This is a genomic window from Paraburkholderia terricola (genome assembly GCF_900142195.1).
GTDB lineage: Bacteria > Pseudomonadota > Gammaproteobacteria > Burkholderiales > Burkholderiaceae > Paraburkholderia > Paraburkholderia terricola.
The window spans coordinates 230,243-286,578 of record NZ_FRAB01000001.1; the positions used below are offsets into that span (position 1 = coordinate 230,243).

Consider the following 56,336-nt stretch of genomic DNA (forward strand, 5'->3'; position numbering starts at 1 on the left):
CGAGCGGCCGAGCTTTTCGGCGCCCTCGCGGTCGTGCTGCATCAGGTGGTACGCCATGCGTTGCGCGGACTTCGGCCCGACACCGGGCAGCGCGCGCAGCGCTTCGACGAGCGCCGACAAGGCGGAAGGTTGTTTCATGCGGAATCGGCGTCGAAGTGGGTGTTACGCGGTATGCGGTTGACTCGGTGAGGGTCTGGTTTGCTTGCGTTGCCTAAGCTGCCTGGGTTGCTTCTACTGCTTTCGTTTCTGCGTCCGCTGCGTCGAGATTCCTGACTGCGTGCCGGACAGGCGCGCGGGATCGCCCCGAGCGCGCCGGCGCGCATGGCAAGCGCGCGCGGCTCGCGTTCAGCTTACGCAGCGGCGCGGCATGACCGCAGCCACGCGCGCCGCGTCGAGCGCCGCGGGTTCAGAACGGCAGCTTGAAGCCCGGCGGCAGCGGCAGGCCCGAGGTCATGCCGCCCATTTTTTCCTGAGCAGTGGCTTCGGCCTTGCGCACGGCGTCGTTGAATGCAGCGGCGACGAGGTCTTCCAGCATGTCCTTGTCGTCGGCGAGCAGGCTCGGGTCGATCGACACGCGGCGCACGTCGTTCTTGCAGGTCATCGTCACCTTCACGAGACCGGCGCCCGACTGCCCCTCGACTTCGATCTGCGCGAGTTGCTCCTGCATCTTCTTCATGTTTTCCTGCATCTGCTGGGCTTGTTTCATCAGCCCGGCGAGTTGGCCTTTCATCATGGACGTGCTCCTTCGTGATAGCGTGAAATTCGGTGAATCGGGCGCGCTCGGGCGCTTCAGTGTTATTGGGCGAGGCGAATCAGTGGGCCGGCGGCGCGCCGTTCTGACCCGCGTCCGGCGTGATCGGACGGATCGAGCCGGGCACGATGCTCGCGCCGAACTCGCGGATCAGCGACTGCACGAACGGATCGGCGCCGATCTCGCGCTCCGCTTCCCGCTGACGCTGCGCGCGCATGGCGGCGTCGTGCGCGGCCGCTGTGCGGCGCGCCGCGCCGACCTCGACCAGCACGTCGACATTGTGGCCGAGCTTTTCGGCGAGCGCCGCTTTCAGTTTAGCGACCTGCGAGGCTTCCGCGTACTGCGGCACCGGCACGTTGAGTTTGAGCGTGTTGCCTTCGAGCGCCATCAGTTCGCTATTGAACGCGAGCTGATACGAAATGCCCTTGAGCGGCAGGTCGACGGCGAGCGCCGGCCAGTCGCCCTTGAAGCCCAGCGGATCGAGCGGCACGGCGGGCGGCAGCGGACGTTCATCGACCTCCGGCGCCGGTGCGGGTGCGGCGTTCACGCGGACGTCGTCGGGGCCGCTGTCGAATACCGGCATGTAATCGTCGTCAGGCAATCCGTAATAGCCTTCGTCCGCTGCCGTGAGCGGCAGGTAATCGTCGGGAGGCATGTCGTCCCACGGCGGCATCGGCGAGCCGTTCCGCTCGACGCCGTTCTGTCCGGTGCCGTTGCGCTGGGCCGGCACCGCTGACGACGGCGCGCGTGCAGCCGGCGCGGCATCTTGCGGCGCGCGACGCGCGGCGCCGGGCGTCGGCACGGGAACGACCACGCGCGGCGCGGCGGGTTTGGGCGCGGCTGAAGCGGTGGGCTTCGCGGACGCTGCGGGGGTGGCGCGGCCACGGTCCGACGATACTTTCAGACCCGCGCTGCGCAAGACATCGAGTGCGGCGCTCGCACCGCCCGCGCGGCGCGGTGGCGCATCGGCTGCGGTTTGTGGTTCCCGTTCTCGCGACGCCGCTACCGCCGCGACTTGCTCCGTGCCTCCGGCGGCGGCTGCGGCCGGTGCGGTGAGCGCGGACGCAGGCGTCGGGTCATCGGGGCCGGCTGCTCGAGGCGGTTGGTTGACTGCCGGCTCGGCAGGCGCGTCTTCCCACGGAGCCAACGCTCGCGCTGCGGTGGGCTGAGTGGGCGTGGATGCCTGGGCCGCGGGTGTCGCGTCAGCCGCTGGCGCCGCTCTGGCGCCGGTTGCCATGGGTGCGGGCGCAGCAGGCGCGATTTCGGACACCGGCGCATCGGTTGGCATGGGGGTCGATGCCGTTGGCGTCACCTCGGGCACCGGCACAACGTTTGCCACCGAACTGGCGTCATTTGCCGTCGGTGTCGATGCGGTGGGTATCCCCTCGGGCAACGGCGCAACTGCCGCCGAACTGGCGCCGGTTGCCATCGGTGCCGACGCCGCGGGTGTTACGTCGGCCGCCGCTGCCGCTGACTCGGCATTCGCGCCGTCCGCTATAGGCGCTGGCGCTGAGTTCACTGGATCACAAACCGGCGCCGACTCATCGACGTCAGTCGCTTCGGCAATATTTTTCGGTTCTGGCGCCGTTACAGTGCCTTCGGCGGAATTCGCATGCACGGGTCGCGCGCCGCCCACCGCAGCTTGCGCCTGAACGGCACCGGTGGTTTCCTCGGCAGGCGCCGCACTTTTAGTGGACACGCCAGAGACGGCGCCCTTCTCCGTCATCGCACCCGAAACCTGCGAGTCACGGACCGCCGCGCCAGCGCTGGCCGTTTCCCGCGCGTCCGGCTGCGCGACCGCTGCGGCAGCCGTTGCCGGCAAACCTGCCGCGCCGCGCTGCGCGGCCACTGCCGGCGTGCCGGCGCGCTGCGCGCCGCCCGCGCCCGCCTGACCCGCCTGACGCGCGGCACCGCCCACGCCGCCACCGCCGCCCGTAGGCGCCGGCTCGAACGCCAGCATGCGCAGCAGCGTCATCGTGAAGCCGGCGTATTCGTCGGGCGCGAGCCCCAGTTCGCTTCGGCCGATCGTCGCGATCTGATAGAACAATTGCACCCGCTCCGCGCTCAACGCTTCGGCGAAACGGCGCAAATCGCCTGCTTCAGGCCATTCGTCCAGCACCGACGCCGGCGCGAACTGCGCCCACGCGATACGGTGCAGCAGGCTCGCCAGATCCTGCAGCGCCGTCGAAAACGACAGGCTGCGCAGCGCCATCTCGTCGGCCACCGACAATACCGCGGCGCCGTCGCCGTCCGCCAGCGCGTCGAGCAGGCGTATCAGATAGCTTTGATCGAGCGCGCCGAGCATGCCGCGCACGGCTTCTTCATTGACCTGATTGGCCGAGTAGGCAATCGCCTGATCGGTCAGCGAGAGCGCGTCGCGCATGGAGCCGTCGGCCGCGCGCGCGAGCAGGCGCAGCGCCTGGGCGTCGTACGGCACCTTCTCTTCGCCGAGAATGCGCTCGAGATGCGAGACGATATGGCCGGCCGGCATCTGCTTCAGATTGAACTGCAAGCAGCGCGACAGCACGGTAACGGGAATCTTCTGCGGATCGGTTGTGGCGAGAATGAACTTGACGTGCGACGGCGGTTCTTCCAGCGTCTTCAGCATCGCGTTGAACGCGTGGTTGGTCAGCATGTGCACTTCGTCGATCATGTAGACCTTGAAGCGCGCATCGACCGGCGCGTACACCGCGCGCTCCAGCAACGCCGCCATTTCGTCGACGCCGCGATTGCTCGCCGCGTCCATTTCCACGTAATCGACAAAGCGCCCTTCGTCGATCTCGCGGCACGCGCGGCACACGCCGCACGGTGTGGAGGTCACGCCGGTTTCGCAATTCAGCGCCTTGGCGAAGATGCGCGACAGCGTGGTTTTGCCGACGCCGCGCGTACCGGTAAACAGATAGGCATGGTGCAAACGGCCACCGTCGAGCGCGTGCGTGAGCGCGCGCACCACGTGCTCCTGTCCGACGAGCGAAGCGAAATCCTTCGGCCGCCATTTGCGTGCGAGAACTTGATAGGTCATCTGGAAATTGTATCAGTAACGATGCCGTGCAAAACCGAATCAGACGGCATGCGAACGCACGTTGCCGCCGCATTGAAAGTGGCTAACGGACCGATAGAAAAAAATAGATGAAGTGCGCGGACGACGCTACCACGGCATGACGGCATGCAATTCGCACAGCGGAAACGCTGGGACAAAACCGGAGTTGGGGGTAAGGCAGAGGAAGACAGAAAAAGGAAGGTGACGAGCCCGACCCTCGGCACTGGTGGAAAACGGCTGTGGCTGCTTCGTTCCCGACCTGACCAGGTTGACCATCCCTCCATGCGAGGAGGCCCGTCACGAAACATTCTATCACCGCTTGGATCGTCGCGCGACTGTTAATACGGCCAAAGCCGCATTGGCACGTCGAATCGCGAGCTTTGCATCACGTATCGCTCTGCCCACGACGGGCGTCGACGCCACTTGATGTTTGCCGCAAGCGTCACCAGATGGGGGATGTCGTGGCTAGTGAAAGAGGGTGGCACTTCATCGGCAGCCGTCGTCGGCCCCACTGCCCCTGACGAGTACTATCGCCCCCGGCAACGCATAGCGAATTAAGCTAAACTGCTATTCGGATGACCCGCAACCGCGCGCCTTCCGCACATTCGGGAACCGGGTCTTCGCGTTTTCCGGGCTGTGTCGGCAAGGCTCCGATTGCGGCAAAGCGAACAGAAGTTTCCTTGGGTTTTGACGTATCGTGGCGAGCAATTCAGGCGGGCCTCGAACCGATAGAGGTATTCATACAATGAGCGAACAAATCAAGCATATTAGCGACGCATCGTTCGAACAGGACGTCGTGAAATCCGATAAACCCGTGCTGCTCGATTTCTGGGCTGAATGGTGCGGTCCGTGCAAGATGATCGCGCCGATCCTCGACGAAGTCGCGAAGGATTACGCCGATCGCCTGCAAATCGCCAAGATCAACGTCGACGAACATCAATCGACGCCGGTCAAGTTCGGCGTGCGCGGCATTCCCACGCTGATCCTCTTTAAGAATGGCGCAGTCGCCGCGCAGAAGGTCGGCGCATTGTCGAAGTCGCAGCTCACCGCGTTCCTCGACGGCAACCTGTAAAGCGGCGCGCATCGGCACGCGGCAAGTCTCTCCAGACCGCCCCGCGCCGGTATTGAGCGTGTTGTCTACCGACAACACGCTCAACGAGAAAGATGCCATGTCGTCGCGCTGACGGCAGTTGGCGTGTGCTATGCTAGAATCCGCAAAACGTCGTGAAGACGTGTAAGTCCTTGAGCGGTTCCGCTCACTCTCCTCCCAGATTTCATTTCGTCGCACCTTCTCCTGCGGGTTCTCCGTATGCATTTATCCGAGCTTAAGACTCTGCACGTGTCCGAATTGATCGAGATGGCCAATGGCCTCGAGATCGAAAGTGCGAACCGCCTGCGCAAACAGGAATTGATGTTTGCCATTCTAAAAAAACGAGCCAAAACGGGCGACACGATCTTCGGCGACGGCACGCTCGAAGTGCTGCCGGACGGCTTCGGCTTCCTGCGTTCACCGGAAACCTCGTATCTCGCCAGCACGGACGATATCTATATCAGCCCGTCGCAAATCCGCCGCTTCAACCTGCATACGGGCGACACGATCGAAGGTGAAGTGCGCACGCCGAAAGACGGCGAGCGCTATTTCGCGCTGGTGAAGGTGGACAAGGTCAACGGCCAGCCGCCGGAAGCCTCGAAGCACAAGATCATGTTCGAGAACCTCACGCCGCTGCATCCGAACAAGGTGCTGCTGCTCGAACGTGAAATGCGTGGCGAGGAAAACGTCACGGGCCGCATCATCGACATGATCGCGCCGATCGGCAAGGGCCAACGCGGCCTGCTGGTAGCTTCGCCGAAGTCCGGCAAGACCGTGATGCTGCAGCACATCGCGCATGCGATCAAACAGAATCATCCTGACGTCGTGCTGTTCGTGCTTTTGATCGACGAACGCCCCGAAGAAGTGACGGAAATGCAGCGTTCGGTGGCCGGCGAAGTGATCGCCTCCACGTTCGACGAGCCCGCCGCGCGTCACGTGCAGGTCGCCGAAATGGTGATCGAAAAAGCCAAGCGCCTCGTCGAAATGAAGAACGACGTGGTGATTCTGCTCGACTCGATCACGCGTCTCGCGCGTGCATACAACACGGTCGTGCCGGCCTCGGGCAAGGTGCTGACAGGCGGTGTCGACGCGAATGCGCTGCAGCGTCCGAAGCGCTTCTTCGGCGCCGCGCGCAATATCGAGGAAGGCGGCTCGCTCACCATCATCGGCACCGCGCTGATCGAAACCGGCAGCCGCATGGACGACGTGATCTACGAAGAGTTCAAGGGCACCGGCAACATGGAAGTGCACCTCGAGCGCCGTCTTGCTGAAAAGCGCGTCTACCCGTCGATCAACCTGAACAAGTCCGGCACGCGCCGCGAGGAACTGCTGATCAAGCCCGAGGTTCTGCAAAAGATCTGGGTGCTGCGCAAGTTCATTCACGACATGGACGAAGTCGAGTCGATGGAATTCCTGCTCGACAAGATTCGCCAGACCAAGAGCAACTCCGAATTCTTCGACATGATGCGGCGCGGCGGCGGCAGCTAAAGCCTCGCGCAGCAACAGTCGCGGCAGACATGCCGCCTCCTTCAGAAAGCCGCTCGTCGAAAAACGAGCGGCTTTTTTTTCGTCCGCGCTCAAAAGGACGTGCAGCCCGGCAACCTGCACGTGAACGTACACGTTGCAGTACAATACGAGCACCCCGTTACGTTCATTCAAGCGTATGCCGAAGGATTCATCCGCCCTGCTCACCGTGCGCGAAGCCGCCGAACGCCTCGGCGTCACGCCGCGCACGCTGAAGTACTACGAGGAACGCGGCCTCGTCTCGCCCACCCGCAGCGGGGGCCGCTACCGGCTGTACGACGACGAAGACCTGAAGCGCTTCGGCCGCATTCTGCGTCTGCGCTCCCTCGGCTTCTCGCTGCACGGCATCACTGAAATGCTGAAGCGCCCGCTCGAACCCGTCGAGGGCGGCCACCGTTTTTCGACCGAATCACTCCAGCAGATTCGCGACGCCATCGCACAGCAGGTCGCGGCGCTCGACGCGCGCATCGAAACCATGCGCCGCGACCTCAAGGAAGCGCAGAAGCTGCGCGCCGAACTGAGCCCTGACCTCGACTATCTGGAACGGCGCCTCGCCGGCGAAAATGCGGACGCGCTCCTCGAACAACGCCGCAGCGCCCGCGCCAAATCCTCGGATGCGCTGCTTGCGAAGCCCAAGCGCGCGCGCAAGTCCGGCGGACAATCGTGAGTTCGGCATCGCCCCGCGCGCCGCTGTTCAGCGTCGACAAGCTGCGCGGCGATTTCTTTCCTTGGGTGCTGGCCGTCGTCACCGGCCTCGACTACTTCGACAATGCGATCTTTTCGTTTTTCACGAGCTATATCGCGGGCGGCATCAACGCCTCGCCCGACGAGCTCGTGTGGGCGTCGAGCGCCTATGCGATCGCGGCCGTGCTCGGCATCCTCCAGCAGCAATGGTGGGTCGAGCGCTTCGGCTATCGTCGCTACGTGGCCGGTTGCATGCTGCTCTATGCCGCCGGAGCACTCGCCGCGACGCTGTGCGAATCGTCGATCGAACTCGCATTGGTGCGCGGTGTTCAGGGCTACTTCATCGGCCCGATGATGGGCACGTGCCGCATCCTCATTCAGATGAGCTTCACGCCGCGGCAGCGGCCCGCGGCTACCCGCGCGTTTCTTATATTGATCGTCCTGAGCAGCGCGCTCGCGCCGCTGATCGGCGGCCAGTTGATCGCGCATTTCGGCTGGCGCGCGCTCTTTGCATGCACCGCGCCGGTGGGCCTGCTGTTCGCCGTGCTGGCTTTGCTCGCGCTGCCCGACTCCGGCAACCGCCTGCCGGACGAACGCGGTTCAGCGCATTTCTGGCCGTACATCGTATTCGCATTCGCGCAGGGCGCGCTGCAGATCGTGATGCAGCAAGTGCGCTTCCAGTTGTTCAGCGCGTCGCCCGAACTGATCCTGCTGACGGTCGCGGGCCTGGTCGCACTCGGCTGGTTCGCGTATCACCAGTGGCACCACCCCTCGCCGCTCGTGCGACTGCACGCGCTGCGCGAAAAGGTGTTCCAGGCCGGACTCGTGCTGTACATGTTCTATTACTACATCTCGACGGTGCTGGGCTATCTGATCTCGCGCTTCCTCGAGGGCGGACTCGGCTATCCCGTCGACAACACCGGTCAACTCGTCGGCGTGACCTCGCTGATTTCCGCGAGCGCGCTGTTCGTCTATCTGCGTTATGCGAAGCTGTTGCCGCACAAAAAGTGGATCATCGTGTCGGGGTTCGCGGTAGCCGCGCTGACCGCGGCATGGATGACGCGCATGTCGCCGGCCGTCGGCGAGTCGGCGCTGTTCGCACCGCTCCTGCTACGCGGCCTGCTGTTGCTGTTCATCGTGCTGCCGGTCGCCAATCTGACGTTTAGAATCTTCGCTATCGAAGAATTCACGCACGGCTACCGGTTGAAAAACATCGTCCGCCAGTTGACGATCTCGTTCGCGACGGCCTCGGCGATCATCGTCGAACAGCATCGGCAGGCGCTGCATCAAGCTCGCCTCGCGGAGTTCGTGAATCCGTACAATCCGGTGTTCCAGAATTCGCTTGCCGCGTTGACGAGAAGTTTCGCCGCCGCCGGCCGCCCGGCGTCCGAGGCGCACTCGCTTGCATTGGTTGAGATCAGCCGGAGCGTCGCGCGGCAGGCCAGCTTCCTGGCCTCGCTGGACGGCTTCTACTTCCTGATCGGCGTGGCGATATGCGGCGGCCTCTTTGCCGCATGGCAAAGACAGATCGACTAAAGGTTCATCAGGCCATGCTTTCGAAACTCACTCAATGGCTGGGCGCGCGCCGCCGCCACCGCGCGCTGCGCGACTACGCGATCGACGACGCGCTGTGGCAAGCCACGCTCGACGGCTTGCCGTTTCTCGCACACCTGGAGGCGCCCGACCTCGCGCGTCTGCGTGAGCTCACGAGCCTCTTCATCGCGCAAAAGGAGTTTTCGACCGCGCACGAGCTCGAACTCACCGACGCGATGACCGTCTCGATCGCCGCGCAAGCCTGTTTGCCGGTGCTGAACCTGAGCCTCGATCTGTACCGCGGCTGGGTCGGCGTGATCGTCTATCCAGGCGAGTTCGTGATCCGCAAGACCGTCGAGGACGAAGACGGCGTGGTGCACGAAGTCGAACAGGACGCCAGCGGGGAAGCATGGGAAGGCGGACCGGTGGTGCTGTCGTGGGAAGACGCGCAGATGACGGACGGCGCGGAGGCCTATAACGTCGTGATCCACGAATTCGCGCACAAGATCGACATGCTGACCGGCGAGGCGGACGGCCACCCGCCGCTCATGCGCCGTTGGCACGCGCCGCTCGATTCGGAGGCATGGGCGGACGTGTTCGACCATGCTTACGACCAGTTCTGCGCCAAAGTCGACGCGGTGCCGGAGCGCCGATGGGCGCGTTTCGAGCGCGATTGCCTGATCGATCCGTATGCGGCGGATCATCCATCGGAATTCTTCGCCGTTTGCAGCGAGGCGCTGTTCGTGAAGCCGCAGGCCTTCGAGGCGGAATATCCGGAGCTCTACCGGCTGCTCGCGCGCTATTACCGGCAGGACCCGGCGCGCGTCGGCGTGACGTTCGGTCCCGCTTGAGCGCTTCTCACTGCCGGCGAAAAGCTGCGGGAAAGTCGTCAAGCGACTGATTTTCTGGCATAATCGCCGTTTTTCGACCATAGGCAAGTGGCTCGCGCCTAGATGCGGTCCGCGCTCATAGCGGCTGCACGCGGGTTGGCTACCGCCAGATCAAAGGAAAGACCATGAAAGAAGGCATTCACCCCGATTACCGCGAAGTCCTGTTCATCGACATGTCGAACGACTTCAAGTTTGTGACGCGCTCCACCATCCAGACGCGTGAAACCGCCGAGTTCAACGGCAAGACCTACCCGCTCGCCAAGATCGAAGTGTCGTCGGAATCGCATCCGTTCTACACCGGCCAGCAAAAGATCATGGACACGGCAGGCCGCGTCGAGAAGTTCAACAAGAAGTTCGGCACGCGCGCTACCGGCAAGGCAGCAGCAAAGTAATACCGCCTCGTCGCCGGCTGTTTGCCGGCCACGCAGCAGCAAAAAAGGGCAGCGCGAGCTGCCCTTTTTTGTCGCCGGAGCTGTTGCTCTACCCAGGGTGCATGTTCGTCACGTCCCGGCTCTTCCGTGCCGGTGTTGTTACAGCTTACCCACCCACGTTGCGAGCCGTTACCGGCCGTGACGCGCATCGCACGGCACGACTACAATGCCGGATGCTCCAAATTGGCCATTCCAGCCGGACATTCCGTCCGGTCCCGGCTGCACCGCTTACCCGTTACCCACACACCGCATGAGACCTGTCGTTCGCCTCACTGCCTCCGCGACCAGTGCGTTGCCGCGCTGGCTGCTGCTCACCATTTGTATCGTCTATGCGTCGTTCGGTCTGTTCGGCCGCGATCCGTGGAAGAACGAGGACGCAGCCGGCTTCGGCGTCATGTGGACGATGGCCAACGGCGGTGTCCACGACTGGCTGCTGCCGAATCTGGTCGGCAAGTACCTGACGGAAGACGGTCCGCTCGGTTACTGGCTCGGCGCCAGCGCGATCCGCGCGCTCGCGCCGTGGGTCGACGCGAGCAACGCGTCGCGTGTGTTCACGGGTCTGCTGTTTTGCGCGGGCTGCGCGTTCGTCTGGTATGCCGCCTATCTGCTCGGTCGGCGCGCCGAGGTGCAGCCGTTCAAATATGCGTTCGGCGGCGAGCCGGAACCGCGCGACTACGGCCGCACGCTCGCCGACGGCGCGCTGCTGATCCTGCTCGCCTGCTTCGGCCTCGCCGAACGTGGCCACGAAACCACGCCGCAACTGGCGCAGTTCGTCGGCATCGCGATGCTCGTGTACGGACTGGTGCGCATGATCGACAAGCCGATTCAAGGCGCGCTGATCTGGGGCCTCGCGCTCGGTCTCGTCACGTTGGCGAGCAGCCCGGTGCTGGTCGGCGCGCTGCTGCTCGGCACGCTCTCGATGACCTTGATCGTGCGCGAGGCGCGCTCGCGCTGGCTGCTGCTGGCCGGCTTGCCGGTGGCGCTCGCCTTGTCGATCGCGTGGCCGATCGCCGCGCTCGCCGCGTTTCCCGAGGACGCCGTCTGGTATCTGCATCAATGGTTGCACGTCAGCCTGAACGCGTTCGCCGGGCCGCCCGGCTCGGTGACCGCGTACGCGCTGAAGAACCTGCCGCTCTTCACGTGGCCCGCCTGGCCGCTGGCGCTGTGGGCATGGTTCAGCTGGTCCGGCCTGCGGCGCGCGCCGCACGTGGCCATTCCGCTCTCGGTCATCGGACCGCTGCTGGTGCTGGTCGTGCTGCAAAGCCATCAGTCGAACCGGCTCTACATGCTGCTGCTGCCGGCGCTGGCGGTTCTCGCCACCTTCGCATTGCCCACGCTCAAACGCGGCGCGATCAACGCGATCGACTGGTTCGCGCTTCTGAGCTTCACGATCCTCGGCAGCTTCGTGTGGCTGGTGTACATCGCCGGGCTGACCGGCTTTCCGTATCCGCTCGCGCGCAACCTCGCGCGCCTCGCGCCGGGTTTCGCGCCGCAGTTCAAGATCCTGTCGTTCGTGTGCGCCGTCGCCGTGACGGTCTGCTGGTTCGTGCTGGTGCAATGGCGCCTCGCACGTCATCCGAAAGTCTTGTGGCGCAGCGTGGTGCTCTCGAGCGCCGGCACGACGCTGATGTGGGTCCTGCTGATGACGCTGTGGCTGCCGGTCGTCAACTACAGCCGGACCTATAAGGATGTCGCCCAGCAGATCGCGAGCCATCTGCCCGAGGACTACACCTGCATCTCGCCGGTGCGTCTGGGCAATGCGCAGATTGCGACCTTCGCCTACTTCGGCGACATGCACTTCTCGTTCGACCAGGACTGTGACGTGATCCTGCGCCAGGACACGCAGGACTTCGGCGAGCCGAGCGCGATGTCGAACTTCGTCTGGAAGCTGGTGTGGCAAGGCCGCCGCGTGGCCGACCGCGACGAACGCTTTCGCCTTTACGTGCGTATCGACCGCCCGAAACCGCCGGTCGTCAAACGCCGCGGCTGGCGCAAGAATCCCGGCTGAGCATGTTCGCCGACGTACGGAAAATCGCCGAGCTCGCATGGCCCGTGCTGATCGGCCAACTGGCGATCATCGCGTTCGGCGTGATCGACACGGCGATGGTCGGCCGTTATTCGGCCGTCGATCTGGCCGCGCTCGGCCTCGGCTCGTCGATCTACATTTCCGTCTATATCGGCTTGACCGGCATTCTGACCGCGCTCCAGCCGATTGCCGCGCAGTTGTACGGCGCGCGCCGCTACGCGGAAATCGGCGAGGAAGTGCGCCAGGCGCTGTGGCTCGCGCTTGCGTTGACCGTGCTCGGTTTTCTGATTCTCTATTTTCCGGGGCCGATGCTGCGTCTCGCGCGGGTGCCCGAAGCGCTGCACGAGCGCACGATCGCGTACCTGCGGATCCTGTCGTTCGGCTTGCCGGCGAGCCTTGCGTTTCGCGTCTACAGTTCGCTGACCAATAGCGTCGGCAAGCCGCGGCTCGTGATGATCCTGCAAATCGGCGCGCTGCTGCTCAAGGTTCCGCTCAATACGTGGTTCATCTTCGGCGGGCTCGGCGTGCCGGCGATGGGCGGTCCCGGCTGCGCGCTCGCCAGCACCGCGATCAACTGGGGACTTGCCGCCGTCGGCATGCTGGTGTTGACGCGCGTCGACGTGTTCACGCCATTCGGGATCTTCGAGCGCTTCTGCTGGCCGGTGTGGCGGCGCCAGGCGGCGCAGTTGCGTCTCGGCATTCCGATGGGCCTGTCGTATCTGATCGAAGTCACCTCGTACACCTTCATGGCGCTCTTCATCGCGCGTTTCGGCACGACGACGCTCGCGGGCCATCAGATCGCCGGCAACATCGGCGCGGTGCTGTACATGACGCCGCTCGCGATCGGCATTGCTTCGTCGACGCTGGTCGCCCAGGCGCTTGGCGCGCATCGCCCGGAAGCGGCGCGCACGCTGTCGCGGCACGGCATCATCATGGCCGTCGCGATCGCCAGTTGTTACGGCGCGATCGTGCTGGTGTTGCGGCCGTACATCATCGAAGGCTATACGACGAATAAGCAGGTCGCGGCGGCGGCGTTGCCGCTGGTGTTGATCGTCGTGGGCTATCACCTGTTCGACGCCTTGCAGATCACCACCGCGTTCGTGCTGCGCGCCTATCAGGTGGCGGTCGTGCCGACCGTCATCTATGCGCTCGCGTTGTGGGGCGTGGGACTCGGCGGCGGCTATCTGCTCGGCTTCAACGTGGGCGGCTTCACGCCGTCATGGCTGACCGGCGCGCGCGGTTTCTGGGTGGCGAATACGGCGAGCCTGGCGATTGCGGGCATCGGCCTGCTGATGTACTGGCGAGCGGTGAGCCGGCGATAAAAAGCGGCGGTCTGAAGCGGCTACATGAAGCGGCTACATGAAGCGGCTACCTGAAGCGGCTATCTGAAGCGGCTACATGAAGCAGCCGCCCGCTCATCCGGCAATCCAAAGCGGCGCGCTGCCTCGGCCACGCGCCCGCCCACGCGGCAATCTCAAGCGGCGCGCGCCTCCTCCGCCACTCGCGTTCCTTCCGGCAATTCCGCCCCGTTCGCCCGATCGTGACGCTCGAAAATCTCGCGCGCCGCGAACAGCGCATTGAGCGCCGCCGGAAAACCCGCATACAGCGCCATCTGCATGAACACCTCGACGATCTCCTCGCGCGTGCAGCCGACGTTCAGCGCCGCCTCGATATGCACCTTCAACTGCGGTTGCGCACAGCCGAGCGTGGCCAGCGACGCGATCGTTGCAATTTCCCGCGCGCGCAGATCGAGTTGCGGCCGGCTGTAGATGTCGCCGAAGCCGAACTCCAGCAGCAGACGTCCGAAATCCGGCGCGATCGGCGCGAGCGCGGCGATCACCTGTTCGCCGGCCGAGCCGTCGATTTCCTTGAGTTTGTTCCAGCCTCGGGTGTAGCGGTCGTTTTCTGCGTGTTCCATGGCGAGTCCTTTTCCGAATGTGAAGGCGATTGAGTTGCGTCGGTCTGTCGTGTCGGATCGCACCCGGTGGACGCCTGCGCGGCGGCATCGATCGCGGCCTCGTAGTAGGCGATCTTGTCGACGATCGCGCCGAGGTTGCTCTGCAACTCGTCGATCCGCGCCAAAACCGCGTCCCGGTGCGCCGCCAGCATCTGGCGGCGGGCGTCCATCGTAGGCTGGCCTTCCGCGCGCAACGCCGCGAAGGCCTGCATCCCGGCGATCGGCATGCCGGTCGCTTTCAGACGCATCACGAACTTCAGCCAGTCGAGGTCGGCCGGCGAATACAGGCGATGCCCCGCCCGCGTTCGCCCAACCGCCCGTATCAGGCCGGCCTGTTCGTAGTAGCGCAGCGTATGGGTGGAGACGCCGATGGTCTGTGCGACCTGCCCGATGGTGAGTGCTTTTGACATGACGGTACTCAGGTTAGGACTTCGAGTGCACTTTAAGTCAAGCGCGCGACGCTGTCATTTGTCGGCGCCGGCATATTTTCTTTTCGATGTATTTGATCGATAAGCTCACAAGAGCCTAATCGGTAGGCAAAAGGTTTAAAGATTGTCCGCACTGATTTACTTGTCACGAATCGATCGGTATAACTCGTCGGCGTTCGCAAATAAGGGCGCGCATTTGTCCTATGCTTAAGCGCGGCGCCCGCTAACAGCATGCGCCGCCCGTTCCCCGGTTGACTTTTCTGCCCTCAATGGAGTGCTTGCCATGCTGAAGAAGCTTTTGATGCTTTGCGTTGCGTTGGCGTTGTCGCTATCGGCCGGATTCGCGGCGGCCGTCGAGGTAAATTCCGCCGACCAGGCGGCGCTCGAATCGGTCAAGGGTATCGGCCCGGCGCATGCGAAGGCGATCATCGAGGAACGCTCCAAAAACGGTCCGTTCAAGGACGCCGACGATCTCGCCGCGCGCGTCAAGGGCATCGGCAGCAAATCGGTGGTCAATCTCGAAGGGGCCGGTCTGACCATCAACGGCTCCTCCGCGCCGCCTACCGGCGCGAAGCCAGCCACGAAGTCGAGCGGCGCCGCGAGCACCAAGGCGGCGCCGGCAGCCACTACCGCCGCGCCGGCCACGGCCGCGAGCACCACGCCGGCTACGCCTGCCGAGGCATCCGGCGCGAAACCGTCGAAGTCGAAGAAGAAGAGCAAGGCCGCGGCGTCCGAAGCCGCGGCCGCGTCCGCGCCGGCAGCCGCGGCTAGCGCGCCGGACGACGCATCCGGCGCCAAGACCTCCAAAAAGAAGGCGAGGAAGAGCAAGGCTGCATCGGCCGCGGCAGCCTCCGGCGGCGCGTAACGCCCCCAACGGCGCCGCGCAACCGCGCGGCGTTTTCACCCGCCGACCCGTCGAGCACGCGTCGGCATTCAAGAGAGACCGTCATGAGCCTACTCGACACCATCGGTTCCCTGATGGGTAAATCGCCCGAAGGCGGCGGCCAGCAAGCGCTGGTCGCAGCCGCACTCGAATTCGTCAACAACCAGCCGGGCGGCCTGAACGGCCTGATCGAGCGATTCCGGGAGAAGGGCCTCGGCGACATCGTGTCGTCGTGGGTCAGCAACGGCGAGAACCAGCCGATCGCCGCCGAGGCGCTGCAAGGCGTGCTCGGCTCTGAAACCGTCACCAACCTCGCGGCGAAAGCCGGCGTGCAGCCCGATCAGGTCAGCGGCCTGCTCTCACAGATCCTGCCGCACGTCGTCAATGCGGCCACGCCTGACGGCGAAGTGCCGGCCGAGGGCAAGCTGAACGCCACCACCGTACTCGGCGCGCTTGGCGGCCTGACGGCGCTGTTCGGCAAGGGCACCGCCTAAGCGCTTTTACCCTGCTGTTCACCTCACGCCTCGCACTGTCTGAGCAGCAAGAGCGTGGCAAATAAAAAAGCGGCAACGAAGTCACCTTCGTTGCCGTTTTTTTTAATGTCGCGCCGGCTGGAAACGGCTCGAATCGGCGCCGATTTGCCGCCGTTTCGCAGCCGTTCCCCCGCGCACTCGCGTCGCTCAATGCACGACGCGTTCGAACACCAGCTCGCCGTTTTCCAGTTCGACCGGAATCACGTCCTTCGGACCGAACTTGCCGGCGAGAATCAGCTTCGCGACCGGGTTCTCGATCTCCTGCTGGATCGCGCGCTTCAACGGCCGCGCACCGAACAGCGGATCGTAGCCGACCTTGCCGACGTGTTCGAGCGCCGCGTCCGACACCACCAGTTGCATGTCGAGCTTGGCAAGCCGTTCATGCAGACGCTGCAGTTGAATCCGCGCGATCGACTGGATGTTCGAGCGGTCGAGCGCATGGAACACCACGACGTCGTCGATCCGGTTCAGGAACTCGGGCCGGAAGTGCAGCTTCACTTCTTCCCAGACCGCGTCCTTCACCGCTTCCTGCGATTCGCCGACCATCGACTGGATCACCTGCGAACCGAGGTTCGAGGTCATCACGATCACCGTGTTCTTGAAGTCCACGGTGCGGCCCTGGCCGTCGGTCATGCGGCCGTCGTCGAGCACTTGCAGCAGCACGTTGAACACGTCGGGATGCGCCTTCTCGATCTCGTCGAGCAGGATCACGCTGTACGGCTTGCGGCGCACCGCTTCGGTCAGATAACCGCCCTCCTCGTAGCCGACGTAGCCCGGCGGCGCGCCGATCAGGCGAGCGACACTGTGCTTCTCCATGAACTCGCTCATGTCGATGCGGATCAGATGATCTTCCGAATCGAACAGGAACGCCGCCAGCGCCTTGCACAGCTCGGTCTTGCCCACACCGGTCGGCCCGAGGAACAGGAATGAACCATACGGCCGGTTCGGGTCCGCGAGACCCGCGCGCGAGCGGCGGATCGCATCGGCCACCGCGCTGATCGCCTCATCCTGACCGACCACGCGGTCGTGCAGTTTTTCCTCGATCTGCAGCAGCTTTTCGCGCTCACCCTGCATCATGCGCGACACCGGAATGCCGGTTGAGCGCGACACGACTTCGGCGATTTCCTCCGCGCCGACCTGCGTGCGCAACAACCGCGGACGGGTCGGGTTGTTCTGCTCCTTCGCTTCGGCCTGGGTCACTTCCTTCAATTGCGCCTCGAGACCCGGCAGCTTGCCGTACTGCAATTCAGCGACCTTCTCCAGCTTGCCTTCACGTTGCAGGCGCGTGATTTCCGCACGCGTGCGGTCGATCTCTTCCTTCAGTTGCGCGCTGCCCTGCACCGCGGCCTTTTCCGCCGTCCAGATTTCCTCGAGATCGGAATATTCGCGATCGAGCCGCTCGATTTCTTCCTCGATCAGTTGCAGACGCTTTTGCGACGCTTCGTCCTTTTCCTTCTTGACGGCTTCGCGTTCGATCTTCAACTGGATCAAGCGACGGTCGAGCCGGTCCATCTCTTCCGGCTTCGAGTCGATTTCCATCTTGATCTTCGACGCGGCTTCGTCGATCAGATCGATCGCCTTGTCGGGCAGGAAACGGTCCGTGATGTAGCGATGCGACAGTTCGGCCGCCGCGACGATCGCCGGATCGGTGATATCGACGCCGTGATGCAGCTCGTACTTCTCCTGCAAACCGCGCAGGATCGCGATGGTGGCTTCCACCGTCGGCTCGTCGACGAGCACCTTCTGGAAGCGGCGCTCCAGCGCGGCGTCCTTCTCGATGTACTTGCGATACTCGTCGAGCGTGGTGGCGCCCACGCAATGCAGTTCGCCGCGCGAGAGCGCCGGCTTGAGCATGTTGCCCGCGTCCATCGCGCCCTCGGCCTTGCCCGCGCCGACCATCGTGTGGATTTCGTCGATGAAGACGATGGTCTGCCCTTCGTCTTTCGCGATGTCGTTCAGCACGGCCTTCAGCCGCTCCTCGAACTCGCCGCGATACTTGGCGCCCGCCAGCAACGCGGCCATATCGAGCGACAGCACGCGCTTGCCCTTGAGCGTCTCGGGCACTTCGCCGTTGACGATACGCTGCGCGAGACCTTCGACGATCGCGGTCTTGCCCACGCCCGGCTCGCCGATCAGCACCGGATTGTTCTTGGTGCGGCGCTGCAGGATCTGGATCGAGCGACGAATTTCATCGTCGCGGCCGATCACCGGATCGAGCTTGCCGGCCCGCGCGCGCTCGGTCAGGTCGATGGTGTATTTCTTCAGCGCTTCACGCTGGCTTTCGGCGTCCTGGCTGTGCACTTGCGAGCCGCCGCGCACCGCGGCGATCGCGCTTTCCAGCGACTTGCGCGACAAGCCGTGCTGACGCGCGAGGCGGCCGGCCTCGCCCTTGTCGTCGGCGATCGCGAGCAGGAACATCTCGCTCGCGATGAACGTGTCGTTGAGCTTTTGCGCTTCCTTGTCGGCCTGGTTCAGCAGACCGGTGAGTTCGCGGCCGATCTGCACGTTGCCGTCGGTGCCCTGCACTTGCGGCAGCCGCGTGATGGCATCGGCGAGCGCCGTTTGCAGCGCCTGTACGTGCACGCCGGCACGCGAGAGCAGCGAGCGCGCCGAACCGTCCTGCTGCGCGACGAGCGCCGCCAGAACGTGAACCGGTTCGATGTATTGATTGTCGTGGCCGACGGCCAGGCTCTGCGCATCCGCCAGCGCTTCCTGGAATTTAGTGGTGAGTTTGTCGATTCTCATCAAGAGACCTCCAATTTCGATTACCACCAAAATGAGGCGTTTTAGGCAGGTTTCAAGCGGGTTTCTGCATTCAGCGGCAACTATTTAACGCTCGATGCGACGGAAAATCGCCCCGCCGGCTTCACGTCAGCGGCGTGGGGCTCTCTTCCGTCGGCGCGGCGGGCACGATCGGAATGATGTTGCTCAGGCCGAGCAGCGCGGCGAGCGCGCCGTGCGGCTGCGCCATGTCGCCGATGGTATGGCGGTCGAGTTCCGCGAGGAAGGCGTTGCGCGCCGCTTCGAGCGCGCCTCGCAGCCGGCACTGCGCTGTAATGACACAGTCGCGGCGCTCGCCGTGCTGATCCGGCAGGCAGCCGACCAGCGCGAAGTCGCTTTCGGTGGCGCGCACGACCTCGCCCACGCTCAGCCCGATGGAGCGCTCGGCGAGCCGCAGGCCGCCGTTGCGTCCGCGCACGGTCTCGACCCAGCCGAGCTCGCCGAGTTGCTGCACGACCTTCATCAAATGGTTCTTGGAGATTCCGTACGCATTCGAAATGTCCTGAATCGTCGATAGTCCCTCGCGACGGACGGCGAGATACAGCAGGACGCGCAGGGAGTAATCCGTATAGTCGGTGAGTCTCATAAGTGCAGGTGCCGCGGTGAGCGCAAGCCGCGATCCGGGGATAACCGCGTGGATGCAAGGGTTGCCGGTGCCGTCGCCTGGTCATAACATGCAGGCGCTACGCATAGTTTGTTATTCTGCGCTGACGGCGCGGAGTTTGTCGTTCGGCAGTAATGGTAGCGTTTTCCGCATAAGCCGTTCGCCCGATAAGCGGAAATTGCCGATTTACTTTGTTTCGTCTGACTACGCCGCGAGCGATTCTCCGCCATTCGACGGCGCGTATGGCGGGCCGCGACGAAGCACCGCATTTTCTGGAAACCAGCATGAACCCGTCTTTCCCCGCCGCGCCGGTTGTCGAGCGCGCCGCCGAACCCACTGACGCGAATATTCGCGAACTCGTCTACGGCTTTTACGACCGCGTGCGCGCCGATCCGCTGCTGGGTCCGGTGTTCGAAGCGACGCTGGCGGGCCGCTGGGACGACCATCTGCCGAAAATGTGCACGTTCTGGGCGAGCCTCGTGCTGGGCGCGAAGCAGTACCGCGGCAACGTGCAGCAGGCGCATCAGCCGCTCGAGGGCGTCGAGCCCGAGCACTTCAGCCGCTGGCTGTATCTGTTTCTGGATACGGTCGAGTCGCGCTACCAGCCGGCCGCGGCGGTCCGCTTCATGGAACCGGCGCTGCGCATCGCGCAGAGCCTGCAACTGAGCCGCTTCGGCTGGGACTACCAGATTCCGGCGGAACAACAGGCGTTGCTGGACCGAGTGGCGCCGAAGCGTCCTCGCGACGATGGCGACGACCACGCCGCCCGCCCGCGCGGCGAGCCATTTCCCACGCGGATCATTGGCCGGGGGCGCGACGAGGGGCCCGACGAGGGGCGCGACGAATGACGCGCGCGGGCTAAGGGTTCAATCCTCGGCCTGATTGCCCGATTCGAGGCCCCAGCGGGCCAGCGCGGCGTCGTCGGTCACGCGGGCGTCGACCCAGCGCTCGCCGGCCTCGGTCTTCTCTTTCTTCCAGAACGGCGCCTGGGTCTTCAGATAGTCCATCACGAATTCGCACGACGCGAAGGCGTCCCCGCGATGCGCGGCGGTGGTCGCCACCAGCACGATCTGATCGAGCGGATAAAGCTTGCCGACGCGATGCACGATCAGCACCTCGATGCCCGGCCAACGCTCGCGTGCGCTCACGACGATCGCTTCCAGCGACTTCTCCGTCATGCCGGGGTAATGCTCCAGTTCCATCGTTTCGACCGCGCTGCCGTCGTTCAGATCGCGCACCGTGCCGACGAAACATGCGACCGCGCCGACCTTCGGATTGCGCGCGCGCAACGCGGCGACCTCGGCGCTGAGGTCGAAATCTTCCGTCTGGACTCGAACGGGCATCTCTGGCTCCTATGCGGTGAGCGGCGTTCCGGCGCGTCAGCCGCCGGTGACGGGCGGAAAGAACGCGACTTCGCAGCCCTCGGTGATACGCGTGGCGGCGCCGGTCATCACGTGGTTGCAGGCCATTCGCAGCGCGCGGCCTTCGGCGAGCGTGTCGGCCCAGATGCCGCCGCGCGCGCGCAACCACGCGCGCACGTCGCCGACGGTCGCGATGCCGTCGGGCACATCGACCGTTTCGTCGGCCGTGTCGAGCGCTTCGCGCACGCTCGCAAAATAGCGGAGTTGAATCTTCATCGGATACCGCCGGCTTTTTGCCGGCCTCAGTTCAGCAATTCGGAAAAGGGGATGAAGCGCACGGTCTCGCCGGCGCTGATCGCGTGGTTCGGCGGATTGTCGATCAGGCCGTCGCCCCAGACGGTCGAAGTCAGCACGGCCGAGCTTTGATTCGGAAACAGATCGAGGCCGCCGGCTTGATTGATGCGGGCCCGCAGGAACTCGTTGCGGCGGTCGGCCTTGCTCTGCGTGAAATCGGCGCGCAATGTCAGCGCTCGTGGCGTGACCGTCCGCACGCCGGCCAGATGCAGGATGAACGGCCGCACGAACAGCAGGAACGTGACGAAGCTGGAGACCGGGTTGCCGGGCAAGCCGATGAAAAAGGTTTCCGCTGAAGCCGATGCCGGCGTTTGCGCCGAAGCCGAAGCTGAAGCCGAAGCGGAAACCGAAGCCTGAGTCCGAGCCAACCCGCCCGCATTCTCCGGCGCCTGTCCCGCCACCCGGCGCACCGCGCCGAACGCGAGCGGCTTGCCCGGCTTCATCGCGATCTGCCACATCGCAAGGCGCCCTTCCGCCTCGACAGCCGGCTTCACGTGATCTTCCTCGCCGACCGACACGCCGCCGCAGGTCAGAATGAGGTCGTGCGCCTGCGCGGCTTCGCGCAGCGTGGCCCGCGTGGCGTCGAGCCGATCCGCGACGATGCCGTAGTCGGTCACTTCACAGCCTAGCTTTTCCAGCAACGCGCGCAGCGTGAAGCGATTCGAGTTGTAGATCGCGCCCGGCTTGAGCGGCTCGCCCGGCATGGTGAGCTCGTCGCCGGTGAAAAAAACAGCGACCTTCACGCGGCGGCGCACCTGGAGTTCGGCGCAGCCTACCGACGCCGCGAGCCCCAAGGCCTGCGGCGTGAGCCGCGTGCCTGCCGGGAGAATGATGGAACCGCTGCGGATGTCCGCGCCTTGAGCCGTGATCCATTCGCCGGGTTGGGGGCTGTGCAGGAGCGTGACTTCCTCGCCGGCGGCTTCAGCCTGTTCCTGCATCACGATGGCGTCGGCGCCCGGCGGCACCGTTGCGCCCGTGAAGATGCGCGCCGCCGTGCCCTGTTTTAACGGCTGTGGCGCGTGCCCGGCCGGGATGCGTTGGGACACCGGCAAGCGGCGGTTGCCGTGCGCCGTCAGATCCGCGGCATGGACCGCGTAGCCGTCCATTGCGCTGGTGTTCATCGGCGGCACGTCCAGCGGCGAGGTGACGTCGGCGGACAGCACGCGGTTGAGCGCTTCGAGCGTGGGGATCGTCTCGGTGCCCGCGATCGGGCTGGCGGCGCCAAGCAAGGTCGCCAACGCTTCGGCGGTGGCGAGCATCGGCGCGCGGGGCGTGGTGGTGGACATCGGTGGTTTCGAAGCCGCGGGTGAAAAGAATATTGTAGCGGTCGATGGCGGCGGCATGGGCGCCTTGGCGCGATGGCGGGGTTGTTCGGTGGTCGGCGTCCGCCGCGACGATTCGCGACGAGCGCCGTGCCTGCATCGGACGAAGCTGCGTGAGCCGCGAAGCTCACGCTCGCCGGTGCTTACTCGCCCGTGTTCGCCACGATGTAGTCCTTCACGCGCTGCGCGTCCGCCGGCAACACCTCGAAACGCTGCGGCAGCGCCTCCAGACCCGAGAACGCGGCCGGACGCTCCGGCTCGCGCAGCAGCGCTTCGCGGATCGTCTCGCCGAACTTGATCGGCTGCGCGGTTTCCAGCACGATCATAGGAATGCCCGGCTGCAAATGCTCGCGCGCCACCTTCAGGCCGTCGGCCGTGTGGGTGTCGATCATCGTGTCGTAACGCTCGAACACGTCGCGGATCGCTTCCACGCGATCGTCGTGGCTGCTGCGGCCGGAGACGAACCCGAATTCCTTCACGCGCGCGAAGTCGCCGCTCGCCGCGAGGTCGAAACCACCCTTCTCCTCGACGTCGCGGAACAGTTGCAGCACGCGCGCCGGATCGCGGCCCAGCAGATCGAACACGAAGCGCTCGAAGTTCGACGCCTTCGAAATATCCATGCTCGGACTGCTGGTGTGATACGTCTCCACCGCCTTGCGCACGCGGTAGATACCGGTGCGGAAGAATTCGTCGAGCACGTCGTTTTCGTTCGTGGCGACCACCAGCTTTTCGATCGGCAAACCCATCATGCGCGCGATGTGACCCGCGCAGACGTTGCCGAAATTGCCCGACGGCACCGTGAACGACACGCGTTCGTCGTTCGACTTCGTCGCGGCAAAGTAGCCCTTGAAGTAGTACACGACTTGCGCGACGACGCGCGCCCAGTTGATCGAGTTGACCGTGCCGATCTTGTACTTCGCCTTGAACGCATGATCGTTCGAGACCGCTTTCACGATGTCCTGGCAATCGTCGAACACGCCTTCGACCGCGAGGTTGAAGATGTTCGGGTCTTGCAGGCTGTACATCTGCGCGGTCTGGAACGCGCTCATTTTCTTATGCGGCGACAGCATGAACACGCGAATGCCCTGCTTGCCGCGCATCGCGTATTCAGCGGCGCTGCCGGTGTCGCCCGAGGTCGCGCCGAGAATGTTCAGCGTCTCGCCGTGCTTCGCCAACGCGTACTCGAACAGGTTGCCGATCAACTGCATCGCCATGTCCTTGAACGCGAGCGTCGGACCGTTCGACAGTTCCAGCAGCGACAGCGGCGCACCGTTCTCAACGCCGAGCGTCTTCAACGGCGTGATCTGCGCGGCGCTTTCGTCGTCACGCACGTGGCAGTACGTTTCGCCCGTGTACGTCTTGCGCGTGAGCGCGCGCAGGTCTTCGGCGGGAATGTCGTCGCTGAATTTCGACAGGATCTCGAACGCGAGATCGGCATACGGCAGCGTACGCCAGCGCGTGAGTTCGTCGCCGGTCACGCGCGGGTATTCGGCGGGCAGGTACAGGCCGCCGTCTTTCGCGAGACCGCCCAGCAGGATGTCGGAAAAGGTATGGCGCTCGCCGGCTCCGGCGCCGCGCGTAGAGAGGTAGTTCATAGTTCGGCCTAGTTCAGCGCTTCCATGCGCAGCTTCGTGACTTGGGAGACGACGGTCTTCAACGCTTCGATGGTCTTGATCGCGGCGTTGACGTTCTTTTCGACCGTCTCGTGCGTGATCAGGATGATGTCGGTTTCGCCCTTGCCGTTCGCGTCGACCTGCTCCGATTCCTTCTGCAGCAGCGCGTCGATCGAAATGCCCGTGTCGGCGAGAATGCGCGTGATGTCGGCCAGCACGCCGGTCACGTCCGCGACCCGCAGGCGCAGGTAGTAGCCGCTCGTCACTTCGTCGATCGGCAGGATCGGGGTGCTCGACAGGCTGTCCGGCTGGAACGCCAGATGCGGCACGCGATGCTCGGGGTCCGCCGTGTGCAGGCGCGTCACGTCGACCAGATCGGCAACCACCGCGGACGCCGTCGGCTCCGCGCCCGCGCCCTTGCCGTAATAGAGCGTCGCGCCGACCGCATCGCCATGCACGACGACCGCGTTCATCGCGCCCTCCACATTCGCCAGCAGACGCTTCTCGGGAATCAGCGTGGGATGCACGCGCAATTCGATGCCTTTATCCGTGCGGCGCGCGATGCCGAGCAGCTTGATGCGGTAGCCGAGTTCCTCGGCGTATTTGATGTCGATCGCGGCGAGCTTGCTGATGCCTTCCACATAAGCCTTGTCGAACTGCACGGGCACGCCGAACGCGATCGCGCTCATGATCGTCGCCTTGTGCGCGGCGTCCACGCCTTCGATGTCGAAGGTCGGATCGGCTTCGGCATAGCCCAGTTCCTGCGCGGCCTTCAGCGCGGTCGCGAAGTCGAGGCCGCGGTCGCGCATTTCCGAGAGGATGTAATTCGTCGTGCCGTTGATGATGCCCGCGATGTATTGGATGCGATTGGCCGTGAGCCCTTCGCGCAGCGCCTTGATGATCGGAATGCCGCCCGCCACCGCCGCCTCGAACGCCACCATCACGCCGTTGGCGCGCGCCGCCTCGAAAATCTCCGTGCCGTGCACCGCGAGCAGCGCCTTGTTGGCCGTGACCACGTGCTTGCCGTTGTTGATCGCGCGCAGCACGAGGTCGCGCGCGACGCCCGTGCCGCCGATCATTTCCGCCACGATGGCGATCGAGGGATCGTCCACCACCGCGTTGAAGTCGTCGGTCAACGCCACCGTGCCGGCCGCGCCGCCGAGCGCCGCGCTCGCCTTGGCGGGATTGCGCACGGCAATGCGCGCGATCTCGATGCCGCGGCCCGCGCGGCGTTTGATTTCTTCCTGATTGCGGCGCAGTACCGTGAAGGTGCCGCTGCCTACCGTGCCGAAGCCCAGCAGTCCAACTTTGATCGGTTCCATGCAGCGTGTGTTTTCGAGTAGGTGATTAAAAGGAAACGGGTGCCGGCGCGGCGCGCCATGCGCATTATTGTGCGCTAGGCCGTGTGACGTTTGCGGTAACCGTCGAGAAAGCGCGCGATCCGGTTGATCGAGTCCGCGAGATCGTCGACGTTCGGCAGGAACACGACGCGGAAGTGATCCGGCGTTTTCCAGTTGAAGCCGGTGCCCTGCACGAGCAGCACGCGCTCTTCCAGCAGAAGATCGAGGATGAACTGCTGGTCGTCCTGGATCGGATAGATCTTCGGGTCGAGGCGCGGGAACATGTACAGCGCGGCTTCGGGCTTTACGCAGCTCACGCCGGGAATCGCCGTCAACATGTCATACGCGAGTTGGCGCTGTTTGTACAGGCGCCCGCTCGGCACGATCAGGTCGTTGATGCTCTGATAGCCGCCGAGCGCGGTCTGGATCGCGTACTGGCCGGGCACGTTCGGGCACAGGCGCATGGACGCGAGAATGCCGAGCCCTTCGAAGTAGTCTTTCGCGTGGCGGCGGTTCTCGCCGGTCAGGCCCGAGATGAACATCCAGCCGGCGCGGTAGCCGCAGGAGCGGTAGCTCTTCGAGAGGCTGTTGAACGTGACGGTGAGCACGTCTTCGGAGAGCGCCGCGACCGACGTATGCACCTTGCCGTCGTAGACGATCTTGTCGTAGACCTCGTCGGCGAAGATGACGAGGCCGTGCTGGCGGGCGATCTCGATCAGGCCGAGCAGCAGTTCGTCCGAATACAGCGCGCCGGTGGGGTTGTTCGGGTTGATGACGACGAGCGCGCGCGTGTTCGGCGTGATCTTCGCGCGGATGTCGTCGAGGTCGGGCATCCAGCCGTTCGACTCGTCGCAGATGTAATGCACCGGCGTGCCGCCCGACAGGCTCACGCCGGCGGTCCACAGCGGATAGTCGGGCGCGGGCAGCAGCACTTCGTCGCCGTCGTTCAGCAGCCCCTGCAGCGCCATCACGATCAGTTCGGAGGCGCCGTTGCCGATGTAGATGTCGTCCAGCTCGACGCCGTGCACGCCCTTTTGCTGCGTGTAATGCATGATCGCCTTGCGCGCGGCGAACACACCCTTGGAGTCCGAATAGCCGGACGAGCCCGGCAGGTTCAGGATCATGTCCTGAATGATTTCATCGGGCGCCTCGAAGCCGAACGGCGCGAGATTGCCGATGTTCAGCTTGATGATGCGGTGGCCCTCTTCTTCGAGCCGCTTCGCATGTTCGAGGACGGGCCCGCGAATGTCGTAGCAGACATTCAACAACTTGTTGGATTTGAGAATCGGTTTCACGGCGGGCACTTCATCCTGGTTAATGAGCCTGGGGGCGAACAAGCGGAGGCGGCGACGCCGGGCCGGGCAAGTTCGCCGATATGGGACGTCGGGCGCGGCGCGCCCGGCGACGACCGTCAGACGCGGATCGGCCGCCTTTTCGGCCGGGTGGCGCCCGCGGGGGTTGCGCCGATGCGCCGGCAAAACACCGGCAAAACACCGGCAAACAGACGAGAACCCGACGAAATACGGACGAACAGCGGAGCAAAAACCGAGGCAGGTAGCCGGTTGGCCGCGCCCGTGTGCTCAGCGCAGCTTGTGACGGCGCCTGAGACGGCACTTGAGCGGGGGCGCCGCCAGGCGGCTAAAAAGTTATAATTTAGCGGATTTGGGCCGACTTCCGCAATGCGCCAGGCGCAACGGCAAGGCTTTTCGGCCGCTTCTGTCACGTTCGCATCTTCCATTCGCGTCGACTCGCCCTCGCCCGGCTGCGTCCGGTCAGGCCGCTAACACGCATGATGTCTCACGACGACTTCGGAAAACCGATTTGAAATTACATCAGGACGCAAGCGGCGCCCTCAACACCGTCACCGGTTACGGCGCCGACTATGTCGAAATCAATCTGGTGCGCCATTCGGGCAGCCTTCTCGTGCTGCCGAAGGCGCCTGTCATCCCCTGGCCCGTGTCCTCGTTCGACCAGTTGAGCGCCGAGCACTTCGCCATGCTGGTGGATTCCGCGCCCGAAGTGGTGGTGTTCGGCAGCGGCGAGCGGCTGCGCTTCCCGCATCCGCGCCTGACCGCCGCGCTGACCGCCAAACGCATCGGCGTGGAAACGATGGACTTCAAGGCCGCCTGCCGCACCTACAACATCCTGATGGCCGAAGGCCGCAAAGTCGCGGCGGCGTTGCTGATCGAAGCTTAGCGACGCCTGCGTCAGCGCCTCGTCGTTCGTGGCATCGTGATGCCGGCACGCGCCGCCATGCGCGATATCCAACGCGTTCCGGGCGGCCGAACGGCCTCGTCGCCCTGGCCGCGTCACGGCCGATAACGTACACTGCTGCGCCATCGGTGGCGTGCCGGCGCCCAGAGCAGGGCCCTGACCCGCGTGAGCGCCGTGCACTGGCACAGCCGATGAGGCGCTGACCGCCGCGGGAACCCAGCGCTTCTCCGGTAGCCGGCGAGCCGCCCAGGCGGCCCGCGGCGCTTCATGCAGCCGCTCCCGCAGCCGTCTCGCGGACAGTCGGCCCCGGCATCGCCGATCGCCATTTCCAAACAACATCGCGTCGCCGCGCATGCGGCGTCGCCAAAAAGGTTGAGATTCCATGAACGATACGCCGTCGAGGCTAGCGCTCAATCGCACCACGATCCTGCTGCTGGTGCTGACCCTCGCCGTGATCTGGTTCGTGCCGCTCGGCTGGCGCCATCTGCTGCCGAGCGACGAAGGCCGCTACGCCGAAATGGCGCGCGAGATGTTCGTCACCGGCGACTGGATCACGCCGCGCTACAACGGCTACAAATACTTCGAGAAGCCGCCGCTGCAAACCTGGATGAACGCGCTCACGTTCGCGTGGTTCGGCGTCGGCGAATGGCAGGCGCGGCTCTATACCGCGCTGACCGGCTTCGCCGGCGTGCTGCTGATCGGCTTCACCGGCGCGCGGGTGTTCAACGCGGCGACCGGCGTGTTCGCGGCGATCGTGCTGGCGACTTCGCCGTACTGGAACCTGATGGGCCACTTCAACACGCTCGACATGGGCCTGTCGTTCTGGATGGAGCTGACGCTGTGCGCGCTGCTGCTCGCGCAGCGCCCCAATCTGCCGACCGCCCACACGCGGGCATGGATGTGGGTCTGCTGGGGCGCGATGGCGCTCGCCGTGCTCTCCAAGGGTCTTGTCGGCGTGATCCTGCCGGGCGCGGTGCTCGTGCTGTATACGCTGATCGCCCGCGACTGGGCGATGTGGAAGCGCCTGCACCTGATCGGCGGCCTGATCGTGTTCTTCGCGATCGTCGCGCCGTGGTTCGTGCTGGTGCAGCAGCGCAATCCGGAATTCCTCAACTTCTTTTTCATCGTTCAGCAGTTCAGGCGCTACCTGACGCCCGAACAGAACCGCCCCGGAGCCTTCTACTACTTCGTGCCGGTGCTGCTGGTGGGCTTCCTGCCGTGGCTTTCGATCACGGTGCAGAGCGTGCGCCACGCATGGCGCCTGCCGCGCCAGCCGAACGGCTTCGCCCCGGTGACGATGATGCTGGTGTGGACAGCGTTCATCTTCCTGTTTTTCAGCGCGTCGCATTCCAAACTGCTGTCCTACACGCTGCCGATCGCCCCGCCGATCGCGCTGGTGATCGGCATGTACCTGCCGCTCGTCACGCGTGACCAGTTGCGCCGCCATCTGGCCGGCTATGCGCTCTTTCTTGTGGCGGCCGCGTTTGCCGCGCTGTTTTTGTCGCGCTTCGGCAGCGAGCGCAATCCGGCCGAGCTGTACGCCGAATACCGCGGCTGGGTGCTGGCGGCGCTCGCCGTCGCGTTCGTGCTGACGCTCGCCGCGCTGTGGCTGAACCGCCGCAGCCGGGCCGGCAGCCTTGGCACGATCGTGACCTTTGCCACGGCGTGGCTGTTGCTCGGCACGATCGCCGGCACCGGTCACGACGTGTTCGGCCGGCTGAGTTCCGGCGCGCAGCTCGCGCCCGCGATCAAGGCCGAGATGGCGAAGTTGCCGGCGGATACGCCGTTCTATTCGGTCGGCGTGCTCGATCACACGTTGCCGTTCTACATCGGGCACACCACGATCATGGTCGAGCATCCCGACGAACTGGCGTTCGGGATATCCGTCGAGCCGCACAAGTGGCTGCCGTCGATCGACGCCTGGGTCGAGCGCTGGAAGGCCGAGCGCTACGCGCTCGCGCTGATCCCGCCGCCGATCTACGACCGGCTTCTGAAGCAAGGCCTGCCGATGCAGGTGATCGCCCGCGATTCGCGCCGGGTGGTGGTGGCGAAGCCGCCGGCGGCGTCCGCTGGAGCGGCGCCCACCCCGGCGCCGAATGCCGCGGCGCCGGTGGAAAAACCGCAACAATGACCCCATATCAGGATCAGACCGTTCGATGAACCCGATTTCCCTCTTTTGCATCCTTGCCGGCGTGACGTTGAACGCCGGCGCGCAATTGCTGCTCAAAGCCGGAACCAATGCCGTTGGACACTTCGAATTCAGCCGTGCGAACATCCTGCCCATCGCCTTTCGTCTCGCGACCCAGCCGCCGATCATCGGCGGGCTCGCCTGCTATGTGATCAGCGTGGTCGTGTGGGTGGTGGGACTGTCGCGGGTGGACGTGTCGATCGCCTATCCGATGCTGTCGCTCGGCTACGTCGTCAACGCGTTCGCGGCGTGGTATCTGTTCGGCGAGGTGATGTCGGTGCAAAAGCTGGTGGGCATCGGCATCATTCTGATCGGTGTGGTGGTGCTGGCGCGCAGCTAGGTTGCCGGCAACGCGGCCCGGCCGGGCTCCGCGAACTCGCGGCGCTGCCGTGGCGGGAATGCGTGGCACAAAATACCGTAAGCCGGGCGTCACGCCGGCCAAGAAAAATGTAAGGTTGACCGCGTTATGCTGTGCGGTTACCGCCCTTTTAGCCGCCACCCTGGATTTGCGCAGTCGTGCTTTTCGCGTTTTCAGGCTGCGCCCTTTCATCGAGCGATGCATTCATGACCCAGTCAACACTCCCGTTCCTGCCGTTCGTCAAACCCGAGATCGATGAAGAAACGATCCAGGGCGTCGCCGACGTGCTCCGCTCCGGCTGGATCACCACCGGTCCGCAGAATCAGAAGTTCGAGGCGGCGCTTTCGGAATTTTGCGGCGGCCGTCCGGTGCGCACGTTCAATTCGGGCACGGCGACGCTCGAAATCGGGCTGCGCATCGCCGGCGTGGGCGAAGGCGACGAAGTCATCACCACGCCCGCCTCGTGGGTCTCGACCAGCAACGTCATCTACGAAACCGGCGCGACGCCGGTGTTCGCCGACATCGATCCGATCACGCGCAACATCGACCTCGATCTGCTGGAAAAGGCCATCACGCCGCGCACCAAGGCGATCATTCCGGTGTATCTGTCGGGCCTGCCGGTCGACATGGACCGCCTCTACGGCATCGCGCGCGCCCACAAGCTGCGCGTGGTCGAGGACGCCGCCCAGGCGTTCGGCTCGACGTGGAAAGGCGAGCGCATCGGCAAGCTCGGCGACATGGTCTCGTTCAGCTTTCACGCGAACAAGAACCTGACCACCATCGAAGGCGGCGCGCTCGTGCTGAACAACGAGGAAGAAGCGGTCCTCGCGCAAAAGTACCGTCTGCAAGGCATCACCCGCACCGGCTTCGACGGCATGGATTGCGACGTGCTGGGCGGCAAGTACAACCTGACCGACGTCGCCGCGCGCGTCGGCCTCGGGCAGTTGCCGCATCTGGAGCGCTTCCTCGCGCAGCGCCGCAAACTCGTCCGCGCGTATTTCGCCGGGTTCGAAGGCGGCGCGGCGGTCAAGCTCGGCGTCGGCCTGCCGTTCGCGGACTTCGAGAACAGCAACTGGCACATGTTCCAGATCACGCTGCCGCTCGACCAGCTCTCGATCGACCGCGCCGGTTTCATGGGACAGTTGAAGGAGCGCGGCATCGGCTCGGGCGTGCACTATCCGGCGATCCACCTGTTCTCGCTGTACCGGGCGCGCGGCTTCAAGGAAGGGATGTTCCCGCACGCGGAGCGCTTCGGCGCCACCAACGTCACGCTGCCGCTCTTCACGCTGATGAACGAAGGCGACGTGGCGCGGGTCTGCCGCGCGGTCAATGAAATTTGCGAACAATACGGAAAATAAGCGGAAATGATTTATACGGAACAACGCGCCGTCACGCCGGAAGTGTCGATCATCATTCCGGTGTACAACGAGGAAGCCGGGCTGGCCGCGCTGTTCGCGCGCCTCTACCCGGCGCTCGATGCGCTCGGCACGTCGTATGAAGTGATCTTCATCAACGACGGCAGCCGCGACAAATCCGCTGCTCTCCTCGCCGAGCAGTTCCGCGCGCGGCCCGACACGAGCCGCGTGATCCTGCTGAACGGCAACTACGGTCAGCACATGGCGATTCTGGCGGGCTTCGAGCAGTCGCGCGGCGAGATCGTCATCACGCTCGACGCCGACTTGCAAAACCCGCCCGAGGAAATCGGCAAGCTGGTCAACAAGATGCGCGAAGGCTTCGACTACGTCGGCACGATTCGCCTGCAACGCCAGGACAGCTTGTGGCGCCGCAAGGCCTCGCGCGCGATGAATCGCCTGCGCGAGCGCATCACGCGCATCAAGATGACCGACCAGGGCTGCATGCTGCGCGCGTACAGCCGTCACATCATCGACACGATCAATCGCTGCGGCGAGATCAACACGTTCATTCCGGCGCTCGCGTATACCTTCGCGCAGAATCCGGTGGAAATCGAAGTCGCGCACGAAGAGCGTTTCGCCGGCGAATCGAAGTACTCGCTGTATTCGCTGATCCGCCTGAATTTCGACCTCGTCACCGGCTTTTCGGTGGTGCCGCTGCAGTGGCTGTCGTTCATCGGCGTGATTCTGTCGCTCGGGTCCGCGGCGCTCTTCGTGCTGCTGCTGATTCGCCGCTTCATCATCGGCGCGGAAGTGCAAGGTGTGTTCACGCTGTTCGCCATCACCTTCTTCCTGCTCGGCGTGATCATCTTCGCGCTGGGGCTGCTCGGCGAATACATCGGCCGGATCTATCAGCAGGTGCGCGCGCGTCCGCGCTATCTGGTGCAGACCATTCTCGAGCAACGCGACGGCGCCGCCGTGAGCGAGGCGCCGCGTCAAACGGTCGTGCAGGCCGTGCAATCGGCGCCAGTCAATCAGGGACCCAATCCATGAAACCGCGCGCCGTCGTATTCGCGTATCACAACGTCGGCGTGCGCTGCCTGCAGGTGCTGCTCGCGCGCGGCGTCGAGGTGGCGCTGGTCGTCACGCACGAAGACAGCCCGAGCGAAAACATCTGGTTCGGCAGCGTCGCAACGGTGGCGGCCGAGCACGGCATTCCGGTCGTGACGCCGGCGGATCCGAAGAGCCCGGAACTGCGCGCCGCGGTGAGCGCCGCGCGGCCGGACTTCATCTTCTCGTTCTACTATCGCCACATGTTGCCGGTCGACCTGCTCGCGCTCGCCGCGCGCGGCGCCTACAACATGCACGGCTCGCTGTTGCCGAAATACCGCGGCCGCGTGCCGACCAACTGGGCGGTGATCCACGGTGAAACCGAGACCGGCGCGACGCTGCATGAAATGGCCGCGAAGCCCGACGCCGGCGCGATCATTGCGCAAACGCCGGTGCCGATCCTGCCCGACGACACCGCCGCGCAAGTGTTCGACAAGGTCACGGTCGCCGCCGAGCAAACGCTGTGGCGTGTGCTGCCGGCGCTGCTGGCGGGGGAAGCGCCGCATCTGCCGAACGATCTGTCGCAAGGCAGTTATTACGGCGGACGCAAGCCGGAAGACGGCCGCATCGACTGGACGCAGCCCGCGCAGCAGGTCTACAACCTGATCCGCGCGGTCGCGCCGCCCTATCCCGGCGCTTTCGCCGATCTCGGCGGGCGGCGTTTCATCGTCGCTCGCGCGCGTCTGGCCGTGCCGGGCGCGCTCCGCTCGGATTTGCCCCCTGGCCTGCACGTAAGCGATAATGCCGTTTTCGCGATATGCGGCGACGGTCGCGCAATCGCCATCCACGAATTGCGGCACCAGCACGACGGCCACGAAACCGTTCTCACGCCAGCCGAATTCGCCCAGCTCATCCAAACTCCCCGTCACTCATGAAAACCGAAGGTTTCGCCAAAAAAGTCCTGATTCTGGGTGTGAACGGCTTCATCGGCCATCACCTGTCCAAACGCATTCTCGAAACCACCGATTGGGAAGTCTTCGGGATGGACATGCAAACCGAGCGTCTGGGCGACCTCCTCAATCATGAGCGGATGCACTTCTTCGAAGGCGACATCACGATCAACAAGGAGTGGGTCGAGTATCACATCAAGAAGTGCGATGTGATCCTGCCGCTGGTCGCGATCGCCACGCCCGCCACCTACGTGAAGCAGCCGCTGCGCGTGTTCGAACTCGATTTCGAGGCGAACCTGCCGATCGTGCGTTCGGCCGTCAAGTACGGCAAGCACCTCGTGTTTCCGTCCACGTCCGAGGTCTACGGCATGTGCGCGGACGAGCAGTTCGATCCCGAAGAATCGCAACTGTCGTATGGCCCGATCAACAAGCCGCGCTGGATCTACGCGTGCTCGAAGCAGTTGATGGACCGCGTGATCTGGGGCTACGGCATGGAGGGCCTCAACTTCACGCTGTTCCGTCCGTTCAACTGGATCGGCCCGGGCCTCGACTCGATCTACACGCCGAAGGAAGGCAGCTCGCGCGTGGTCACGCAGTTCCTCGGCCATATCGTGCGCGGCGAGAACATCAGTCTCGTGGACGGCGGCGCGCAAAAGCGCGCGTTCACGGATATCGACGACGGCATCGGCGCGCTGATGAAGATCATCGAGAACAAGAACCGGGTGGCGACGGGCAAGATCTACAACATCGGCAACCCGACCAACAACTTCTCCGTGCGCGAGCTCGCGCACAAGATGCTGACGCTGGCCGCCGAATTCCCGGAGTACGCCGAGACCGCGAAGAAAGTGCAACTGGTCGAGACGTCGTCGGGCGCGTACTACGGCGCGGGCTACCAGGACGTGCAGAACCGCGTGCCGAAGATCGACAACACGATGCAGGAACTCAACTGGGCGCCCAAGTCGACCTTCGACGAAGCGCTGCGCAAGATTTTCGAAGCGTATCGCGGTCACGTCGCGGAAGCGCGCGCGCTCGTCGAACAGCAATAAGGCCGATCCTTGGCTCGTATCGTCCTGAAGATCGACGTCGACACGCTGCGCGGCACTCGCGAAGGCGTGCCGAATCTCGCGCGCATCTTCGACCGCTTCAAGGCGCGCGCCACGTTCCTCTTCAGCCTCGGGCCCGATCACACCGGTTGGGCGATGCGCCGCGTGTTGCGGCCGGGCTTTCTGAAGAAGGTGTCGCGCACCTCGGTGGTCGAGCACTACGGCATCCGGCAACTGATGTACGGGGTGCTGCTGCCCGGTCCCGACATCGGCGCGCGGGCGTCGGCGGAAATGCGCGCGATTCATGAAGCCGGCTTCGAATGCGGCATTCATACGTGGGATCACGTGTACTGGCAGGACAACGTGCGTTCGAAAGACCGCGCGTGGACCGCGGCGCAAATGCAGAAAAGCCACGACCGTTTCATCGAGGTGTTCGGCACGCCGCCCGTCACGCACGGCGCGGCCGGCTGGCAGATGAACGGCCACGCGTTCGAACAGATCGACGCCTGGGGCATGCGCTACGCGTCCGACGGTCGCGGCCATTCGCCGTATCTGCCGGTGGTGGGCGGCAAGACGCTTGCGCACGTGCAGATGCCCACCACGCTGCCCACGCTCGACGAAGTGCTCGGCGTGGACGGCGTCGACGAGCACAACGTCGCCGCATGGATGTTGAAGCACACCGAGAACAATCCGCACGATCAGGTGTTCACGCTGCACGCGGAACTCGAAGGGCAAAAGCTCGCCCCGATCTTCGAACAGTTGCTGGACGGCTGGCGCGCGCAAGGCCATACCTTTGCGACCATGGGTGATTACCACGCCACGCTGGACCGCGGCACGCTGCCCACGTACCCTGTCACGTGGGGCGAAATTCCAGGCCGCTCCGGCGAGTTGATCGTCCAGCCTTCCTGACTGGCCGTCCGACAGCCGGCTCCGACGATCCTGAGCGCCGCGCGAAAACCTGCCCGCGCCGCGGTTCACTTTCCCCCACAAGCATCGATGCCAGGCCGACGCCGCCAGCACTCATCCATTCGGCGCCGGCCATAACAACCGGAGAACCTCGTGCCCATCGCAGTCGACCAACCCATCCCCGACTTCACCGCCCCCGCTACCGGCGGCGAGATCACGCTGTCCAAGCTGCGGGGCAAGAAGGTGGTGCTGTATTTTTATCCGAAGGACAACACGCCGGGCTGCACGACCGAAGGTCTGCAATTCCGCGATCTGTATCCGAAGTTCAAGAAGGCCGGCGCCGAAATTCTCGGCGTGTCGCGCGACAGCCTGCGCTCGCATGACAACTTCAAGGCCAAGCTCGAACTGCCCTTCCCGCTGATCTCGGACCCTGAAGAAACGCTGTGCGCGCTCTTCAACGTCATCAAAATGAAGAAAATGTATGGCAAGGAAGTACGGGGAATCGAGCGCTCGACGTTCCTGATCGACGCTGAAGGCGTGCTCCGCCAGGAGTGGCGCGGCGTGAAGGTGCCAGGGCATGTCGACGACATTCTGGAAGCTGTACAAGCGCTGTGAGGCGCGTTATATTGGGCCGCAATGAGTGCCTGTCCACCCCATTCCTTCCGCGGCTGTGCCGGACTTGACAGTGGTCTTGTCGAAGTCGTGAGGCGCAACGCGATGACCGTAGGCGAGCCGCTTGCCCCGTACGCCGGGGCGGCGGCTTTTTTAATTGCGCGCAGCCGTTCGTTCACTCGGCCGCGCGTTTCCGTTAAGGAGCCGATCGAAGACCAGGCGAACCGGCATCTCTAGACCGAATGCGCGCCTCCGGGCGCAAACTGCGTGCGCACTCACGCGCACCGGCAGAATGCGACAGGCGGCGCACGATATGTGACCCGACTTTTTCGAGGGAAACCATGCCTTTGCCTACCCCCCCCAGCAAGCTCGGCAATCTCCTGCCGCCTGACGAATACAAGGCCAAGGCCGCCACGCCGGCGCGCTCCGCCGCGAAGAAACAGGCTGGCGACGGGGACAACGCGGAGCCGGCCGATTACGGCCGCGCCAATGTCGCCACGCCGATGGCGCATGCCGCCAATGCCGCGACCACCTTGCGGCCCGTGCCGGCGTCGTCGGCTTCCCCTGCTTCGTCCGCCGCAGCCGCGCAAGCCGCGCCGGCGCCCGGCCGGAAATCGCGGCAGAAAGCCGCGTTGCTGCAACCGGTTCCCGCCGCTCGTCCGCAGGCGGAGCCGGCTGCGCCCGCGGCCGAAGCACAGCCGGTCGTCGCGCGCGCGCCGAGCGCGAAACAGCCTGCCGCGAGCGCGCCCGCCGTCACGGCGCCAGGCACGCGCGGCACCGGCAAGAAGCGCGGCGCCGCCACCGGCACGCTCGAAATGCAGAAGCTCTTCGTGCTCGACACGAACGTGCTGATGCACGATCCAAGCTGCCTGTTCCGTTTCGAGGAACACGACGTCTATCTGCCGATGATGACGTTGGAAGAGCTCGACAACCACAAGAAAGGCATGTCGGAAGTCGCGCGCAACGCTCGCCAGGTGAGCCGCACGCTGGACGCGCTGGTGGCGAACGCCGGCAATATGTCCGACGGCATTTCGCTGGCGCGTCTGGGCAGCCGCGAGGCGTCCGGGCGTCTGTATTTCCAGACCAAGCTCACCGCCATCGAGCCGGTCGAAGGCCTGCCGGAAGGCAAGGCCGACAATCAGATTCTCGGCGTCGTGCGCGCATTGCAGCGCGACCGGATGGACCGTCAGGTCGTGCTGGTGTCGAAAGACATCAACATGCGCATCAAGGCGCATGCGCTCGGCCTGCCCGCCGAGGATTACTTCAACGACCAGGTGCTCGAGGACAGCGACCTGCTGTACTCCGGCATCCGTGCGCTGCCGCAGGATTTCTGGACCAGGCACGCGAAGGGCATGGAGAGCTGGCAGGACACGAAAACCGGCACCACCTATTACCGTGTGACGGGGCCGCTGTGCGCCTCGATGCTGGTCAACGAGTTCGTTTATCTGGAACCGCAGAACGGCGAGCCGACGTTTCATGCGCTGGTGCGCGAACTGAACGGCAAGACGGCGCTGCTGCAGACCCTGCGCGATTACGGTCATCATAAGAACAACGTGTGGGGCATCACCGCGCGCAACCGCGAGCAGAACTTCGCACTCAACCTGTTGATGAATCCGGAAATCGACTTCGTCACACTGCTGGGTCAGGCAGGCACCGGCAAGACGCTGGTCGCGCTCGCGGCCGGTCTCGCGCAGGTGCTCGACGACAAGCGCTACAACGAGATCATCGTGACGCGCGCGACGGTGCCGGTCGGTGAAGACATCGGCTTTCTGCCGGGTACGGAAGAGGAAAAGATGCAGCCGTGGATGGGCGCATTCGACGACAACCTCGAAGTCCTGCAGAAAACCGACGATGCCGCCGGCGAATGGGGCCGCGCCGCGACTCAGGAACTGATCCGCTCGCGCCTGAAGGTCAAGAGCATGAATTTCATGCGCGGCCGCACGTTCGTGGACAAGTATCTGATCATCGACGAGGCGCAGAACCTGACGCCGAAGCAGATGAAGACGCTGGTCACGCGCGCGGGTCCGGGCACCAAGATCATCTGTCTCGGCAATATCGCGCAGATCGACACGCCTTACCTGACGGAAGGCAGTTCGGGGTTGACCTACGTGGTGGACCGCTTCAAGGGTTGGGCGCACAGCGGCCACGTGACGCTGGCGCGCGGCGAACGCTCCCGTCTCGCCGACTACGCGTCGGAAATTCTTTAAGTTTCAGCGCATTGGCGTTACATCCAAGCCGCGTCCGGAGCATTCCGGACGCGGCTTTTTCATGCGCCGCGCGTTCGGTTCTGGCCACACTTAGCGCACGAACTTCAAGTAATTTATCAGGAATTCTTGCCGCAGCCATGCAGTGCGGGCTACCATCCCGACATCGTTTGCCATTAAACGAGCGTTTACCGCTCGGTCGTCCTCATGCGCCGACTCGCCTTTTCGCTGCTGACCGTTGTGCTGCTCGCCGCCTGTGCCGGCGCGCCGCAGAAGACGTCGCGCGGGTCGGGTTCGTCGGTGGCGGTCGCGAATGGCGCTTACCGCGCGCCGCCCCCGGGCTTTCCGAATTTCGTCGATCACAGCGTGGGCCGCGAGGAAATCTCGATCCAGGCGATGAGTCTCGTCGGCATCCCCTACCGTTGGGGCGGCAATACGCCGGATAGCGGCTTCGATTGCAGCGGCCTGGTTCGCTACGTGGTCGCGCGCGCCGCATCGGTGAATCTGCCGCGGACCACCGCCGACATGAGCGGGCGCGGCGAATCGATCGAGCCGGACGGAATCGCGCCGGGGGACCTGATTTTCTTCAATACGACGGGGCGCGCGCACTCGCACGTCGGCATCTACGTCGGCAAGCTGCGCTTCGTCAATGCGCCGTCGACGGGCGGCACCGTGCGGCTCGATTACCTGACCAATCCGTATTGGGCCAAGCGCTTCGACGGTATTCGTCGCGTGGCCGCGCCGGCCGCGAAACCGACCCCGTTCGATACGCCGAACTATCAAGCCTCGGCGCCGCAGCCCGAGCGCGTCGTGCCGGGCGAGTCGATGGCGTCGACGGGCCCGGCGGCCGCGCCGGCGAAGGCAACGCAGACTTCACCGGCTTACGCGGCCGGCGCCACCGCGCCGCAACAGGCGAGCCGCATCGCGACGGCGTCTCGTGCTCCATCGAGCGCGGGCGCTCAATCGGCCGCCGCAGTCGTGACAGCAGCGCCAGCGCCGCAAGCTGACGCGTTCGAACCGCCGCCGCCCGGCATGAGCGCCGCGCAGATCCAGGCGCGAGCGGCAGGCGCGGTATCCCCGGCGGCTGTTCCCGCGGCTCAAGCCGGTGTCTACGACGCCGCCGGGGGCTCCGCGACTCAATCGGCGACCACCGCAAGCACTGGCCAGCAGACATCGGGCAGCCGGACGCCTGACCCGATCGACGCCGCCGCCGATGCGTTCGAACCGCCGCCGCCCGCTTCGGTGGCCGCCCGCCAGGCCCAGCAAGCGGGTGCCGATGGCGGCGACGTACAGATCATGCGCGCCTCGACGGCCTCGCGCGGCACCCCCGCTCCTTCGCAAACCAACGACGACCCCATCGCCCGTTTCGCTAACGGCAACTTCTAAGGGGCTGCTCAGTTCGGCTGTGCGTCCCGCAATCGGAGGAGAGCCGAGCACCATGCACAGCGCGCCGCACCACGAGCCAACGCATCACGCCCCGCGCGCCGATCTGCTATCGTCACCGATATTTCTTCCGACAGCGGGTGGTAACAATGGACCTCGGGCTCAAAGACAAGGTGGTGTTGATCACGGGCGGCAGCAAGGGAATCGGGCTTGCCTGCGCCCGTGCATTCGCGCTGGAGGGCGCCAGAGTCGCGATCGTCTCGCGCGACCCCGCCAATCTGGCGCGCGCTTACGAGCAGTTGAAACAGGAGGGTCTGCACGTGCACCGCACCCGCGCCGATCTGCACGAGCCGCACAGCGCCGCCGATATCGTCGAGGAAGTCAGCGCCGCGGTTGGCCCGATCGACGTACTGATCAACAGCGCGGGCGCCGCCCGCCGCTATGACCCGGAAACGCTCGACGCCGACGCGTTCCGCGCCACCATGGAAGCGAAGTATTTCCCCTACATCTATCCGCAGCAGGAAGTGTTGCGCCGCATGGCCGAGCGCGTGAAAACCGGCAGCGGCGCGGCGCCCGGCACGATCGTCAACATCATCGGCATGGGCGGCAAGGTTCCCAGCGATATCCATATCGCCGGCGGCGCCGCGAATGCCGCGCTGATGCTCGCGACTGTCGGCCTCGCTCACTATTACGCGCGCTACGGCATCCGCATCAACGCGATCAACCCCGGCTCCACGCTGACCGAACGCGTCGAGGAAGCGGTCAACCTGGAGGCGACGCAGCAGGGCATCGAGAACACGGAGGCGCTCGCGCGCGGCCAGGCGAAAGTGCCGCTCGGACGCTTTGCGAAGCCGGAAGAAATCGCCGACGTCGCGCTGTTTCTGGCGAGCCGCCGCGCGAGCTATGTGACAGGCGCGATCGTCCCGATGGACGGAGCCAGCGCGCCGCTGATCTGAACGGCGCGCTTCAAAGCGCTGTATGTGAATTGCGCGGAAGGCGGCGAGACCGCCCCGCGCTTACAGAAAGTGGTGGCCGAGCCACCAGCCGGCTGCGGCAAGGGCAGCGGAAGCCGGAATCGTCAAGATCCACGCCCAGACGATGTTGCCGGCCACGCCCCAACGCACCGCGCTCAGCTTCTGCGTGGCGCCGACACCGACGATCGCGCCGGTGATCGTATGCGTGGTGGACACCGGAATGCCGAGTGCCGAGGCGGTAAACAGCGTGATCGCCCCACCCGCCTCCGCGCAAAACCCGCCGACCGGCTTGAGCTTGGTGATCTTCTGGCCCATTGTGCGGACGATCCGCCAGCCGCCGAACAGCGTGCCGAGGCCCATCGACAGATAACAGCCGCCGATCACCCATAGCGGCGGCGCTTCCGCGATCGACGACGCATAGCCGGTTGCAATCAGCAGCATCCAGATGATGCCGATGGTTTTCTGCGCGTCGTTGCCGCCGTGGCCGAGGCTGTATAAGCCCGCGGACAGCAGTTGCAGACGCCTGAAACGCCGGTCGACCTTGCTCGGCGGCGTGCGGAAATACAGCCACGACACCGCCAGCATGAAGAACGATCCCAGCACGAAACCGAGCAGCGGCGAGATAAAGATGAAAGTCACCGTCTTCATCAGGCCGTCGAAATTGAGCGAGTCCCAGCCCGACTTGGCGAGCGCCGCGCCCACCAGCCCGCCGATCAGCGCATGCGAGGAACTCGACGGAATGCCGTAATGCCAGGTGATGACGTTCCAGCCGATCGCGCCGACCAGCGCGCCGAAAATCACGTAATGGTCGACGATATTCGGATCGATCGTGCCCTTGCCGACGGTCGCCGCCACTTTGAGATGGAACACGAAATACGCGACGACGTTGAATGCCGCCGCGAAGGCCACCGCCTGCTGCGGCTTCAGCACGCCGGTGGAGACGACCGTGGCGATCGAATTCGCCGCGTCGTGAAAGCCGTTCATGAAGTCGAAAATCAGTGCGACGGCGACCAGGCCGGCGACGACCCAGATAGCGAGTTGTATCGATTGCATTATGCGTTTTCCAGCACGATGCCTTCGATGATGTTCGCTACGTCCTCACACTTGTCCGTGATCGTTTCGAGCAATTCGTAAATCGCTTTCAGCTTGATCAGGGTCTTGACGTTGTCTTCTTCGCGGAAGAGTTTCGACATGGCCGAGCGCAGCACGCGGTCGGCTTCCGATTCCAGACGGTCGATTTCCTCGCACGCCTTCAGGATCTGGCTCGCCTGCTTCATGTCCGACAGCAGGCTGACGGCGAACTGCACGCGCTCGGAGGTCGCCGTGCAAATGTGCGCCAGCTGGCTCGCTTCCGAGGTCACCGCCTGCACGTCGTACAGCGAAATGGCGGTGGCGACGTCCTCCATCAGATCGAGGATGTCGTCCATCGTGGTGATCAGCTTGTGGATCTCGTCGCGGTCGAGCGGCGTGATGAAGGTCTTGTGCAGCAGGTCGATGGTTTCGTGCGTGAGCTTGTCGGCAGCCTTCTCGGCTTTCTGCACGTTTTGCTTATGGGTTTCGGCGTCTTGCAGATTGTCGATCAGCAGCTCGAGTTCGTGGCTCGCCGAGACGATGCACTTTGCGTGCGCATTGAAAATTTCAAAGAACTTGCCCTCGGTGGGCATGAATCGACCGAACATTGGGATCCCGGAAATTGGTCACGTAATGGCTGACATAAAACCGCCATATTGTACCGTTCCGGGGTGGATGCCGCACTTGTGAAAGCGCCGTTACAACAGGCGCGTGAGTTGTCGCTTTACTTCCTGGGCGTCACTCGCCGTAGAAATTTTGCGCACCCGCAAAGTTATCGAACTTCGTATATTGGCCGTGGAACGTGAGGCGCACCGGACCGATCGGACCGTTCCGCTGCTTGCCGATGATGATCTCGGCCGTGCCTTTGTCGGGACTGTCGGGGTTGTAAACCTCGTCCCGGTAAATGAACAGGATCACGTCCGCGTCCTGCTCGATAGCGCCGGATTCGCGCAGGTCCGACATGATCGGCCGCTTGTTCGGGCGCTGCTCGAGACCGCGGTTGAGCTGCGACAGTGCGATCACGGGCACGTCGAGTTCCTTGGCGAGACTCTTGAGCGAACGCGAGATTTCGGAAATCTCGGTCGCGCGGTTTTCGCCGGTCGAAGAGCCGCTCATCAGTTGCAAATAGTCGATGATGATCAGGCCGAGTTTGCCGCATTGGCGCGACAGCCGGCGCGCGCGCGAACGCAGTTCCATCGGGTTCAGGCCGCCGGTTTCGTCGATGAAAATCTGCGCCTCGCTCATTTTCTGCACGGCGTGCGTGAGCTTCGGCCAATCCTCGTCGGTCAGGCGCCCGGTTCGCATGCGGTGCTGATCCAGCCGGCCGACCGAACCCAGCATCCGCATGGTGAGTTGCGAGCCCGGCATTTCCATCGAGAACACCGCGACCGGCAAGCCGTATTCGACCGCCACGTATTCGCCGATATTCATCGAAAACGCCGTTTTACCCATCGACGGACGACCCGCGACGATGATCAGCTCACCGCCGTGCATGCCCGAGGTCATGCGGTCCAGGTCGACGAAGCCGGTTGGCGTGCCGGTCACGTCGCTCGGATTGGCGGTGTGATAGAGCGTGTCGATCCGCTCGACCACCTGCGTCAGCAGCGGCCCGATTTCGAGGAAACCCTGCGTGCCGCGCGCGCCGTCCTCGGCGATCGAAAACACCTTCGATTCGGCCTCGTCCAGCAATTGCCGGACTTCCTTACCCTGGGGGTTGAATGCGTCGGCCGAGATTTCGTCGGCCACCGATACGAGCCGGCGCAGCACGGCGCGATCGCGCACGATTTCCGCGTAACGGCGAATATTGGCCGCGCTCGGCGTGTTCTGCGCCAACGCGTTCAGGTACGCGAGACCGCCGACCTCCTCGGCTTTACCCGCGGTGCCGAGCGCTTCATAGACGGTAATCACGTCGGCCGGCCGCGTCGCTGCGATCAGCTTGCCGATGTGCTCGAAAATGAGGCGGTGGTCGTAGCGGTAAAAATCACTCTGCGACAAGAAATCGGCGATGCGGTCCCAAGCCGCGTTGTCGAGCAGCAGGCCGCCCAGCACCGATTGCTCGGCCTCGATCGAATGCGGCGGGACTTTCAGCGACTCGAGTTGGGGATCTTTGGACGGTGCGTTCATGGAGAGGAATTATCGGGTAAATGCGTGCCGAGGGAAATCTAAAAACCGATACTTCGAGACATCGAAAACGGGCATAAAAAAGGCAGGGGCCGGTCACCCGGCCCCTGCCTCCTATCCCATTTGCCAGCACAACGTCCTGGCAGATGTCAGACGATGCTTAGACGTGCTCGCCCAGAACCGACACCGTCACATCGACGACAACGTCGGTGTGCAGCGAGATCTGGACCGGATGGTCGCCGACCATCTTCAGCGGGCCTTCCGGCAGACGCACTTGCGCCTTTTCCACCGCGAAGCCTTGCTTGCCGAGCGCCTCGGCGATGTCCGCGTTCGTCACCGAGCCGAACAGACGGCCGTCCACGCCGGCTTTCTGGCCGATCTGGATCGTCGAGCCTGCCAGCTTTTCGCCTTGAGCCTGAGCGGCAGCCAGCTTTTCAGCGGCGGTCTTTTCGAGTTCGGCGCGGCGCACTTCGAATTCGGCCAAAGCTTCCTTCGTTGCACGGCGAGCTTGCTTGTTCGGGATCAGGAAGTTACGTGCGTAACCGTCCTTGACCTTCACGATATCGCCCAGGTTGCCCAGATTGACGACTTTTTCCAGAAGAATGATTTGCATGCGGATGCTCCTTATCGCGTCGTCGGGTTAGGCCTTGTGCTGGTCGGTGTACGGCACCAGCGCGAGAAAACGTGCGCGCTTGATTGCCGTGTCCAGCTGGCGTTGATAGTGCGACTTCGTACCCGTGAGACGCGCCGGCGTGATCTTGCCGTTTTCGCCGATGAAGTCCTTCAGCGTTTCGAGGTCCTTGTAGTCGATGTGATCGACACCGGCTGCCGTGAAACGGCAGAACTTCTTGCGCTTGAAGAGCGGATTTTGTTGCTGACGACGTTTGTCGAATTTCTTACCAGTCGGGCGGGCCATGTTCAGTCCTTTCCAATGTCCTGCAATGCTGTGATGTGAAATACCAGAGTTCTTGCGTTGCGGTGCTTTTTCGCCAGAAAGCCTGTGAAGAGCGTTTCCACGCCCATCTGGCAGCTTTCCAGCTTACCGCTCGCCTCACCCGCGGCTACCGCCTGCATGGTCAGTTCGACTTGCCGGGTGATGCCGGCTTCGACGACTTCCGCGCGGTGGTGCAACGTGCAGCCTGCAATCGGAACGCCGGCGGGGGTGTACCGCACCGGTTCGCGTTCGACGACGCTGGCCGTGAGTTGCAGCCGGTTCATGAGCCCTTTGACGAGAGCGACGCTTGTTCTGGTAGCTTAAATAGTGTGTCTTAAGCCTGCGCTTCGGACGGTTGCGTGGCAGCCGACTTCTTGGCTTCTTCGCGCTGCACTTCCTTCATCATCGGCGACGGGCCGGTTTCGGCCTTCTTCATCTTGACGATCAGGTGACGCAGAACGGCGTCGTTGAACTTGAATGCGTGCTCCAGCTCGTCGAGCGTGGTTTGGTCGCATTCGATGTTCATGCAGACGTAGTGAGCCTTCGCGAGTTTCTCGATCATGTAGGCCAGTTGGCGACGGCCCCAGTCTTCGATACGGTGGATCTGGCCACCGTGCGAGGTGATCGTGGTCTTGTAGCGCTCGATCATGGCGGGCACTTGCTCGCTCTGATCGGGGTGCACGATAAAGACGATTTCATAATGACGCATACACACTCCTGTGGACTTGTGGATTAAAGCCACCCGGGCGTCGGAACCGGTGTGGCAAGTGAGAAGCCGAAGAGTGTAACCCGAATGGGGCCGGGCTGCAAGATATCCCGTTATTGCGGCGCGCGAATCAGGTGTGTTTTCAACGGTTTAGCGCCGCAAACCCGAGGCTGGAGCCATCCGTCAATAGGCCGGACGGTTCCAGTAATCCTCGCTCGCGTACACCTCTTTCAGATAATCGATGAAATAGCGCACCCTCGCCGGCACGTAACGCTGCTGCGGATACACCGCGAGGATGTCGTAATCGGGCAGCGCGAATTCGTCCAGCACGGTTTCCAGTTCGCCGCGCGCGAGTTGCTGCTGGATCTCCCACGTCGAGCGCCAGCCGAGCCCGAGCCCTTCCGAGACCCAGCGATGCAGCAGCTCGCCGTCGTTGCAGTCGAGCGAGCCGCCTACCCGCACGGTCACCAGCTTGCCGTTGCGGCGAAAGTACCAGCCGCGGTTTTGTCCCCCTTGCAGATTGAAGGCGAGGCAATTGTGGCGCGGCAGATCCTCGAGCGTTTTCGGCTTGCCGTGCTGGCGGAAATATTCCGGCGTGCCGCACACCACGCGCCGGTTCGACGCCAGCTTCACCGCGACGAAGTTCGGATCCACCGCCCCGCCGATCCGGATCGACAGGTCGTAGCCCTCGCGCACCAGATCCACGACACGGTCGGTCAGATTGAACGACACCTGCAATTCCGGCTTGTCGACGATAAAGGCCGGGGCGAGCGGCGCGACGTGCTTGCGCCCGAACGCGGCCGGCGCCGACACGATCAGATGGCCGTTCACCGCGCGCCGTCCGGCGCTCAGCTCGTTTTCCGCCTGGTCCCATTCGGTGAGAAGGCCGCGGCAGCGCTCCAGAAACGCGGCGCCTTCCTCGCTGACCACCAGACGGCGCGTCGAGCGGTACATCAGCTTCACGCCGAGGCGCTTTTCCAGCGCATCGATCCGGCGGCCGAGAATCACCGGCGACACGCCCTCTTCCAGCGCGGCGGCGGCCAGGCTGCCCGCATCTGCCACGCGCACGAAGGTTTCGATCTGCTTGAAGCGGTCCATGTCTGTCTCCTGCCGGCCTCGTGCCATTCCATACTTTTTGTTTCGAAATAAGCGACCCGAACTGATCTTATCAAACCTTTAGGTCAGGCCTAAAGTGCATTCGACAACGCTTGATTCGCAAATTCGTTGCAGCTTCATCCGCGGATTGCGCCCGCCACAGACCACAGACATTCAGGAGACATTCATGGCCAAGATGAGAGCCGTCGACGCAGCCGTGCTGGTGCTCGAAAAAGAAGGCATCGACACCGCATTCGGCGTTCCGGGCGCTGCGATCAACCCGTTCTACTCGGCCATGCGCAAGGCAGGCAATATCAGCCACGTGCTGGCGCGTCACGTCGAAGGCGCGTCGCACATGGCCGAGGGCTATACGCGCGCCCAGCCCGGCAACATCGGCGTGTGCATCGGCACGTCGGGCCCCGCCGGCACCGACATGATCACCGGTTTGTACTCCGCTCAGGCCGACTCCATTCCTATCCTGGCCATCACCGGCCAGGCGCCGCGCGCGCGTCTGTACAAGGAAGATTTTCAGGCCGTCGACATCGAATCAATCGCCAAGCCCGTCACCAAATGGGCCGTCACCGTGCGCGAGCCCGCGCTGGTGCCCCGCGTGTTCCAGCAGGCGTTTCACCTGATGCGCTCGGGCCGTCCCGGCCCGGTGCTGGTCGATCTGCCGATCGACGTGCAGCTCGCCGAAATCGAATTCGACATCGACACCTACGAGCCGCTGCCCGTCTACAAGCCCAAGGCGACGCGCAAGCAGATCGAAGCCGCCCTCACCTTGCTGAACGATTCGGACAAGCCGCTGATCGTCTCGGGCGGCGGCGTGCTGAACGCGGCCGCCGAGGATCTGCTGGTCGAGTTCGCCGAAACCATCGGCGTGCCGGTGATCCCCACGCTGATGTCGTGGGGCGCGATACCCGACGATCATCCGCTGATGGCCGGCATGGTCGGCCTGCAAACCTCGCACCGCTACGGCAACGCGACCATGCTCGCCTCCGACTTCGTGCTCGGCATCGGCAACCGCTGGGCGAATCGTCACACCGGCAGCATCGAGGTCTATACGAAAGGCCGCAAGTTCGTGCACGTGGATATCGAGCCGACGCAGATCGGCCGCGTATTCGGCCCGGACCTCGGCATCGTGTCGGACGCGAAGGCCGCGCTCGAACTGTTCGTCGAAGTCGCGAAGGAATGGAAGGCGGCCGGCAAACTGAAGGACCGCGGCGCATGGGTTGCCGATTGCCAGCAACGCAAGCGCACGATGCATCGCAAGACCCACTTCGACAACGTGCCGATGAAACCACAGCGCGTGTACGAAGAGATGAACCAGGTGTTCGGCCGCGACACCTGCTACGTGAGCACGATCGGTTTGTCGCAGATTGCGGGCGCGCAATTCCTGCACGTCTACAAGGCGCGCAACTGGATCAACTGCGGCCAGGCCGGCCCGCTCGGCTGGACGATTCCGGCCGCGCTCGGCGTGCGCGCGGCGGACCCGCAACGTCCGATCGTCGCGCTCTCGGGCGACTACGACTTCCAGTTCATGATCGAGGAACTGGCCGCCGGCGCGCAATTCAATCTGCCCTATGTACACGTGGTGGTGAACAACTCCTACCTCGGCCTGATCCGCCAGGCGCAGCGCGCATTCGACATGGATTTCTGCGTGCAGCTCGGTTTCGAGAACATCAATTCGCCGGAGACCAACGGCTACGGCGTGGACCACGTCGCGGTGGCCGAAGGCCTGGGTTGCAAGGCGATCCGCGTGTTCAAGCCCGAAGAACTGAAGCCCGCCTTGCAAAGGGCCCAGGCGATGCTCTCCGAGTTCAACGTGCCGGTGATCGTCGAAGTGATTCTGGAACGCGTGACCAACATTTCGATGGGCACCGAGATCGACGCGATCAACGAGTTCGAGGAACTGGCCGCGACGCGCGAGGACGCACCGACCGCGATCAGCATCGCCGACTGAGTTTCCCGACTTTGCATCACATGAGGGCTTTCGCAGCGTAGCGACCCGACGCTGTGAAAGCGCCTCACGAAGTCATTCCACTGACCGACCAGCGAGACCCCCGCATCATGCCGAAATTCGCAGCGAATCTAACCATGCTCTTCAACGAAGTACCGTTCCTCGACCGCTTCGCGGCCGCCGCGGACGCGGGCTTCGACGCCGTCGAATTCCTGTTCCCCTATCCGTATCAGATCGCTGAGCTGAGCGAGCGTCTGCAGCAGAACCGCCTGAAACTCGTCTTGCACAACCTGCCCGCGGGCAACTGGGAAGCCGGCGAACGCGGCATTGCGTGTCTGCCGGATCGGGTGAGCGAGTTCCAGGAAGGCGTCGGCCGCGCGATCGAATACGCACGTGCCTTGAAGGTGCCGCAACTGAACTGCCTCGTCGGCATTCCGAGCGCCGGCGTGGACGCGGACAAGGCGCGCTCGACCATCGTCGAGAACCTGCGCTTTGCCGCGGGTGAATTGAAGAAGGCCGGCATCAGACTGCTGGTCGAGCCGTGCAATTCCTACGACATCCCCGGCTTCGCGTTGAACCGTTCGGCCGAAGGCCTCGATGTGATCCACGCCGTGGCTTCGGACAATCTGTTCCTGCAATACGACATCTATCACATGCAACGGATGGAAGGCGAACTCGCGGCGACGATCACGAAGAACCTGGCGCGCATCGCGCACATCCAGCTCGCCGACAACCCGGGGCGCAACGAACCGGGCACCGGCGAAATCAACTACCCGTTCCTGTTCGATCTGCTCGATTCGCTCGGCTACGACGGCTACGTCGGTTGCGAGTACAAGCCGCGCACCACCACGACGGCCGGCCTCGGCTGGTTGCGCAGCATGGCCGGGCAGGCGCGCGGCGCGGCCCACGCCGCTGTCTGATCGAACGATCAGGCGCGTCGCGCCCGGAAGGAAGTCCCTCGGGCGCCCCAACAACACTGGAGATTCAGACACATGGCAAAGATCGGTTTCATCGGCCTCGGCATCATGGGCGCGCACATGGCGCGCAACCTCATCAAGGGCGGTCATTCGCTGTTCGTGAACGGCGCGTACCCGGTGCCGGAAGATCTGGGCAAAACGACCACCGTGGTCGCCGATTCGACCGCTGTCGCGCAAGCCGCCGACATCGTCATCATCATGGTGCCGGACACGCCTGACGTCGCCAACGTGCTATTCGCCGACGACGGCGTCGCCGCCGGTCTCACGAAGGGCAAGCTGGTGATCGACATGAGTTCGATCTCCCCGCTCGATACGCAGGCATTCGCGAAGAAGATCAATGCGCTCGGCGTCGATTACCTCGACGCGCCGGTGTCCGGCGGCGAAGTCGGCGCGCGCGAAGCAACGCTGACGATCATGGTCGGCGGTCCGGAACAAGCGTTCGCGCAGGCCAAGCCCTTGTTCGAACTGATGGGCAAGAACATTTCGCTGATCGGCGAGAACGGCGCGGGTCAAACCTGCAAGGTCGCCAATCAGATCATCGTCGCGCTGAACATCGAAGCGGTGGCCGAAGCGCTGCTGTTCGCATCGCGCTCGGGCGCCGATCCCGAACGCGTGCGCAAGGCGTTGATGGGCGGCTTCGCTTCGTCGCGCATTCTCGAAGTGCATGGCGAGCGCATGACCAAACGCACGTTCAATCCCGGCTTTCGTATCGAACTGCATCAGAAGGACTTGAACCTCGCGCTCGACGGCGCGCGCAAGCTCGGCATCGCCTTGCCGCATACGGCGAGCGCGCAGCAACTCTTCAGCGTGTGCGCGGCGAACGGCGGCAAGGCATGGGATCACTCGGCGATGGTGCGCGCTCTGGAAATCATGGCGAACTACGAAGTCGCGCAAGCGCCGGATAGCGCGGCGAAGGCTGCTTGAGTCGTCATGCGGGTTGCCTTGACCGCGGCTTCGTCGGCTCGGTCTTCGTCGTCACGGCAATCGCAGGTGGGGCGTCCGTTGCGTCGCGCGACATGCGCGGCGCAGCGGACAAAGCGTGTCGCTCTGGGCTGAGAGCGGCACAGTGGGGTCCGCAGCGGCACCCGGCGGCGCCGGGGAAGCCTTGGTCGGTCAGACGTCGTCGTCGGGTGTCCGGCTGTCGGATCATCGTCATGCTTTTTCCGCCAATGTCTCGCGGCGGGGTGCATCATGCACGCCGCTTGCTGCACCTCCGCTTGCGCGTTCGCTTGGGCATTCGCTTGCACGCTTGCTTGCATTTGCTTGCAACTGCAAGCACCCCGGCGCACCTTTTTTGACACATCGCTTCGCGCTTTTCTCCTACACTCCTTGAGTCCGCCTGCTTGCGTTTCAGGCATCCCGTGCCGCTCTTCGCAGCGCGCGTCTTTCGCTTCATTCGCCCGATTCGCAACCAGTGCACAACCCGTGCGCAAAGTATTCTTGCGCCGCCACGTTAGGAGTGTGATCCATGGGTATTCTCAGTTTCATCAAGGAAGCCGGCGAAAAACTGTTCGGCGCCGCCTCGACCTCGGCACAAGCCGCGCCTGCCGCGCCCGACCTTGCCGCGTTGAATAAAACAGCGGGCGACGCGATCGCCGCATATATCCGCACCCAGGGTCTGGACGCCACCAATCTGCAAGTCGCATACGACGGCACGAGCCACACCGTCACCGTGTCCGGCGAGGCGGCCGATCAGCCGACCAAGGACAAGATTCTCGTCGCGGCCGGCAACGTGCAGAACGTCGACAAGGTGGACGATCAACTGACCGTCACCACGCCCGCGGCTGCGCCCACTCAGTTTCATACCGTCGTGCCCGGCGACAATCTGTGGAAGATCGCGGAGAAGTACTACGGCAGCGGCGCGAAGAACGACGTGATCTTCCAGGCCAACACGCCGATGCTGAAGAGCCCGGACAAGATTTATCCGGGTCAGGTATTGGTGATTCCGCCGCAGTAACCCGCGGTTGCGGTAAGCATTGCAGCAAGCGGTAATAACAGCGGTAAAAGCAGCGGTAAAAACGAAAAACGCGGCGCTCGAGTCATCAACTCGAGCGCCGCGTTTTCATTGCGCGATCATGCGTGTGGCCGTGACCGTTACCGCATCAATACGTATCGAAGACCTTTTGCAGCGCAACCGGCCCCGTGCCACCCGCGGCCAATGCCAGCATCAGCAGCACACGGGCCTTGTACGGATTCAGCGAGCCCGCGCTGACGAAACCAAGCGCGTCATCGGCGGCGGCGCCGTTGCGCATCACGTGCCCCGAACCCACGCGCGAGGAGCGCACCACCGCGACGCCTTGCGAGACCGCATCGGCCAACGCCTGTTGCAGCGACGCGTGGATCGAGCCGTTGCCCGTGCCGGCCACCACGATGCCGCGCACGCCGGCGGCAACGAGCGCATCCACGGCAATCCGTGAGACGCCGGCATAGCTCGCGACGACCTCCACATGCGGCCACTTCGCGCCGATCACGAACTCGGTCGCGAGCGTATGCGGACGCACCACGCCGCGCTGGAATTCGACCCGCCCGTCCTGCACCCAGCCGAGCGCGCCGATCTCCGGCGAGTGGAATGCGTCGACGGCATACGTGCTCGTCTTCACCACGTCGCGCGCGCTGTGAATCTTGTTGTTGAAGGCCACCAGCACACCCTGCCCGCGCGAGCCCGCGTGCGCCGCGACCGTCACGGCGTTCAGCAGATTCAGCGGACCATCGGCGGAGAGCGCGGACGCCGGACGCATCGCCGCGCTCAGCACGACCGGCTTGTCCGACTTGACGGTCAGATGCAGCAGATAGGCGGTTTCCTCGAGTGTGTCGGTGCCGTGCGTGACGACTACGCCGTCGATGTCGTCTTCGGCGAGGAGCGCGTTGATGCGTTGCGCGAGCGTGGTCCAGAGCGGCAGCGCCATGTCCTTGCTGTCGATGCTGGCAATCTGCTCGGGCGCGATGCGCGCCACCGTGGACAAAGCCGGCACCGCCGCCAGCAATTGATCGACGCCGACCACGCCCGCCTGGTAGCCGGAGGTGTTGGCGGCGTCCGCCGCGGTCCCGGCGATCGTGCCGCCGGTGGCGAGCACGGCGATGCGCGGCAGCGTCGGTGTGACGCCCTGGTTTGAAGGCGTCGCGGAAGAGGAAGTCGGAGTATTCATGGCGGCGATTGTAAGCGATGCGCCGCGCGCCGCGATGCGTGAAAAAACGGATGGCCGTTCGTTTTGGATTAGCGATGCTGGGCGCCAACGCTCGCGCATCGCCCGCGAACGATTCAGCGCCACTTCGCGCCGGACCTCAAGGATCCGGCGCCAACCTCACACCGCCTCGCGCAATTGCGCGGCGATCTCCGCTTCGTTCAACTGCGGCGCGAACATCTCGATCAGCCGATACGCATACGCGCGCAGGAACGCGCCCTTGCGCAGACCGACCCGCGTCGTGCTCGCCTCGAACAGATGCTGCGTATCCAGCGCCACCAGTTCGGTATCGCGCCTGGGATCGTAGGCCATCGCCGCCACCACGCCGATGCCCATGCCGAGTTCGACGTAGGTCTTGATCACGTCCGCGTCGATCGCGGTCAGCACGACGTCGGGCAACGCGCCTGCCTTGGCGAACGCCTGGTCGATGTGCGAGCGGCCCGTGAAGTCCTGGTCATACGTGACGATCGGGAATTCGGCGATTTCGTCGAGCGTCAGATTTTCACGGCCCACGAGCGGATGATCCTTCGGCACGACCACCACGTGATGCCACGAGTAGCACGGAAACGTGACGATGTCCGGAAAGCGGTCGAGCGCCTCGGTCGAGATGCCGATATCCGCCTCGCCGTTGATGATCATCTGCGCGATCTGCTGCGGGCTGCCCTGGCGCAGCGCCAGGTGCACTTTCGGGAACACCTCGGTGAATTGACGGATCACCTTCGGCAACGCATAGCGCGCCTGCGTGTGCGTGGTCGCCACCACCAGGTGGCCGCTGTCCTGATCGGCGAACTGGCGCGCGACGCGGCGCAGATTCTCCGCGTCGAGCAACATCCGCTCGATCAGTTGATGCACAGCCTTGCCCGGCTCCGTGAGCCCCGTCAGACGCTTGCCGCGCCGAATGAAAATGTCGACGCCGAGTTCGTCCTCGAGATCCTTGATCTGTTTCGATACGCCCGACTGCGACGTGTACAACACGTTCGCCACCTCGGTCAGATTCATGTTCTGGCGCACGGCCTCGCGCACGAAGCGCAATTGCTGGAAGTTCATCTGTATGTCTCCGGTTCAGCCAGAGTGAGTTATTTGAGTTCGATCGAAACGCCGGGGGTCGTTGCCCGCTTCACTGCGGGCTTCACGACGTCATTCATTGCGCCGGAAACACGCGCAATGCGCGCGGCACGGCGGTCACGCCATCGCCGACCGCCAGTTGCAGATCGCGCCACGCTTCGCGATCGAGTTCGGCTTCGAGCAGGTTGCCTTCGCGGCCCGCGAGTTCGACCCGCACCGAGCCGCCCAGCGTCACCACGCGCCGCACGTCGACGACGATGCCTTCGCGATGACCGGCCGCCTGCGGGTACAACTGCAGATCGTGCGGACGCACATAAGCGAAGGCCGGCCCGCTGAATCCCGCGGTGATCGCGACCGGCAGCGCCGCGCCGTCGACCACGAAGCCGCTCGAATCGACGTTGCCGTGCAGGCGGTTCGCCGCGCCGAGAAACTCGTAGACGAACGAGGTTTGCGGATGGTCGTACACGTCCTGCGGACTGCCCACCTGCTCCACGTGCCCGCGATTGAGCACGACGATGCGGTCGGCCACTTCGAGCGCCTCTTCCTGATCGTGCGTGACGAAGATCGTCGAGATATGCAGATCGTCATGCAGACGCCGCAGCCAGCTACGCAATTCCTTGCGCACCTTCGCGTCGAGCGCGCCGAACGGTTCGTCCAGCAGCAGCACCTTCGGCTCGACGGCCAACGCGCGCGCCAGCGCGATCCGCTGCCGCTGGCCGCCCGACAGCTCCGACGGATACCGTTGCGCGAGCCAGTCGAGTTGCACGAGCTTCAGCAGTTCGTGCACCTTCTCGCGAATCACCGCTTCCGAGGGACGCTCCTTGCGCGGTTTCACACGCAGACCGAACGCGACGTTCTCGAACACCGTCATGTGACGGAACAGCGCGTAATGCTGGAATACGAAGCCGACTTCGCGTTCGCGCGCGCCGACCGTCGCGACGTCCTGGCCTTGCAGCACGACCTGGCCGCCGTCCGCGTATTCGAGCCCGGCGATCACCCGCAACAAGGTCGTCTTGCCGCAACCCGAGGGCCCGAGCAGCGCAACCAGTTCGCCCGGCGGGAAATCGAGCGAGACGTTATCGAGCGCGACGAAATCGCCGAAGCGCTTCTGCAGGTTACGAACGGTGATACCCATTACAGCTCTCCTTGCTTGAGCGGGTGTGGCTGCGATGCATTGACGGATTGCGAGGTGGTCTGTGAAGCGGTCCGCGAGCCAGGCTCAGAACCAGGCTGCGAACCAGGCTGTGAACCAGGCTGTGAAGCCGGCGCCGGCGTGACGGGCCCGGCATACGCGGGCACGTCGCGCGCCGCCGACAGTTCCGCCGACATATGCCGCTCGGCGAGCAGCTTGAGCGCCAGCGTGACGAGCGCGAGCAACGCGAGCACCGACGCCACCGCGAACGCCGCCGAGAAGTTGTACTCGTTGTAGAGAATTTCGACGTGCAGCGGCATCGTGTCGGTCTGGCCGCGAATATGGCCCGACACCACCGACACCGCGCCGAACTCGCCCATCGCCCGCGCGTTGCACAGGATCACGCCGTACAGCAGGCCCCACTTGACGTTCGGCAGCGTGACGCGGCGGAAAATCTGCCAGCCCGAGGCGCCGAGCACGTGAGCGGCTTCTTCCTCGTCGTTGCCTTGCGCCTGCATCAGCGGAATCAGTTCGCGCGCGACGAACGGGAACGTGACGAAGATCGTCGCCAGCACGATGCCCGGCACCGCGAAGATGATCTGCACGTCATGGGCTTGCAGCCACGGGCCGAACCAGCCTTGCGCGCCGAACAGCAGCACGTAGATCAAGCCCGAGATCACCGGCGAAACCGAGAACGGCAGATCGATCAGCGTGGTCAACAGCGCCTTGCCGCGGAATTCGAACTTGGCGATGCACCAGGAAGCCGCGAGACCGAACACGAGGTTCAGCGGCACGGCAATCGCCGCGGTGCTCACGGTGAGCTTGATCGCCGACAGCGCATCGGGATCGGCGAGCGATTCCAGATAGAAGCCGAGCCCCTTGTTCAACGCCTGATAGAACACGGCGACGAGCGGCACGACGAGAAACAGCGCGAGAAACAGCAACGCGACCCCGGTCAGGATCCAGCGCACCACCGGCGGTTCGGTCACCGGATCGGGCCGGCGCGCGACGTTGAGCGGCGCGCGCGGCGCGACGGCGACGGCGGCCCGATCCGTCCCATCCGCGCGATTCACACGATGCGCGCCGTCGGCGGAATGGCGGCTCATCGCACACCTCCGCCGATCGCCGCGACGCTTGCCGGGGCCGGCGCCGGGCCCGCGCCGCCGCGCCCGGTGCGGCGCTGCAAGTACCACTGCAAGGTATTGATGAACAGCAGCATCAGGAAGGACACGACCAGCATCACCACGGCCAATGCCGTGGCGCCCGCGTAGTCGTATTGCTCGAGCTTGGTGATGATCAGCAGCGAGGTGATTTCAGACTTCATCGGCACATTGCCGGCGATGAAAATCACCGAGCCGTATTCGCCGAGCGCGCGCGCGAACGCCAGCGCGAAGCCCGTCAGCAGGGCCGGAAACACCGACGGCAACACCACGCGGCGAAACGTCAGCCAGCGCGACGCACCGAGGCACGCGGCCGCCTCCTCCTGTTCGCGCTCGAACTCCTCGAGCACTGGCTGCACGGTCCGCACGACGAACGGCAAGCCGATGAACGTCAGCGCAACCAGCACACCCGCCGGCGTGAATGCGATCTTGATGCCGAGCGGTTCGAGAAACTGCCCGATCCAGCCGTTGCCCGCGTACACGGCCGCGAGCGAAATGCCGGCCACGGAGGTCGGCAAAGCGAACGGCAGATCGACCACCGCATCGACGATGCG

53 protein-coding genes and 1 other RNA gene (2 of these 54 running past the window's edge) are annotated in these 56,336 nt (G+C 64.3%); 27 read left to right on the top strand and 27 right to left on the bottom strand.

Annotated elements, in window-relative coordinates:
* The 4 genes from recR to ffs all read right to left on the bottom strand — a co-directional run.
* On the bottom strand, window positions 1-138 hold the 5' portion of the coding sequence (gene recR / locus BUE39_RS00980) for a recombination mediator RecR (protein ID WP_073426788.1). The gene continues 459 nt to the left of window position 1, outside the view; the window shows 138 of its 597 coding nt (coding positions 1-138); the start codon lies at window positions 136-138; its stop codon lies off the left edge, out of view.
* A gap of 268 nt (window positions 139-406) precedes the next feature.
* Window positions 407-733: a YbaB/EbfC family nucleoid-associated protein gene (locus BUE39_RS00985; protein ID WP_006048866.1), complete on the bottom strand. Its 327-nt coding sequence runs from the start codon at window positions 731-733 to the stop codon at window positions 407-409.
* A 79-nt stretch (window positions 734-812) separates the two neighbouring features.
* The gene (gene dnaX / locus BUE39_RS00990) at window positions 813-3,773 is read right to left on the bottom strand and encodes a DNA polymerase III subunit gamma/tau (protein WP_073426789.1); all 2,961 of its coding nucleotides are present in this window, start codon (window positions 3,771-3,773) and stop codon (window positions 813-815) included.
* Between the two features lie 218 nt (window positions 3,774-3,991).
* Window positions 3,992-4,090, bottom strand: an RNA gene (gene ffs, locus BUE39_RS00995) — signal recognition particle sRNA small type.
* Window positions 4,091-4,536: 446 nt separating this feature from the next.
* On the opposite strand from ffs, the gene trxA reads away from it, so the two are divergent.
* The 8 genes from trxA (at window position 4,537) to BUE39_RS01035 (ending at window position 13,291) form a co-directional block, all read left to right on the top strand.
* A complete protein-coding gene (trxA, locus tag BUE39_RS01000) occupies window positions 4,537-4,863 on the top strand; it encodes a thioredoxin TrxA (RefSeq protein WP_006048864.1) in 327 nt (108 codons plus the stop codon).
* A gap of 237 nt (window positions 4,864-5,100) precedes the next feature.
* The gene (rho, locus tag BUE39_RS01005) at window positions 5,101-6,369 is read left to right on the top strand and encodes a transcription termination factor Rho (protein ID WP_006048863.1); all 1,269 of its coding nucleotides are present in this window, start codon (window positions 5,101-5,103) and stop codon (window positions 6,367-6,369) included.
* A gap of 175 nt (window positions 6,370-6,544) precedes the next feature.
* Window positions 6,545-7,072, top strand: a complete 528-nt coding sequence (locus BUE39_RS01010; RefSeq protein ID WP_073426790.1) for a MerR family transcriptional regulator — start codon at window positions 6,545-6,547, stop codon at window positions 7,070-7,072.
* Window positions 7,069-8,625, top strand: coding sequence for an MFS transporter (locus BUE39_RS01015; RefSeq protein WP_073426791.1), 1,557 nt, complete (start codon window positions 7,069-7,071; stop codon window positions 8,623-8,625). Before BUE39_RS01010 ends, BUE39_RS01015 begins: the two co-directional genes overlap by 4 nt.
* Window positions 8,626-8,639: 14 nt before the next feature.
* The gene (locus BUE39_RS01020) at window positions 8,640-9,473 is read left to right on the top strand and encodes a M90 family metallopeptidase (protein WP_073426792.1); all 834 of its coding nucleotides are present in this window, start codon (window positions 8,640-8,642) and stop codon (window positions 9,471-9,473) included.
* A 164-nt stretch (window positions 9,474-9,637) separates the two neighbouring features.
* A complete protein-coding gene (locus tag BUE39_RS01025; protein ID WP_073426793.1) occupies window positions 9,638-9,904 on the top strand; it encodes a type B 50S ribosomal protein L31 in 267 nt (88 codons plus the stop codon).
* 289 nt (window positions 9,905-10,193) lie between these two features.
* Window positions 10,194-11,951: an ArnT family glycosyltransferase gene (locus BUE39_RS01030; RefSeq protein ID WP_073426794.1), complete on the top strand. Its 1,758-nt coding sequence runs from the start codon at window positions 10,194-10,196 to the stop codon at window positions 11,949-11,951.
* A gap of 2 nt (window positions 11,952-11,953) precedes the next feature.
* Entirely contained in the window at window positions 11,954-13,291 is a 1,338-nt protein-coding gene (locus BUE39_RS01035) for an MATE family efflux transporter (RefSeq protein ID WP_073426795.1), read from the top strand.
* Window positions 13,292-13,443: 152 nt separating this feature from the next.
* Here the strand turns inward: BUE39_RS01035 and BUE39_RS01040 are convergent, their stop codons facing one another.
* Both BUE39_RS01040 and BUE39_RS01045 read right to left on the bottom strand, forming a co-directional pair.
* Window positions 13,444-13,887 (bottom strand): carboxymuconolactone decarboxylase family protein, encoded by a 444-nt coding sequence (locus BUE39_RS01040; protein ID WP_073426796.1) that lies wholly within the window; start codon window positions 13,885-13,887, stop codon window positions 13,444-13,446.
* On the bottom strand, window positions 13,806-14,336 hold the full coding sequence (locus BUE39_RS01045) for a MerR family transcriptional regulator (RefSeq protein ID WP_073426797.1): 531 nt from the start codon (window positions 14,334-14,336) through the stop codon (window positions 13,806-13,808). The genes BUE39_RS01040 and BUE39_RS01045 overlap by 82 nt, the downstream gene beginning before the upstream one ends.
* A gap of 301 nt (window positions 14,337-14,637) precedes the next feature.
* Here BUE39_RS01045 and BUE39_RS01050 point away from each other — a divergent pair, with 301 nt between their 5' ends.
* Together BUE39_RS01050 and BUE39_RS01055 are read left to right on the top strand one after the other, a co-directional pair.
* On the top strand, window positions 14,638-15,219 hold the full coding sequence (locus tag BUE39_RS01050) for a ComEA family DNA-binding protein (RefSeq protein WP_073426798.1): 582 nt from the start codon (window positions 14,638-14,640) through the stop codon (window positions 15,217-15,219).
* Complete coding sequence (locus tag BUE39_RS01055; protein WP_412534834.1) at window positions 15,189-15,731, top strand: YidB family protein; 543 nt, start codon at window positions 15,189-15,191, stop codon at window positions 15,729-15,731. Before BUE39_RS01050 ends, BUE39_RS01055 begins: the two co-directional genes overlap by 31 nt.
* Window positions 15,732-15,917: 186 nt before the next feature.
* Here BUE39_RS01055 and clpB read toward each other — a convergent pair whose 3' ends face one another.
* On the bottom strand, window positions 15,918-18,515 hold the full coding sequence (clpB, locus tag BUE39_RS01060) for an ATP-dependent chaperone ClpB (protein ID WP_073426800.1): 2,598 nt from the start codon (window positions 18,513-18,515) through the stop codon (window positions 15,918-15,920).
* A 121-nt stretch (window positions 18,516-18,636) separates the two neighbouring features.
* Entirely contained in the window at window positions 18,637-19,137 is a 501-nt protein-coding gene (locus tag BUE39_RS01065; protein WP_073426801.1) for an Rrf2 family transcriptional regulator, read from the bottom strand.
* 302 nt (window positions 19,138-19,439) lie between these two features.
* Here BUE39_RS01065 and BUE39_RS01070 point away from each other — a divergent pair, with 302 nt between their 5' ends.
* Entirely contained in the window at window positions 19,440-20,003 is a 564-nt protein-coding gene (locus BUE39_RS01070) for a group III truncated hemoglobin (RefSeq protein ID WP_073426941.1), read from the top strand.
* 18 nt (window positions 20,004-20,021) lie between these two features.
* On the opposite strand, the gene moaE is transcribed toward BUE39_RS01070, so the two are convergent.
* The 6 genes from moaE to BUE39_RS01100 all read right to left on the bottom strand — a co-directional run bounded on the left by moaE (window position 20,022) and on the right by BUE39_RS01100 (window position 26,449).
* A complete protein-coding gene (gene moaE / locus BUE39_RS01075; RefSeq protein ID WP_073426802.1) occupies window positions 20,022-20,498 on the bottom strand; it encodes a molybdopterin synthase catalytic subunit MoaE in 477 nt (158 codons plus the stop codon).
* A gap of 36 nt (window positions 20,499-20,534) precedes the next feature.
* A complete protein-coding gene (gene moaD / locus BUE39_RS01080) occupies window positions 20,535-20,792 on the bottom strand; it encodes a molybdopterin converting factor subunit 1 (protein WP_073426803.1) in 258 nt (85 codons plus the stop codon).
* A 26-nt stretch (window positions 20,793-20,818) separates the two neighbouring features.
* Window positions 20,819-22,156, bottom strand: coding sequence for a molybdopterin molybdotransferase MoeA (locus BUE39_RS01085; protein WP_235004785.1), 1,338 nt, complete (start codon window positions 22,154-22,156; stop codon window positions 20,819-20,821).
* 179 nt (window positions 22,157-22,335) lie between these two features.
* Entirely contained in the window at window positions 22,336-23,787 is a 1,452-nt protein-coding gene (thrC, locus tag BUE39_RS01090; protein WP_073426804.1) for a threonine synthase, read from the bottom strand.
* An 8-nt stretch (window positions 23,788-23,795) separates the two neighbouring features.
* Complete coding sequence (locus tag BUE39_RS01095) at window positions 23,796-25,127, bottom strand: homoserine dehydrogenase (RefSeq protein WP_073426805.1); 1,332 nt, start codon at window positions 25,125-25,127, stop codon at window positions 23,796-23,798.
* A gap of 74 nt (window positions 25,128-25,201) precedes the next feature.
* Entirely contained in the window at window positions 25,202-26,449 is a 1,248-nt protein-coding gene (locus BUE39_RS01100) for a pyridoxal phosphate-dependent aminotransferase (protein ID WP_073426806.1), read from the bottom strand.
* Between the two features lie 517 nt (window positions 26,450-26,966).
* Here BUE39_RS01100 and BUE39_RS01105 point away from each other — a divergent pair.
* The 12 genes from BUE39_RS01105 (at window position 26,967) to BUE39_RS01165 (ending at window position 40,361) form a co-directional block, all read left to right on the top strand.
* On the top strand, window positions 26,967-27,341 hold the full coding sequence (locus tag BUE39_RS01105) for an Mth938-like domain-containing protein (protein WP_073426807.1): 375 nt from the start codon (window positions 26,967-26,969) through the stop codon (window positions 27,339-27,341).
* Window positions 27,342-27,741: 400 nt separating this feature from the next.
* Entirely contained in the window at window positions 27,742-29,490 is a 1,749-nt protein-coding gene (locus BUE39_RS01110; RefSeq protein WP_073426808.1) for a glycosyltransferase family 39 protein, read from the top strand.
* A 25-nt stretch (window positions 29,491-29,515) separates the two neighbouring features.
* Window positions 29,516-29,887 carry an SMR family transporter gene (locus tag BUE39_RS01115; RefSeq protein WP_073426809.1) on the top strand — a complete coding sequence of 124 codons (372 nt, stop codon included), beginning with the start codon at window positions 29,516-29,518 and terminating at the stop codon, window positions 29,885-29,887.
* 224 nt (window positions 29,888-30,111) lie between these two features.
* Window positions 30,112-31,263 carry a DegT/DnrJ/EryC1/StrS family aminotransferase gene (locus BUE39_RS01120; protein ID WP_073426810.1) on the top strand — a complete coding sequence of 384 codons (1,152 nt, stop codon included), beginning with the start codon at window positions 30,112-30,114 and terminating at the stop codon, window positions 31,261-31,263.
* 6 nt (window positions 31,264-31,269) lie between these two features.
* Window positions 31,270-32,310 (top strand): glycosyltransferase, encoded by a 1,041-nt coding sequence (locus BUE39_RS01125; RefSeq protein ID WP_073426811.1) that lies wholly within the window; start codon window positions 31,270-31,272, stop codon window positions 32,308-32,310.
* On the top strand, window positions 32,307-33,242 hold the full coding sequence (locus BUE39_RS01130) for a formyltransferase (protein WP_073426812.1): 936 nt from the start codon (window positions 32,307-32,309) through the stop codon (window positions 33,240-33,242). Before BUE39_RS01125 ends, BUE39_RS01130 begins: the two co-directional genes overlap by 4 nt.
* Window positions 33,239-34,303, top strand: coding sequence for a bifunctional UDP-4-keto-pentose/UDP-xylose synthase (locus tag BUE39_RS01135; protein ID WP_073426813.1), 1,065 nt, complete (start codon window positions 33,239-33,241; stop codon window positions 34,301-34,303). The genes BUE39_RS01130 and BUE39_RS01135 overlap by 4 nt, the downstream gene beginning before the upstream one ends.
* 9 nt (window positions 34,304-34,312) lie before the next feature.
* Entirely contained in the window at window positions 34,313-35,209 is an 897-nt protein-coding gene (locus BUE39_RS01140) for a polysaccharide deacetylase family protein (protein WP_073426814.1), read from the top strand.
* A 150-nt stretch (window positions 35,210-35,359) separates the two neighbouring features.
* Window positions 35,360-35,821 (top strand): peroxiredoxin, encoded by a 462-nt coding sequence (locus BUE39_RS01145; protein ID WP_073426815.1) that lies wholly within the window; start codon window positions 35,360-35,362, stop codon window positions 35,819-35,821.
* A gap of 338 nt (window positions 35,822-36,159) precedes the next feature.
* Window positions 36,160-38,025, top strand: a complete 1,866-nt coding sequence (locus BUE39_RS01155; protein WP_073426816.1) for a PhoH family protein — start codon at window positions 36,160-36,162, stop codon at window positions 38,023-38,025.
* Between the two features lie 204 nt (window positions 38,026-38,229).
* Entirely contained in the window at window positions 38,230-39,408 is a 1,179-nt protein-coding gene (locus BUE39_RS01160; protein WP_073426817.1) for an NlpC/P60 family protein, read from the top strand.
* Between the two features lie 146 nt (window positions 39,409-39,554).
* Window positions 39,555-40,361 carry an SDR family oxidoreductase gene (locus BUE39_RS01165; RefSeq protein ID WP_073426818.1) on the top strand — a complete coding sequence of 269 codons (807 nt, stop codon included), beginning with the start codon at window positions 39,555-39,557 and terminating at the stop codon, window positions 40,359-40,361.
* 60 nt (window positions 40,362-40,421) lie between these two features.
* Here BUE39_RS01165 and BUE39_RS01170 read toward each other — a convergent pair whose 3' ends face one another.
* The 8 genes from BUE39_RS01170 to BUE39_RS01205 form a co-directional block, all read right to left on the bottom strand.
* Complete coding sequence (locus tag BUE39_RS01170) at window positions 40,422-41,432, bottom strand: inorganic phosphate transporter (RefSeq protein WP_073426819.1); 1,011 nt, start codon at window positions 41,430-41,432, stop codon at window positions 40,422-40,424.
* A complete protein-coding gene (locus tag BUE39_RS01175; RefSeq protein ID WP_073426820.1) occupies window positions 41,432-42,058 on the bottom strand; it encodes a DUF47 domain-containing protein in 627 nt (208 codons plus the stop codon). The genes BUE39_RS01170 and BUE39_RS01175 overlap by 1 nt, the downstream gene beginning before the upstream one ends.
* Before the next feature lie 130 nt (window positions 42,059-42,188).
* Window positions 42,189-43,574: a replicative DNA helicase gene (locus BUE39_RS01180; protein ID WP_073426821.1), complete on the bottom strand. Its 1,386-nt coding sequence runs from the start codon at window positions 43,572-43,574 to the stop codon at window positions 42,189-42,191.
* 157 nt (window positions 43,575-43,731) lie between these two features.
* Window positions 43,732-44,184 carry a 50S ribosomal protein L9 gene (gene rplI, locus BUE39_RS01185; protein ID WP_073426822.1) on the bottom strand — a complete coding sequence of 151 codons (453 nt, stop codon included), beginning with the start codon at window positions 44,182-44,184 and terminating at the stop codon, window positions 43,732-43,734.
* Window positions 44,185-44,211: 27 nt separating this feature from the next.
* Window positions 44,212-44,487: a 30S ribosomal protein S18 gene (rpsR, locus tag BUE39_RS01190; protein ID WP_073426823.1), complete on the bottom strand. Its 276-nt coding sequence runs from the start codon at window positions 44,485-44,487 to the stop codon at window positions 44,212-44,214.
* Window positions 44,488-44,489: 2 nt separating this feature from the next.
* On the bottom strand, window positions 44,490-44,789 hold the full coding sequence (gene priB / locus BUE39_RS01195; protein WP_073426824.1) for a primosomal replication protein N: 300 nt from the start codon (window positions 44,787-44,789) through the stop codon (window positions 44,490-44,492).
* A 50-nt stretch (window positions 44,790-44,839) separates the two neighbouring features.
* A complete protein-coding gene (gene rpsF / locus BUE39_RS01200; protein WP_073426825.1) occupies window positions 44,840-45,214 on the bottom strand; it encodes a 30S ribosomal protein S6 in 375 nt (124 codons plus the stop codon).
* Between the two features lie 180 nt (window positions 45,215-45,394).
* Complete coding sequence (locus BUE39_RS01205; RefSeq protein ID WP_073426826.1) at window positions 45,395-46,309, bottom strand: LysR family transcriptional regulator; 915 nt, start codon at window positions 46,307-46,309, stop codon at window positions 45,395-45,397.
* A gap of 184 nt (window positions 46,310-46,493) precedes the next feature.
* Here BUE39_RS01205 and gcl point away from each other — a divergent pair, with 184 nt between their 5' ends.
* The 4 genes from gcl to lysM all read left to right on the top strand — a co-directional run bounded on the left by gcl (window position 46,494) and on the right by lysM (window position 51,200).
* The gene (gene gcl, locus BUE39_RS01210; RefSeq protein WP_073426827.1) at window positions 46,494-48,269 is read left to right on the top strand and encodes a glyoxylate carboligase; all 1,776 of its coding nucleotides are present in this window, start codon (window positions 46,494-46,496) and stop codon (window positions 48,267-48,269) included.
* A 107-nt stretch (window positions 48,270-48,376) separates the two neighbouring features.
* Window positions 48,377-49,186, top strand: coding sequence for a hydroxypyruvate isomerase (gene hyi / locus BUE39_RS01215; protein ID WP_073426828.1), 810 nt, complete (start codon window positions 48,377-48,379; stop codon window positions 49,184-49,186).
* 72 nt (window positions 49,187-49,258) lie between these two features.
* Complete coding sequence (locus tag BUE39_RS01220; protein ID WP_073426829.1) at window positions 49,259-50,167, top strand: 2-hydroxy-3-oxopropionate reductase; 909 nt, start codon at window positions 49,259-49,261, stop codon at window positions 50,165-50,167.
* Window positions 50,168-50,711: 544 nt separating this feature from the next.
* Entirely contained in the window at window positions 50,712-51,200 is a 489-nt protein-coding gene (gene lysM, locus BUE39_RS01225) for a peptidoglycan-binding protein LysM (protein ID WP_073426830.1), read from the top strand.
* A gap of 145 nt (window positions 51,201-51,345) precedes the next feature.
* Here the strand turns inward: lysM and BUE39_RS01230 are convergent, their stop codons facing one another.
* The 5 genes from BUE39_RS01230 to cysT form a co-directional block, all read right to left on the bottom strand.
* Window positions 51,346-52,389, bottom strand: coding sequence for an asparaginase (locus BUE39_RS01230; protein ID WP_073426943.1), 1,044 nt, complete (start codon window positions 52,387-52,389; stop codon window positions 51,346-51,348).
* A gap of 156 nt (window positions 52,390-52,545) precedes the next feature.
* The gene (locus BUE39_RS01235; protein WP_073426831.1) at window positions 52,546-53,472 is read right to left on the bottom strand and encodes a CysB family HTH-type transcriptional regulator; all 927 of its coding nucleotides are present in this window, start codon (window positions 53,470-53,472) and stop codon (window positions 52,546-52,548) included.
* Between the two features lie 94 nt (window positions 53,473-53,566).
* Window positions 53,567-54,625, bottom strand: a complete 1,059-nt coding sequence (locus BUE39_RS01240; RefSeq protein ID WP_073426832.1) for a sulfate/molybdate ABC transporter ATP-binding protein — start codon at window positions 54,623-54,625, stop codon at window positions 53,567-53,569.
* Window positions 54,625-55,728, bottom strand: coding sequence for a sulfate ABC transporter permease subunit CysW (gene cysW / locus BUE39_RS01245; RefSeq protein WP_176035735.1), 1,104 nt, complete (start codon window positions 55,726-55,728; stop codon window positions 54,625-54,627). The genes BUE39_RS01240 and cysW overlap by 1 nt, the downstream gene beginning before the upstream one ends.
* Window positions 55,725-56,336, bottom strand: the 3' portion of a protein-coding gene (cysT, locus tag BUE39_RS01250; RefSeq protein WP_073426833.1) for a sulfate ABC transporter permease subunit CysT. The gene runs 285 nt beyond the window's last position; the window shows 612 of its 897 coding nt (coding positions 286-897); its start codon lies beyond the right edge, outside the window — the gene reads right to left on this strand; it ends in the stop codon at window positions 55,725-55,727. Before cysT ends, cysW begins: the two co-directional genes overlap by 4 nt.

What these genes read in the sequence shown, in the direction of transcription:
- BUE39_RS01160 (WP_073426817.1), top strand. Translation starts at nt 38,230, where the DNA reads ATGCGCCGACTCGCCTTTTCGCTGCTGACCGTTGTGCTGCTCGCCGCC.
- BUE39_RS01120 (WP_073426810.1), top strand. Translation starts at nt 30,112, where the DNA reads ATGACCCAGTCAACACTCCCGTTCCTGCCGTTCGTCAAACCCGAGATC.
- BUE39_RS01205 (WP_073426826.1), bottom strand. Translation starts at nt 46,309, where the DNA reads ATGGACCGCTTCAAGCAGATCGAAACCTTCGTGCGCGTGGCAGATGCG.
- BUE39_RS01110 (WP_073426808.1), top strand. Translation starts at nt 27,742, where the DNA reads ATGAACGATACGCCGTCGAGGCTAGCGCTCAATCGCACCACGATCCTG.
- BUE39_RS01095 (WP_073426805.1), bottom strand. Translation starts at nt 25,127, where the DNA reads ATGGAACCGATCAAAGTTGGACTGCTGGGCTTCGGCACGGTAGGCAGC.
- BUE39_RS00985 (WP_006048866.1), bottom strand. Translation starts at nt 733, where the DNA reads ATGATGAAAGGCCAACTCGCCGGGCTGATGAAACAAGCCCAGCAGATG.
- BUE39_RS01125 (WP_073426811.1), top strand. Translation starts at nt 31,270, where the DNA reads ATGATTTATACGGAACAACGCGCCGTCACGCCGGAAGTGTCGATCATC.
- BUE39_RS01030 (WP_073426794.1), top strand. Translation starts at nt 10,194, where the DNA reads ATGAGACCTGTCGTTCGCCTCACTGCCTCCGCGACCAGTGCGTTGCCG.
- BUE39_RS01085 (WP_235004785.1), bottom strand. Translation starts at nt 22,156, where the DNA reads ATGTCCACCACCACGCCCCGCGCGCCGATGCTCGCCACCGCCGAAGCG.
- BUE39_RS01165 (WP_073426818.1), top strand. Translation starts at nt 39,555, where the DNA reads ATGGACCTCGGGCTCAAAGACAAGGTGGTGTTGATCACGGGCGGCAGC.
- priB (WP_073426824.1), bottom strand. Translation starts at nt 44,789, where the DNA reads ATGAACCGGCTGCAACTCACGGCCAGCGTCGTCGAACGCGAACCGGTG.
- rho (WP_006048863.1), top strand. Translation starts at nt 5,101, where the DNA reads ATGCATTTATCCGAGCTTAAGACTCTGCACGTGTCCGAATTGATCGAG.
- BUE39_RS01235 (WP_073426831.1), bottom strand. Translation starts at nt 53,472, where the DNA reads ATGAACTTCCAGCAATTGCGCTTCGTGCGCGAGGCCGTGCGCCAGAAC.
- BUE39_RS01050 (WP_073426798.1), top strand. Translation starts at nt 14,638, where the DNA reads ATGCTGAAGAAGCTTTTGATGCTTTGCGTTGCGTTGGCGTTGTCGCTA.
- thrC (WP_073426804.1), bottom strand. Translation starts at nt 23,787, where the DNA reads ATGAACTACCTCTCTACGCGCGGCGCCGGAGCCGGCGAGCGCCATACC.
- cysW (WP_176035735.1), bottom strand. Translation starts at nt 55,728, where the DNA reads ATGAGCCGCCATTCCGCCGACGGCGCGCATCGTGTGAATCGCGCGGAT.
- BUE39_RS01115 (WP_073426809.1), top strand. Translation starts at nt 29,516, where the DNA reads ATGAACCCGATTTCCCTCTTTTGCATCCTTGCCGGCGTGACGTTGAAC.
- BUE39_RS01180 (WP_073426821.1), bottom strand. Translation starts at nt 43,574, where the DNA reads ATGAACGCACCGTCCAAAGATCCCCAACTCGAGTCGCTGAAAGTCCCG.
- BUE39_RS01045 (WP_073426797.1), bottom strand. Translation starts at nt 14,336, where the DNA reads ATGTCAAAAGCACTCACCATCGGGCAGGTCGCACAGACCATCGGCGTC.
- moaD (WP_073426803.1), bottom strand. Translation starts at nt 20,792, where the DNA reads ATGAAGATTCAACTCCGCTATTTTGCGAGCGTGCGCGAAGCGCTCGAC.
- rpsR (WP_073426823.1), bottom strand. Translation starts at nt 44,487, where the DNA reads ATGGCCCGCCCGACTGGTAAGAAATTCGACAAACGTCGTCAGCAACAA.
- BUE39_RS01175 (WP_073426820.1), bottom strand. Translation starts at nt 42,058, where the DNA reads ATGTTCGGTCGATTCATGCCCACCGAGGGCAAGTTCTTTGAAATTTTC.
- BUE39_RS01035 (WP_073426795.1), top strand. Translation starts at nt 11,954, where the DNA reads ATGTTCGCCGACGTACGGAAAATCGCCGAGCTCGCATGGCCCGTGCTG.
- BUE39_RS01065 (WP_073426801.1), bottom strand. Translation starts at nt 19,137, where the DNA reads ATGAGACTCACCGACTATACGGATTACTCCCTGCGCGTCCTGCTGTAT.
- gcl (WP_073426827.1), top strand. Translation starts at nt 46,494, where the DNA reads ATGGCCAAGATGAGAGCCGTCGACGCAGCCGTGCTGGTGCTCGAAAAA.
- dnaX (WP_073426789.1), bottom strand. Translation starts at nt 3,773, where the DNA reads ATGACCTATCAAGTTCTCGCACGCAAATGGCGGCCGAAGGATTTCGCT.
- hyi (WP_073426828.1), top strand. Translation starts at nt 48,377, where the DNA reads ATGCCGAAATTCGCAGCGAATCTAACCATGCTCTTCAACGAAGTACCG.
- BUE39_RS01010 (WP_073426790.1), top strand. Translation starts at nt 6,545, where the DNA reads ATGCCGAAGGATTCATCCGCCCTGCTCACCGTGCGCGAAGCCGCCGAA.
- clpB (WP_073426800.1), bottom strand. Translation starts at nt 18,515, where the DNA reads ATGAGAATCGACAAACTCACCACTAAATTCCAGGAAGCGCTGGCGGAT.
- rplI (WP_073426822.1), bottom strand. Translation starts at nt 44,184, where the DNA reads ATGCAAATCATTCTTCTGGAAAAAGTCGTCAATCTGGGCAACCTGGGC.
- BUE39_RS01025 (WP_073426793.1), top strand. Translation starts at nt 9,638, where the DNA reads ATGAAAGAAGGCATTCACCCCGATTACCGCGAAGTCCTGTTCATCGAC.
- BUE39_RS01130 (WP_073426812.1), top strand. Translation starts at nt 32,307, where the DNA reads ATGAAACCGCGCGCCGTCGTATTCGCGTATCACAACGTCGGCGTGCGC.
- BUE39_RS01135 (WP_073426813.1), top strand. Translation starts at nt 33,239, where the DNA reads ATGAAAACCGAAGGTTTCGCCAAAAAAGTCCTGATTCTGGGTGTGAAC.
- BUE39_RS01020 (WP_073426792.1), top strand. Translation starts at nt 8,640, where the DNA reads ATGCTTTCGAAACTCACTCAATGGCTGGGCGCGCGCCGCCGCCACCGC.
- BUE39_RS01070 (WP_073426941.1), top strand. Translation starts at nt 19,440, where the DNA reads ATGAACCCGTCTTTCCCCGCCGCGCCGGTTGTCGAGCGCGCCGCCGAA.
- rpsF (WP_073426825.1), bottom strand. Translation starts at nt 45,214, where the DNA reads ATGCGTCATTATGAAATCGTCTTTATCGTGCACCCCGATCAGAGCGAG.
- BUE39_RS01220 (WP_073426829.1), top strand. Translation starts at nt 49,259, where the DNA reads ATGGCAAAGATCGGTTTCATCGGCCTCGGCATCATGGGCGCGCACATG.
- BUE39_RS01240 (WP_073426832.1), bottom strand. Translation starts at nt 54,625, where the DNA reads ATGGGTATCACCGTTCGTAACCTGCAGAAGCGCTTCGGCGATTTCGTC.
- lysM (WP_073426830.1), top strand. Translation starts at nt 50,712, where the DNA reads ATGGGTATTCTCAGTTTCATCAAGGAAGCCGGCGAAAAACTGTTCGGC.
- BUE39_RS01040 (WP_073426796.1), bottom strand. Translation starts at nt 13,887, where the DNA reads ATGGAACACGCAGAAAACGACCGCTACACCCGAGGCTGGAACAAACTC.
- BUE39_RS01230 (WP_073426943.1), bottom strand. Translation starts at nt 52,389, where the DNA reads ATGAATACTCCGACTTCCTCTTCCGCGACGCCTTCAAACCAGGGCGTC.
- moaE (WP_073426802.1), bottom strand. Translation starts at nt 20,498, where the DNA reads ATGCCCGTTCGAGTCCAGACGGAAGATTTCGACCTCAGCGCCGAGGTC.
- trxA (WP_006048864.1), top strand. Translation starts at nt 4,537, where the DNA reads ATGAGCGAACAAATCAAGCATATTAGCGACGCATCGTTCGAACAGGAC.
- BUE39_RS01170 (WP_073426819.1), bottom strand. Translation starts at nt 41,432, where the DNA reads ATGCAATCGATACAACTCGCTATCTGGGTCGTCGCCGGCCTGGTCGCC.
- BUE39_RS01155 (WP_073426816.1), top strand. Translation starts at nt 36,160, where the DNA reads ATGCCTTTGCCTACCCCCCCCAGCAAGCTCGGCAATCTCCTGCCGCCT.